The sequence below is a fragment of the Marisediminitalea oceani genome, from assembly GCF_003731635.1.
GTDB classification, from domain to species: Bacteria; Pseudomonadota; Gammaproteobacteria; order Enterobacterales; family Alteromonadaceae; genus Alteromonas; species Alteromonas oceani.
Genome location: NZ_RCUA01000033.1, coordinates 115,343 through 155,982 on the forward strand (window position 1 = coordinate 115,343; position 40,640 = coordinate 155,982).

At 50.1% G+C, this 40,640-nt stretch carries 36 protein-coding genes (1 of these 36 cut by a window edge); 16 read left to right on the forward strand and 20 right to left on the reverse strand.

The features are described from left to right. The 4 genes from D9T21_RS11320 to D9T21_RS11335 form a co-directional block, all read left to right on the forward strand. Nucleotides 1-2,775, forward strand: partial view of an ExeM/NucH family extracellular endonuclease gene (locus D9T21_RS11320; RefSeq protein ID WP_123325045.1) — the 3' portion only. Its footprint begins 1,632 nt before the window's first position; the window shows 2,775 of its 4,407 coding nt (coding positions 1,633-4,407); the start codon falls outside the window, past its left edge; its stop codon occupies nucleotides 2,773-2,775. A 21-nt stretch (nucleotides 2,776-2,796) separates the two neighbouring features. Continuing rightward, nucleotides 2,797-3,381, forward strand: a complete 585-nt coding sequence (locus D9T21_RS11325) for a hypothetical protein (protein WP_123325046.1) — start codon at nucleotides 2,797-2,799, stop codon at nucleotides 3,379-3,381. 194 nt (nucleotides 3,382-3,575) lie between these two features. Beyond that, a complete protein-coding gene (locus D9T21_RS11330; RefSeq protein ID WP_123325047.1) occupies nucleotides 3,576-4,694 on the forward strand; it encodes a porin family protein in 1,119 nt (372 codons plus the stop codon). Nucleotides 4,695-4,702: 8 nt separating this feature from the next. Next, a complete protein-coding gene (locus tag D9T21_RS11335) occupies nucleotides 4,703-5,500 on the forward strand; it encodes a substrate-binding periplasmic protein (RefSeq protein ID WP_123325077.1) in 798 nt (265 codons plus the stop codon). Nucleotides 5,501-5,517: 17 nt separating this feature from the next. Here D9T21_RS11335 and bla read toward each other — a convergent pair whose 3' ends face one another. Further along, complete coding sequence (gene bla, locus D9T21_RS11340; RefSeq protein ID WP_123325048.1) at nucleotides 5,518-6,246, reverse strand: subclass B1 metallo-beta-lactamase; 729 nt, start codon at nucleotides 6,244-6,246, stop codon at nucleotides 5,518-5,520. Nucleotides 6,247-6,332: 86 nt separating this feature from the next. On the opposite strand from bla, the gene D9T21_RS11345 reads away from it, so the two are divergent. Continuing rightward, entirely contained in the window at nucleotides 6,333-7,031 is a 699-nt protein-coding gene (locus D9T21_RS11345; RefSeq protein WP_123325049.1) for a choice-of-anchor H family protein, read from the forward strand. A gap of 60 nt (nucleotides 7,032-7,091) precedes the next feature. Here D9T21_RS11345 and D9T21_RS11350 read toward each other — a convergent pair whose 3' ends face one another. Further along, nucleotides 7,092-9,005 (reverse strand): extracellular catalytic domain type 1 short-chain-length polyhydroxyalkanoate depolymerase, encoded by a 1,914-nt coding sequence (locus tag D9T21_RS11350; protein ID WP_123325050.1) that lies wholly within the window; start codon nucleotides 9,003-9,005, stop codon nucleotides 7,092-7,094. Between the two features lie 246 nt (nucleotides 9,006-9,251). Here D9T21_RS11350 and D9T21_RS11355 point away from each other — a divergent pair, with 246 nt between their 5' ends. Continuing rightward, entirely contained in the window at nucleotides 9,252-10,520 is a 1,269-nt protein-coding gene (locus tag D9T21_RS11355; RefSeq protein WP_164464657.1) for an ATP-binding protein, read from the forward strand. Next, nucleotides 10,501-11,136, forward strand: coding sequence for a response regulator transcription factor (locus D9T21_RS11360; RefSeq protein WP_105936497.1), 636 nt, complete (start codon nucleotides 10,501-10,503; stop codon nucleotides 11,134-11,136). Before D9T21_RS11355 ends, D9T21_RS11360 begins: the two co-directional genes overlap by 20 nt. Nucleotides 11,137-11,142: 6 nt before the next feature. Here D9T21_RS11360 and D9T21_RS11365 read toward each other — a convergent pair whose 3' ends face one another. Beyond that, the gene (locus D9T21_RS11365) at nucleotides 11,143-12,027 is read right to left on the reverse strand and encodes a LysR family transcriptional regulator (RefSeq protein WP_123325052.1); all 885 of its coding nucleotides are present in this window, start codon (nucleotides 12,025-12,027) and stop codon (nucleotides 11,143-11,145) included. A 108-nt stretch (nucleotides 12,028-12,135) separates the two neighbouring features. Here D9T21_RS11365 and D9T21_RS11370 point away from each other — a divergent pair, with 108 nt between their 5' ends. The 3 genes from D9T21_RS11370 to D9T21_RS11380 all read left to right on the forward strand — a co-directional run bounded on the left by D9T21_RS11370 (nucleotide 12,136) and on the right by D9T21_RS11380 (nucleotide 15,704). Continuing rightward, nucleotides 12,136-14,106, forward strand: coding sequence for a ligand-gated channel protein (locus tag D9T21_RS11370; protein ID WP_123325053.1), 1,971 nt, complete (start codon nucleotides 12,136-12,138; stop codon nucleotides 14,104-14,106). 198 nt (nucleotides 14,107-14,304) lie between these two features. Beyond that, nucleotides 14,305-14,880, forward strand: coding sequence for a DUF2271 domain-containing protein (locus D9T21_RS11375; protein ID WP_241155693.1), 576 nt, complete (start codon nucleotides 14,305-14,307; stop codon nucleotides 14,878-14,880). Beyond that, nucleotides 14,877-15,704 (forward strand): DUF4198 domain-containing protein, encoded by an 828-nt coding sequence (locus tag D9T21_RS11380; RefSeq protein ID WP_123325054.1) that lies wholly within the window; start codon nucleotides 14,877-14,879, stop codon nucleotides 15,702-15,704. Before D9T21_RS11375 ends, D9T21_RS11380 begins: the two co-directional genes overlap by 4 nt. 77 nt (nucleotides 15,705-15,781) lie before the next feature. Here D9T21_RS11380 and D9T21_RS11385 read toward each other — a convergent pair whose 3' ends face one another. The 4 genes from D9T21_RS11385 to D9T21_RS11400 form a co-directional block, all read right to left on the reverse strand. Beyond that, on the reverse strand, nucleotides 15,782-17,824 hold the full coding sequence (locus D9T21_RS11385; RefSeq protein ID WP_123325079.1) for a TonB-dependent receptor: 2,043 nt from the start codon (nucleotides 17,822-17,824) through the stop codon (nucleotides 15,782-15,784). A gap of 223 nt (nucleotides 17,825-18,047) precedes the next feature. After that, nucleotides 18,048-18,251 (reverse strand): hypothetical protein, encoded by a 204-nt coding sequence (locus tag D9T21_RS11390; RefSeq protein ID WP_123325055.1) that lies wholly within the window; start codon nucleotides 18,249-18,251, stop codon nucleotides 18,048-18,050. Between the two features lie 23 nt (nucleotides 18,252-18,274). Further along, on the reverse strand, nucleotides 18,275-18,712 hold the full coding sequence (locus D9T21_RS11395) for a hypothetical protein (protein ID WP_123325056.1): 438 nt from the start codon (nucleotides 18,710-18,712) through the stop codon (nucleotides 18,275-18,277). Between the two features lie 14 nt (nucleotides 18,713-18,726). Continuing rightward, nucleotides 18,727-19,116, reverse strand: a complete 390-nt coding sequence (locus D9T21_RS11400; RefSeq protein WP_123325057.1) for a hypothetical protein — start codon at nucleotides 19,114-19,116, stop codon at nucleotides 18,727-18,729. Between the two features lie 106 nt (nucleotides 19,117-19,222). On the opposite strand from D9T21_RS11400, the gene D9T21_RS11405 reads away from it, so the two are divergent. Next, nucleotides 19,223-19,582: a hypothetical protein gene (locus D9T21_RS11405; RefSeq protein ID WP_123325058.1), complete on the forward strand. Its 360-nt coding sequence runs from the start codon at nucleotides 19,223-19,225 to the stop codon at nucleotides 19,580-19,582. 11 nt (nucleotides 19,583-19,593) lie between these two features. After that, complete coding sequence (locus D9T21_RS11410) at nucleotides 19,594-20,982, forward strand: class II fumarate hydratase (RefSeq protein WP_123325059.1); 1,389 nt, start codon at nucleotides 19,594-19,596, stop codon at nucleotides 20,980-20,982. Nucleotides 20,983-21,026: 44 nt separating this feature from the next. Here the strand turns inward: D9T21_RS11410 and hmuQ are convergent, their stop codons facing one another. The 10 genes from hmuQ to D9T21_RS11460 all read right to left on the reverse strand — a co-directional run bounded on the left by hmuQ (nucleotide 21,027) and on the right by D9T21_RS11460 (nucleotide 27,966). Next, nucleotides 21,027-21,329, reverse strand: coding sequence for a heme-degrading protein HmuQ (hmuQ, locus tag D9T21_RS11415; protein ID WP_123325080.1), 303 nt, complete (start codon nucleotides 21,327-21,329; stop codon nucleotides 21,027-21,029). Nucleotides 21,330-21,352: 23 nt separating this feature from the next. Further along, nucleotides 21,353-21,577, reverse strand: coding sequence for a hypothetical protein (locus tag D9T21_RS11420; RefSeq protein WP_123325060.1), 225 nt, complete (start codon nucleotides 21,575-21,577; stop codon nucleotides 21,353-21,355). Between the two features lie 38 nt (nucleotides 21,578-21,615). Next, nucleotides 21,616-22,296 (reverse strand): hypothetical protein, encoded by a 681-nt coding sequence (locus tag D9T21_RS22975; protein WP_241155694.1) that lies wholly within the window; start codon nucleotides 22,294-22,296, stop codon nucleotides 21,616-21,618. A 75-nt stretch (nucleotides 22,297-22,371) separates the two neighbouring features. Continuing rightward, a complete protein-coding gene (locus tag D9T21_RS11430) occupies nucleotides 22,372-22,767 on the reverse strand; it encodes a YbaN family protein (RefSeq protein ID WP_377908274.1) in 396 nt (131 codons plus the stop codon). Between the two features lie 358 nt (nucleotides 22,768-23,125). Next, nucleotides 23,126-23,566 (reverse strand): azurin, encoded by a 441-nt coding sequence (azu, locus tag D9T21_RS11435; protein WP_123325081.1) that lies wholly within the window; start codon nucleotides 23,564-23,566, stop codon nucleotides 23,126-23,128. Between the two features lie 130 nt (nucleotides 23,567-23,696). Continuing rightward, entirely contained in the window at nucleotides 23,697-25,172 is a 1,476-nt protein-coding gene (locus tag D9T21_RS11440; protein ID WP_123325062.1) for a flavodoxin domain-containing protein, read from the reverse strand. A gap of 22 nt (nucleotides 25,173-25,194) precedes the next feature. After that, nucleotides 25,195-25,794 (reverse strand): PepSY-associated TM helix domain-containing protein, encoded by a 600-nt coding sequence (locus D9T21_RS11445; protein WP_123325063.1) that lies wholly within the window; start codon nucleotides 25,792-25,794, stop codon nucleotides 25,195-25,197. Nucleotides 25,795-26,060: 266 nt separating this feature from the next. Further along, nucleotides 26,061-26,435, reverse strand: a complete 375-nt coding sequence (locus tag D9T21_RS11450; protein ID WP_123325064.1) for a glutathione S-transferase N-terminal domain-containing protein — start codon at nucleotides 26,433-26,435, stop codon at nucleotides 26,061-26,063. A 52-nt stretch (nucleotides 26,436-26,487) separates the two neighbouring features. Further along, a complete protein-coding gene (locus tag D9T21_RS11455) occupies nucleotides 26,488-27,204 on the reverse strand; it encodes a lipoate--protein ligase family protein (RefSeq protein WP_123325065.1) in 717 nt (238 codons plus the stop codon). A 111-nt stretch (nucleotides 27,205-27,315) separates the two neighbouring features. After that, entirely contained in the window at nucleotides 27,316-27,966 is a 651-nt protein-coding gene (locus D9T21_RS11460; protein WP_123325066.1) for a DUF1707 SHOCT-like domain-containing protein, read from the reverse strand. A 253-nt stretch (nucleotides 27,967-28,219) separates the two neighbouring features. Between D9T21_RS11460 and D9T21_RS11465 the strand changes: the two genes are divergently transcribed. Continuing rightward, nucleotides 28,220-29,122 (forward strand): DUF2608 domain-containing protein, encoded by a 903-nt coding sequence (locus D9T21_RS11465; protein WP_123325082.1) that lies wholly within the window; start codon nucleotides 28,220-28,222, stop codon nucleotides 29,120-29,122. Between the two features lie 45 nt (nucleotides 29,123-29,167). Here D9T21_RS11465 and D9T21_RS11470 read toward each other — a convergent pair whose 3' ends face one another. The 3 genes from D9T21_RS11470 to D9T21_RS11480 form a co-directional block, all read right to left on the reverse strand. Further along, complete coding sequence (locus D9T21_RS11470; RefSeq protein ID WP_123325067.1) at nucleotides 29,168-30,403, reverse strand: ABC transporter permease; 1,236 nt, start codon at nucleotides 30,401-30,403, stop codon at nucleotides 29,168-29,170. Continuing rightward, a complete protein-coding gene (locus tag D9T21_RS11475; protein WP_241155695.1) occupies nucleotides 30,397-31,098 on the reverse strand; it encodes an ABC transporter ATP-binding protein in 702 nt (233 codons plus the stop codon). The genes D9T21_RS11470 and D9T21_RS11475 overlap by 7 nt, the downstream gene beginning before the upstream one ends. Nucleotides 31,099-31,239: 141 nt before the next feature. Next, nucleotides 31,240-32,274 carry a CobW family GTP-binding protein gene (locus D9T21_RS11480; protein ID WP_123325069.1) on the reverse strand — a complete coding sequence of 345 codons (1,035 nt, stop codon included), beginning with the start codon at nucleotides 32,272-32,274 and terminating at the stop codon, nucleotides 31,240-31,242. Between the two features lie 420 nt (nucleotides 32,275-32,694). On the opposite strand from D9T21_RS11480, the gene D9T21_RS11485 reads away from it, so the two are divergent. The 3 genes from D9T21_RS11485 to D9T21_RS11495 all read left to right on the forward strand — a co-directional run bounded on the left by D9T21_RS11485 (nucleotide 32,695) and on the right by D9T21_RS11495 (nucleotide 40,544). Then, entirely contained in the window at nucleotides 32,695-35,091 is a 2,397-nt protein-coding gene (locus D9T21_RS11485) for a TonB-dependent receptor (RefSeq protein WP_123325070.1), read from the forward strand. A 466-nt stretch (nucleotides 35,092-35,557) separates the two neighbouring features. Further along, nucleotides 35,558-38,497: a TonB-dependent receptor domain-containing protein gene (locus tag D9T21_RS11490; protein WP_123325071.1), complete on the forward strand. Its 2,940-nt coding sequence runs from the start codon at nucleotides 35,558-35,560 to the stop codon at nucleotides 38,495-38,497. A gap of 61 nt (nucleotides 38,498-38,558) precedes the next feature. Next, entirely contained in the window at nucleotides 38,559-40,544 is a 1,986-nt protein-coding gene (locus tag D9T21_RS11495) for a S9 family peptidase (protein WP_123325072.1), read from the forward strand. Nucleotides 40,545-40,640: the final 96 nt, after the last annotated feature.

Sequence of the window (40,640 nt, forward strand, 5' to 3'; positions counted from 1 at the left end):
ATCATCGTAGCATCAGAAACTTCGCAATTTGGCGCCTTTTTTGATAGCACACCAGACTACAACAGCGGCAGCGTATCCATTAACGGTGATGATGCCATTGAATTATTCTGCGACGGTGAAGTCGTCGATGTGTTCGGTGATCCGGATGTAAACGGTGACTATGAGGCATGGGATTACACCGATAGCTGGGCATACCGCAAATCCAATACTGCGGCCAGCACATCCTTTAATGTAAATGACTGGATCCTGCCTGGACGCTCTGCGTTAGACGGCGAGAGCACCAATGCTACGGCAACTACGCCTTACCCTTATAAAACCTTTACTGCTGTGCAGCCTGAACTATTCATCTCTGAATATACCGAAGGTAGTGGTTTTAATAAGGCTATTGAAATCGTCAACCTTGGTTCGCAAAGCGTTGATCTGTCGGCGCACAGCTATGTGATCAGTGTGTACTCAAATGGCGGTAACAGCCCGTCATTCAGTGTTACCCTGAGCGGTAGTATCGCCCCTGGCGATGTATTTGTGGTTTCTCACCCTGACGCTGACGCACCACTTCCTGAGGTTTCAGATCAGGAAGCATATTTGAACTTTAACGGCGACGACGCGGTGGCCTTCTTTAAAGACGGCGAAGTGATTGATGCTATTGGTCAGGTAGGTGTAGATCCGGGTTCCCAGTGGGGCACGGGTGATACCAGCACAAAAGACAACACCCTGCGTCGTCTGCTTTCAGTAACTACCGGCGACACTAACGCAGACGATACCTTTGACCCGTCTCTGGAATGGCAAGGTTTTGCCAATAACACCCTTGATCACTTCGGCATTTATGGCGATGGTGACCCGGGCGATCCAGGCGAACCCGGTGAAGAGTTTGGCGCATGTTATGACTCAGCAACCTACATCAGTGCGGTTCAGGGCAATGCCGAGACCTCACCACTGAGTGGACAAACCGTGATAGTAGAAGGTGTGGTAACCGCTGTATTTCCTGATTTAGGCGGTTTCTTTATGCAGGAAGAAGACGCCGATCACGATGCCGATCCACAAACCTCTGAAGGTTTATTTGTTGAACTGGCAGACCTCCCCTCTGGCCTGCAGGCATCAGACGTTGTCCGCGTTCAGGGTAATGTGGAAGAACAATATGGTCGTACCATTTTGTCCACGATTACCGAGTCTGCTATCTGTGGTACCGGCACTGTAACAGCAACAGTCATCAGTCTGCCTCAGGACAGCACCGACGGCTTTGAAGCAGTAGAGAACATGCTGGTTGTGAACGACACCAGCTGGGATATCTCAGACACTTACAGCTTCATTCGCTATGGCGAAATTCTGGTCTCTAATGGCCGTCTCTACAACCCAACCCAACTGTTTGATGCAGGCAGTCAGGATGCTGTTGATTACGCAGAATTTAACGCCCGTAACCAGTTAATCATCGACGATAACCGTGATGGTTCTGACAATGCCGCGCCATTACTGTCTATTGGTGATGTTGGTCCGTACAATCCGCTGCGTTCTGGCGACAGTGTTACCCGGGTTGAAGGGATTATGGATTATGGCTACAGCGCTTACCGTATTCGCCCGGTCACTGACGTTACCGTGGTAAATACTAATGTGCGTAATGACGCGCCGGTCATTGCCGACGGAAACCTGCGGGTTGCCAGCTTTAACGTTCTAAACCTGTTTAATGGCAATGGTGACGGCTCTGGCTTCCCAACCAGCCGTGGCGCCGACAGCTTCTCTGAATACGAGCGTCAACTGGCTAAAATCGTTAATGCGATTGTCGCTATTGATGCTGACGTGCTCGGTTTAATGGAAATTGAAAACGATGGCTATGCCAGCACCAGTGCAATTGCACAACTGGTTGCTGCGATTAACGCACAAATGGGCGCTGGTACCTATGAGTACATCAGTGTGGGTAACGGTATTGGCACCGACGAAATTGCAGTAGGTATTATTTATAAACCTGCGGTATTGACGCCGGAGGGTGCGCCTGAACTGCTGACTTCAGCGAACAGTATCGTCGATACCGACGGACCGCTGTTTGATGATTCACGTAACCGCCCTTCACTGGCGCAGGCGTTTGTTCACAGCGAAACCCGCCAGACCATAGTTGTGGATGTTAACCATCTTAAATCCAAAGGTTCAAGGTGTGGCAGTGGTGATGATGATACGTCCACCGGCCAGGGCAATTGTAACCTGACCCGTACCCGTGCTGCACAGGCGCTGGTTGTCTGGTTGAATGACACCTTCCCGGATATGCCATTTACCGTACTGGGTGATTTGAACAGCTATGGCATGGAAGATCCGATTCAGGTACTGACCGAAGCCGGATTAACCGATACTGCACGCACTATCCTGGGTGATACCGCTTACAGCTACACCTTCGACGGTTTAGTTGGCAGCCTTGACTACCAGTTGGTTAACGCAGCTATGGGTGAGTGGTTGGTCGATGCTACCGAGTGGCATATCAATGCTGACGAGCTGAGCATTCTGGACTACAACGAAGAATATAAAACTGCCGACTTCCTCAATGAACTGGTGTTCCGTGCATCAGATCATGATCCGGTAGTGGCCACTTACCAGTTGGATATGGCGCCACTGCCAGGTGACATGGATGGTGACTTCGACGTGGATATGCTCGATATCCGTGCCTTCCAGATGGCTATTGTACGCCGTCTGCCGCTGGGCAGTGAGTATGACTTTAACAATGATGGTCGCGTAAACATGCGTGATCTGGTTGCCATGCGAGCGCTGTGTACTCGCCGTGGTTGCCGTCCTTAATTGAAAATGGAGTAACAGATAATGAAGAAGTTTTTATTAACCCTGGCCAGTCTGGTTGCGTTTAGCAGCCAGGCAGCGGTCATCTCGGTAGAGCTTGCCGATAGTGAAATTGCCGTGGGTGACACCACCACCGTAAACATTACCGGTGAGTTCGACAGCCAGACTGAAGCCTTTGATGTTGCGCTGCTCAGGGTCTTTTTTGACACCAGCGCATTACTAGTCAATAGCCTGACCTTTGCCTCTGATCTGCCGTCAGACGATGTATTCTTTGACCCATTAGTGATTATCGAAGAACTTCCCGGCGAAGTGAGTATGGGCTGGTTTAGCTCATTTGCTGGCACTTACACTAACCCTGCGCCATTTTCACTGTTCAGTTTTGACGTAACGGCTACGACTGTAGGTGTGTTTGATTTCACTTTCGATTCAACAAATTTAGATAACCTGGATTTCTATAATTCCGAACTGCAAGAGTCTATTGCAACTGAATTAAACGCAGCCAGCTTAACCGTCACTGACGGTGTAGCAGCTGACGTTGCCGCACCGCAAACAGCACTACTGTTAGCCCTGGCGTTAGGCGGTCTTGTGGTCGCTCGTCGCCGCAGCTAATCAGGCTTACCTCAACGTTTGAAAACCCCGCCCTGGCGGGGTTTTTTATTATCTGCGCTTACCATTGATTGATCACGTAATCCTCACATTCCGTACAATTAAGTTAATCCAAACAATCAGCACGCATGTTTCAATCACTCCCGGGGTTTGCTACCCTGCCTGCATGCTGCCTCAGACCATTTCAGGATCGAATAATGAGCAAGGCCAGGCTTCTCCGGTTAGCACCGGTACTTTTGTTAGTGTCCGGTACGGCACAGTCAGCCGATGACTTCCCGGTCAATATCGGCGGCCACGTGCGCCTCAATTACAGTTATCAGGACTGGCAGGAAGTTGAATTACGTGACGGTTTTGGTTTTGAGTCACTCAAATTAACCGTCTCCGGTGAAACCGACCAGTTCAGCTATAAAGCAGATTACCGCTGGTATGAAAATACCGACTTTAACACTGTGCGCTATGCCGACCTGACTTATCACTACGACGACCGCACCAGTGTGTCAGCCGGGATCACCAAAGTGCCCTTCGGTTTATTGCCCTTCGCCTCGAACAGCTTTTGGTTTTCCATCAATTACTATATTGGCTTTGAGGATGACTACGACCCTGGCGTGGTAGTGCAATACGAGAAATCTAACTGGGATATTCGCGCCGGCTACTTCTTTAACGATGAGTACAATGATGCCGGTCGGTTTGGTCGCTACTCTTTCGATATTGCCGATAACGGTGAGTTTCGTAATCAGGAAGACGGCCAGTATAACCTGCGGGTAAGCTATACTGCCGGGTTAATCCGCGGCGCTACTACCGAGTTTGGCGGGTCCTGGCAAGCCGCTAACGTACTCAACCTGGATACTCTGAACGAGGGTGATATGAACGCTTATGCCCTGCACCTTCGCCATACCCAGGGCCCGCTGGGCGTTGCCCTGCAATATACCGATTACGATTATGATCTGGCCGCACCACAAGATCAGGCAACTGACCGTCTCGCTTTGTCAGCTTTTGATTTTCCTTTCCTTACTGCCTCTAAAGCGCACAGTTATACCGCGGCAGTGAGTTATGAATTACCGTTCAGAGTAACCGGCCTGTCGCCGATTAAATGCTATTCAGAATACGGGGCGGTTGAGCCCGATGTGGCAGCGGGCTTGCGCTCAACGCAATGGGTTAATGGTTGCAGTTTTGGCTGGCGCGCGTTGTATTTCTATGTGGATAGCATTCAGGGTAAAAACATGTGGTTTTCCGGCGGTTCCGGCATTGGTCTGGACCTTGGCGGTAATCAGGACTCCACCCATCGTTTAAATATCAGTTTAGGCCTTTATTTTTAGTGACCGTTATGAAAAATCTTATTTTAATGCTGTCCCTGCTTTTTGCAGTTGTAAATAATGCCTCAGCTCACGCGTGGCGTACACTCACCATTGCCACCACCGAATATCCGCCCTATACCTCCACGGACATGGAGCACAATGGCTATATAAACCATATTATCAGTGAGGCGTTCTTACGGGTTGGCGTAGACGTAGTGTACGAAACCATGTCCTGGGAAGATGCCATTGCAAGTGCCAAAGACGGCCGCTATGACGCTGTGTCATATGCTAACTTCACGCGGGTTTACAGTGTTGATTTCTGGCAGAGCGAGCCTATCACCTCAGAAAGTCTGGTGTTTACGGCGAATGAAAAACTATCTCTGGATCAGTGGGAAAACCTGCAACAGCTGGAGCAATACAAAATAGGCGTCACCAAAGGGTACGCTTATACCGATGAACTTTTTGCGTTTTTTAAGAAGGCGCCCAACACTGTAACCGTTGATACCGACAAAGACGGCCTCAATGCGGTTATTGCCAACGATATTCAATTGTTTCCAATCGATGAGCTGACCGCCTGGTATTTACTGGAACGGGATTTCACCACCTTCGACCGTGCCGAAATAAAAATGCTCAAGCCATTTATCTCTACCGTGACAACCCACTTACTTATCCCGCGTAAAAGTCAGGATGGCGAGTTAATTTTAGCCTTGTTCAACAAAGGTCTGCACGCGCTGGCGATGGAAGGCAAGCTCGACCGTTATAAAACCCTATTGCGTGAGGGCTACTATCAGCATCCCGACAAACCGGTGAATTTTGATCGACGCTAAATCTTAAATGCTGCCTGCTAGGGCAGCATTTTTAAAGCCAGTTCGCGGGTATGGGAAAGAAGCGCTGCATCACCGACTTTGCCATGACCGGGAACCACCCTCTGCACCTCAGGAAAGTAATCAGTTACCCGGCTGACTGACTCTGGCCACGCGCGCACGTCGCCTTCTGCGGTATACCCCAGCGAAAACGTCGCCTGTTCACGGATAAAACAACCACCAAACAAAAGGTTATGTTTTTTCACCCACACTACGCTGTTGTCCAGCGTATGGCCCGGCCCCGGATAGAAAACTTCAATCATCTCAGGCACTACCCACGCGCTGTCGCTAAAAGTATGTAGAGCCGGTGTTTCGCCCTTCTGAGCTAAGTACTCATTAGTTAACTCAAAGGTCCATGAGGGGATATTTTTGCTGTGAAAACGTGCCAGATGCCCGCCGGCATCTTCGTGCGAATGAGTGACGACCACGGCCTCAAGACTCAGCCCCGCCGACTCAAGCCAGCTAAAGAGCGTATCCACATCAATGTTGTCCCAGGGTGTGTCGATTAAAACCGCTTTATGCGGGGCTGTCTGCACAATTAAACCGTTACCGCTCACCAGTCCAAAGCCTTCTACAGCACGCTCGGAGCGCATCAGGTAAACCCCGTCATTCAGCGGCGTTACGGTCAAATTCGCGGCCAGCACCGGTGACGAAAGGATGGGCATCAGTAAGAGTATGGCAATACGCTGCCACAAAACACGGTTTGGCATGGTTAAGTTTCGCTTCAGTTAATGTTCAGCCTGATTTTCGCACACTGTTTATACAGTCATTGCAGAGACAACAGGGTGAATGGACTATGAAAAATCAAAGAGTAACACAGACTATACTGGCTGCGACGCTTATGTCACTGAGCTTTATCGCGTTTTCATCTCCCGCCTCGGGCAAAGAGGTGTCGGTCAGCGAAACCATTAATACCCCCGAACTCAACGCCGCCGATAATGTGCCGACCCGGGTGAAAAAGAAAGATCTCAGTAGCATTGCAGGTAAATCAGGCGAACAGCTTCGCACTGCCACTCACAGTGTTGACTACTGGTTTTATGATGCCTGGATGACACTGTATACCGACCGTGATTACGATGGATACTACGCCAGTTTCGACCTTGAATTTGACGCCGACACTAACTATTACCAGGCACCGGTTTACGCCATTATCTATCTGGGCACCAACGACTATTACGAAGCGTTTCATGTCACTTCGGTATTTAACCTGTATAGCGACAGCAGTGATGACTCAGTGCTGCTGGAAAGTGAGTTAGTTAGCGGATATCCCAGTAACGACTACGATATTTTAATTGAGTTAATTGATGCGCAAACCGATCAGGTACTGGCCACTATTGATGCCTATGAAGATGCTGATTTGTCTTATCAGAGTATGGAGAGTTTCGACTATGACCGGCCGGTAACATCAGAAGTAGTAGTAGAAACCCACGCTGGTAGCTGGAGTGTGTGGATGAGCCTTGGTCTGCTCGGCCTGATTTTATGGCGTCGCAGGTAAGTTAGCTAAGTCAACAGAGTAAAACGGGGCCATGGGGCCCCGTTATGCTTTAGTTATTTATTAAGGACAGTTGCCTGCAAACCATACACTGCCATCAGTTGAGTACAGGGTTGAGGTTCCCCAGGTGGAACCCGCTAATGGATCATCCGAGCCGCTGGCAAAATAATCCGGCGCATAGTAGTAGCCAGTGCTGTAAGCGCGGCCAGCTACTTTGTGATAGTAGTTCGCAGTGGTGTACTCGGCACAGGTAGATGTATCACCGCCGGTATCGCCACCAGTATCACCGCCAGTGTCACCACCTGGACCAGAACAAGCCTGAACCGGACCGCTACACGAGCCATCATTATCCTGCCATACACACATACCACCACTCTGGGGTTGCTCGGTCAGTTTAAAGGCATCGGTTGAGTATTCCAGATAACAGGTAGAGTAGCCGGTATAATCGAGACGACCAGCGCTGATATGTTGATCAAGCGTAGCAATCACGCCGGCATCAATGTCTACCGACAGCTGTGTATTGCTGCTCAGGCCACTGGCGTCGATAGCCGAAACTGTAATAGTTTGCGAACCGCCCGGCAGGTCGCAGGCTTCAGCGCTAAAGGATAGCCCATCCACACTGGCATTTTGAGTACCGGTCGCAAATGTGACTTCTACTGCGGTAAGGTCCTGGTTTTCGTCGTAAACCGAGCCGGTAACCGTTGCACACTGGCCATTGGCATCTACAAGCACATCAGATAACACGGGGGCTGCAGGTGGCGGTGGCGGGCCAACGCGCACGCTCACGGTGCTCGCTTCGGACACGGCGCCAACATCGTCACTGGCCGTCACCGTCACAAAGTACAAATCGTCTGGCAGGGTGGCCGAGGTTACCAAGAAACTATTATCACTTTGGGTCGACGCCGAATACTGATAGGTATCACCATTATTATTAGTGATCAACACATCAACATTATCCACGTAGCCTTCAGCGTCGGTGGCGTTACCGGTTACGATCAACTGACCGCTGCTTTCTGAAGCGCTCACCGAAGATAATTGCGGAGGCTGGTTTCGATCGACCCGCTTATTATTCTCACTGAAGTATTCACCCAGGTACATCGCATAGTTAATGCCAGTGCCACTTACATAGGAACCACTGGCGCCAGCGCCGCCCGACCAGGAGTGATCCACGCCATTCAGCCAGATCATAGACACCCGGCCTTCCTGCCAGAGATATTCTTCGGCGGTTCTTGAACCGCTGCCAAGCACGTTGCTGCCCGGTAATTCATTTACGCCGTAGGCGCCCGCCATACCTTCAGCGTTCTGCCGGTTATAACAGGTATCCACGGTGGTATCGGCATCACCATGAGCAATTGAGGCAATCTGATCGGTGAGCGACCCACTGTAACTGCCGGCATATTGCTGGCATCGGGTGGCTACATCGGCATATTCACAGCTCCCAATGGCGCCACTGGAACTGGTACCAATGCTGGGCCCGGCGCTTACTCCCACGCCGGCAAATACGTCTGGTGCAATACAAGCAGTGGTATTGGCAAAGGCTGCGCCGGAGGATAGTCCCGCCACGTAAACCTGGTCTTCATCAATGACGTAGTCACTGTTGGCTTTCATCGACGACACCAGCGACAGGATATTAGCGTAGTCGCCGGCGGTGCGGGATTTTGCTCCCTGCCAGTAAGACCAGCAGCCAAAACCCGCCTTATTCATTGCATCAGGAACCGCTACCACCATTCCGTAACTTTCCGCAGCCTGTTCAAGGTTAGCGGAAAGATAAGCATCAATGGATTGTGTACAGCCGTGAAGTACGACTAACAGTGAGCGTCCCTGCCCTATTGGTGATAGTGAATCCGGGGTATAAACGTGTACTTTATTGAAATTACCTACTGCCACATTCTGTTGCCAGCTACCCGCCTGAGCCGGTAAGGCCAGCGTGGCAGACAGCAGTGTCCCTGCTACCAGTAGTTTGTTTTTAAATGTCATGTTACCACCTTTTTCTTATGTGTGTTTACCAATGGTTAAATCATTGTTGATCATTTGTTAATCAAATCCTGTAGCACTTTCGTACTGTGCGCAGAAAAAGGGGCGAGACCCGGCTTCTGTGCTCAAAAGCAGGACCAAAGTAGTAGATGACACTAACCAAAGTAGCAGAAGTCGGATAACCCTGAATTGCTTATCTTCAGTATAATGTTACTGGTTTGTAAATTATGTGCGGTACGGCTGAGCAATATGAATGCGTCCAACAAGATCACACTAACGATTGTTCTGATTTTCACTGCGGTGTTCAGCTTGCTGGCGGTCGCGATGTTCTATCAGGCCAGAGCAGATATCAGCGACGAAGGTGAAGCCGCGCTGCAGCTGGCCGAAACCCTGGCGAAAGCCAACCTGGACAGCGAAACGCTGACCGGCATTTTACAAAACAGCCGTCACCTCACCGTTATTGAACACCCTGAACTTTCTGCTCAGCAGCCACTCACCGGCTCACTGGAAAAGTGGCTGGCACCACCACCAGCAAGCACCACCATCCATGCAGCCTCAGGAGAACCCATTACCGTAGTCGCTAATAGCGCGGCTGAATTTGATGAAATTAGCGCTACCCTCGCCAATGTGTTTTTCATTTTCGTAATGGCACTGTTACTGACGCTTTTTACTCTGCGTTATGCGGTAAATACCCGCCTCAAGCCACTGGCCGATCTCTGCCAGGGGCTGGATTCCATTCAGTCGGGCCAGTTCAGGTTGTCGGCGGCGTCAACCGATATTGCCGAAATCCACAGATTGATTGAGCATTACAATAAGTTAATCAGCTCGCTGGCCAGCAAGGAAACCCAGGTTGCCGGGTTACGTCAACGCTTGTCGGCGCTGCAGGAAAATGAACGAAGACTGCTGGCCAGAGAACTTCACGATAATCTTGGCCAGCTGATCACAGGCATTACGGTACAAACCTATATGCTCGAACAGCAAAAACAAAATCCCGACTTCATTGTTAAAGCCTGTGCCACTATTCAGCAACAGTGTGATGCTGTACATCAGGGAATGAAGGATTTAACTAACCAGCTTTATCCGGTCTTTTTAAACAAACTGGGGTTAACTACCTCTATCGCACAGATGATCCAGACCTGGCAGGACATTCATCAGATTGAGGTTAACTGGTTACCCGATGCTGCCACCCTTGCCAGTAACCTCAACCGTGACACCCAGATTTATCGCATCACACAGGAAATATTTAATAACATTGCCAAGCATTCCCATGCCACTGAAGTGACCATTGGCTTAACCACCACTCACGACCAGCTGACACTGTTTGTACGCGATAATGGCCGGGGCTTTAATCCGCAACAATCAAAAGCCGCCGGGCTGGGGCTGGAATCCATGCATGAACGGGCCTCTTTGCTGGGCGGTACAATTAAACTTGATACCCATGCTAAAGGGACGACAGTTACTCTGGTCGCACCTTTGCAACTACAGGATGATCTCCACTATGAATATTCTGATCGTTGACGACCACGCTGTAGTCCGCCAGGGCTACAGTGCGCTGCTTACCATGATGCTGCCTGATGCCGTTGTCAGCGAAGCCGAAAATGCCCAGCAAACGCTGAAAGCGTTGGCCGCTACAGACATTGACCTGGTCATTCTCGACATTAACCTGGAAAACGCCAGTGGCCTGAATCTGGCCGGACGGCTACTAAAACGCTGGCCACGGCTTAAGATCATCTTCTTCAGTATGTTTGACGAGCCCTCGGTAGTGAACCGTGCAATTCAAACCGGCGCCAAAGGGTATCTGAGCAAGCGCAGCAAGCCAGAGGTGATGGTTGAGGCGATTAAAGCCGTACTCAATGGTAAGCGCTATATCGAACACAACATTGCTATTCAACTGGCCACCCACCAGCTCAACGATGCAGACGACAGTTGCAAGCAGCTCACCCAACGCGAGTTTGATGTGTTTTTAGGGATCGCTAAAGGCCTCGACCGGGCTCAGTTAGCCGATGAACTCAACGTCTCCAGTAAAACCGTTTCGAATACGCTTACCCAGTTAAAAGCCAAGTTACAAATCAGCACGCACGCAGAACTGGTACACCTGGCCATCGAGCAAGGCTACCTGAAAGTGGCAGTGTAACTTGCCTCACAGGATAGTAAAATAGGACTCCAGCAGCTCAATGGCCTGGCGGGTTTTAACCGACATTGTCGGATAATTAGCAACAACCGCAAACACCTGATAATCCGGTAACTGCCAGTCCGGCAGCAGTTCAACCAGCTCACCGTTGGCCAGATAGTGCTGTACTTCCTTTTGCGGTAACACGGCAAAGCCCAGACCATCCACGGTAAACTGAATAAGCGCCTGCATCGAGTTGACGCTGAGCTTGGGATGCGCTAGCAAATAACGCTCATCATCCGGTCCGCTCAGCTCGTGTGCAGGCAGGTGATCGTAAACAATAAACGGATGTTCCTTTAATTGCTCCGGATGTGATAAAGACTCTGTGCTTAACGGATGAGACGGAGCAACGCATAACACCTGTGACCAGGTGGCAAGCTGATAGGATTTAAACCCTTCTTTATCAACCGGCGTAAACCCCAACGCCAGATCGGCGCCGCTGGCAACAATATCGTCATAGCCCTCGCCCAGGGTTACCGCGACGGAAATACGCTCTGAGCTCTGCAGTAACTGCCGCAGCGGCTTACTCAACAATCCCCCGCCAAAGCCTTCGGGCGCGAGGATTCGCAGTTCACCGGAGGGTGAATGAAGCAAGGCGTCGATTTCCTGCTGCCCCTGTTGCGCGGTGGCAAGTAACTCCTTACTGGTGCGGTAATAAATCCGCCCGGCTTCAGTAAGGCTCAGATGACGGGAATTACGATTAACCAATTGCTGGCCGATATCTTCTTCCAGCTTACGCAACTGTTGGCTGATGGCCGACACGGTCATGTGTAACTGCCTGGCAGCCACACTCATATTGCCGCAGTCAGCAACGGTTAAAAACACTTTCAGGGCGCGGGTAAACTTAACGTTCATAGAAATTCATTTTTGCTAAAGACACCGTTTAATATTAGTCGATTGCAGATAACTGACTCCGATCTTATCCTAAATAACAATCATTCTCACTAAGATTTTCACTGTTATATGCGATTAGATAAGATGTCCCTGGCACTTTGCTGTGCTTTCATTTCTTCAGCTGTACTGGCTGTTTCTCCCGATAATGAAGAACTGGAAAAAATTGTGGTGACCGCTTCAGGCACCGCGCAAATGCTTAAAGAAGCGCCTGCCTCTATCAGTGTGCTCGATAAAGAGGACCCCAGTGAAAGGTTTTATCGGGACCTCACCGATGCCATGACTGATATTCCGGGCGTGATTGTCACCGGTGGCGGTGACAGAGAAGATATCAGCCTGCGAGGCATGGGTAGTCAGTACACCCTTATCCTGGTCGACGGTCAGCGACAGAGCTCACGTGAAACCCGGCCTAACAGCGATGGCCCTGGTGTTGAAGGCGCCTGGATCCCGCCGCTATCGGCTATTGAGCGCATCGAGGTCATCCGCGGGCCTATGTCTTCTTTGTATGGCTCAGATGCCATTGGTGGTGTAATCAATATTATCACCAGCAAAACCCCGGATGCCTGGCGCGGTGAGGTACGCTTAGATGCTACCATTCAGGAAGACAGCGATTCAGGTAATCAATACCAAACCACGTTCTTTACGGCTGGTTCACTTATCCCGGGTAAATTGGGCTTACAACTTTACGGCCGCTACACCCAGCGGGAAGAAGACAATATCGTCGACGGCTTTCGCGACCGCGACCATAAAAACATCAGTGCCAAACTGGCCTTTACCCCCAATGACAGTCACGAATTTGTGTTTGAAGCCACCCATACCCAGCAGAAAATTAACGCAACACTGGGTAAAACCGTTGCACCGCTGGCCGAGGGCGAAGAATGTGGCCGTCGCGGCTGTCCGGCATCGAGCATGACTGAGTATGACCGCACTAACCTGTCGCTCAGTCACACCGGATACTGGGGTTGGGCAACCTCGCAAACTTATATCAAACAAGATGAGTTTGATAATGAATCCCGGCAAATGTACGTTAAAAACCTCGATGCCCAGACGATGTGGGCCGTTCCGATCAACGATATCCTGAGCTTGAGTGCAGGCGGCGCTTATTTTGAGGAAGAGCTTAATGACCTGACCAGCAACCAGATTAGCGAGCTTTCACTGGTCGACGGTCACCAGTGGTCGGTATTCGCCGAAGGCGAATGGAAAATCATTAAGGATTTCGCGATTACTACCGGTTTACGTTACGACGACGACCAGAACTATGGCGGTCAGTTAAGCCCTCGTTTATATGGGGTATGGCAAATCAGTTCAACAACCATTTTAAAGGGTGGCATATCCACTGGCTTCAGGGCGCCGAACCTGCGCCAGACCAATCCTTCCTGGGGACAAATCAGCCGCGGTGGCAATATTTATGGTAACCCGGATCTGGAAGCGGAGTCATCGGTCAGCTATGAGCTCGGCTTATATCAGGACTTTAGTAAGGACACCACGGTATCCGCAACGGTGTTTTATAACGAATTTGAAGACCGTATCACCCGAATTCAGTGCCCAACAGACCTGTGTACCGACGGGCCTAACGATTTCGGATCTGCCCCCACCACCTATATCAACATCGATGAGGCCATCACTCAGGGTTTTGAAATGAGTGTGCAGGCTAAACTTACCAACGCCATTGAATTTAATGCCAACTACACCTATACCGACTCGGAGCAAAAAACCGGTCAGTACGCTGGCAGCCCGCTCAATCAACTGCCTAAACATCTGGTTCAAACCTCTCTGCGCTGGGCCATCAACGATATGACCAGCAGTTGGCTGCGCGTTCACTACCGTGGTGAAGAGAGTCAGCCCACCACCGGTCCGTCGCAGGACAGCTTGATAGCCCCCTCGTATACGCTGGCAGACGTTGGCTTAAACTACGGTTTAACCAACGATATAAAACTCGGCGCCGGTATTTATAACCTGCTGGATAAAGACATTGGTATGGAAGAATACGGCTACGTGGAAGATGGCCGACGTTACTGGCTGTCACTGGCCTGGTCTTTTTAGGGGCTTTAGCAAAACTGCCTGCGCCGATTTATGCTGAGCGCAGGCAGTGCCGGGCTCTGTTATGTCATCAGATTTATGTCGTCAGCCGAATTAATGTGTCAATCAACTCAATTGCAATTGATTCTCAATACCATTTAGATTAAGGTTTTGATTTTCGCCTTGCAGAGCAACCAGGATATTATTTCAGGAGATTTTACGTTGTTAAAAGATACCCCCTGCTTTTTGCCGCTTTACGGCAAAAAAAGCCGTTCCAACACATTGCTGAGTAAGCTTTACCGGCTAGCCCTGCCGCTTGGGATGCTTAGCACGGCTATGACAGCACAGGCCGATGAGCTTGAAATTACATTACCCACCTTGAATGTAGCCGAATACCACGCCCCTTACGTTGCCGCGTGGCTGGCCGACGAGCGTGGTAAACGCGTAGTGGATATTGCCGTATGGTACGACACCGACATGGCCAATAACGAAGGCGAAAAATGGCTGAAGGACTTACGTATGTGGTGGCGGCGCAGCGGTCGCAGTGCCAGCATGCCAATTGATGGTGTGAGTGGCGCTACCCGCCGGCCGGGCACCTCGACCATCGCGCTCGACGGGCGGTTCGACGACGTTGCTGCCGGCGATTATTTTATCTGGGTTGAAGCCGCACGCGAACTCGGTGGCCGTGAAACCCTTAAAGTCCCGGTATCACTTCCGGTAAAACAAACAGTTAATGCCAGTGCTGAAGGTCAGCACGAACTTTCTTCGATAACCTTACACATGGAGCCTGCACAATGAAGAAATCACTATTAATCGGTGCCACAGCCCTGGCCCTGACTCTGGCCAGCCCGTTCAGTCAGGCCCACCGGGTGTGGATCAAGCCTTCTACCACTTCTGTTTCCGGTGACAGCGAATGGATCACCTTCGATGTGGCCGTGGCTAACGGTATCTTTCATCCGGATCATTTTGCTTATCCGGCGGAACGCTTATCTGTCGTCTCACCCAGTGGAAATCCGGTAGACATTCAAAACCAGCAAAAGCTGCGCTACCGCAGTGTATTTGATGTGGAGCTGACTGAGAGCGGCACCTACAAAGTGTTTAATGCCTCACAATCCTTAGTGGCGTTCTGGAAAGACGAAGACGGCGAGCGCCATTTCTGGCCGGGCCGTGGTAAGACCGGCACTGTGGAAGAGTTTTACCAAGCGGTACCTCAGGATGCCGATGACCTGAACGTAATGGAAACCGCTAATCGCCTGGAAACCTATGTGACACTTGGCGCTCCAACGGCCGACAACAATAAGCTAACGGGAAAAGGTCTTGAGCTTAAAGCATTAACCCACCCCAACGATGCTTACACCGGTGAGCCAATCGATTTTCAGTTCTTTATGAGCGGCGATAAAGCTCAGGGGACCAAAGTTATTGTGGTCAAAGACGGCGAAAAATACCGTGATACTGCCGGTGGTGTAGAAGTGACGGCCGACAAAGAAGGCAAAATCAGCCTGCAATTTGATGAGCCTGGCATGTACTGGCTGGAGGCCGAGTACGAAGACGACAAAGCCAAAGCGCCGGCTAAGAAACGCCGCGCCAGCTACGTACTGGTTTTTGAAGTCCTGCCACTTTAAGACTTATTCCTGAACTTAAAGAAAAAGCGCGTAACTCCAGGTTACGCGCTTTTTTTGTATCTCTGACCAGCGCTTAACTACCAGCTATAAGTGGCGCTCAGCATATAATTACGTGGTCTGCCCGGAAAATAACGATCGCCACCAAACGAGGTGAAATCGGCGCGCTCGGCGTAGGCAGTATCCAACAGGTTATTCACTCTTGCATACAGGGTAAGCTCGGGCGTTAACTGCCAGGATGAACGTAAATTCACTAACTCATGGCCTTCGTACTCGTGCAGATTCTCCGGGTCGGTGTAGTACCCGCCAACGTGGTTTAATTCCAGTTCGGCGCGCACTTGCGGCGTGAAGTTATAGCCTATTCGCACATCGGCAATGGTGTTGGGCGCAGTGTCAATGTCGTTACCATTTATATTCACGCCACCGAGTTCCTGATTATAGCGGTAAGTGTGGCTTGCCATAGTTGCCGCCAATGCAATATCCAGGCGCTGACTGGCTTGCCAGCGCAACTCCAGCTCCACTCCTGTATGTCGTGACTGTCCGTCATTAACATTAAAGAAGTTACTGTCGCGGAAAATGAAGTTGTCTTTATCCATATAATAGGCAGCAATGGTATAGCTTAAGCCGGGGTAATTGCCTTTTACGCCGAACTCGACGTTACGCGCTTCTTCCGAATTAAGATCGGCGACCTGCTGAGCACGCTGTAAACGATACAGTTCGGTGGCCTGGGGCGCGCGATAGCCTAGCGAATAGTTAGCATAAAACTGCGTAGTGTCAGAATAGAGATAGGTGGCACCCAATTTTGGTGAGGCATTAGTGAAGCTGTTTTTACTGCTTGGTGGCCGCGAGTACCGGCAGCCGCCCATACCGCAGGCCGTGCCGTCTTCGCGTAAGCGCCCCGAATTCATATTATTGGTATAGTCATAATGGATATATTCGTAGCGCAGACCCGCACTCAGCAACCAGCTGTCATTGCGCCACACAAGTTCACTGAAGGCAGCAATTAACGACGCATCCACATCGTAATCATAATGTTTACCCGCCGGAATGGTAGCAACCAGAAACGCCGAGCCGGTGGTGGGCTGTTCCTGATATTGCAACAGGCTTCCCTCGGTGTGCTCGGCATCAATACCGGCATTCAGGGTAACACTGGCAGAAACATTATGGGTCCATAAACTTTGCACTCCCACACCTTGCTGGCTGTTTTCCTCGGTAGGTTGCCCCGGCAGAAAGTGCATTAAAAATTCCATGTCCTGGTCGCGAATATAGGGCGTTACCGATAGCGTATCGCCACCGTCTAACTGCCATAACGCTTTCGACCACAGGCGCAATGAGCTGGCGTTACGAAAGGCCTCAGGATTTTCGTTACCCTGAGCAAGCTGTGCATCTTTGTAGGCATTAGTACCGGTGATATAGCCAGCGGTTTCCTGCTCCAGATTGGTATAGGTCAGGCCGGTTGTCAGGGTTAATGACGAAAACGCATGTTCATGACGCAGATTAAACTTTTCCTGATCCAGCCCCTCGGCCACCCGATAACCGTTATCCCGGGTTACGCTGGCATTAATCCCCACACCACCATCGCCATAATTGTGGCCATTTCGAAGTTTAACCCGGTTGTATCCGTAGGAGCCGTAGTCGTAACCAAGCAAACCACCGCCTTGTGTGGTGTCCGGCGTAACAACATTAATTACGCCGTGTACCGCATTAGAGCCATATAAAGCCGAACCCGGCCCCTTAAGCACCTCTATCCGCTCGGCCATTTCAGAATGCGCTTCGAACAATTCGTTAATGTTACAAAAACCGGCAGCGCGCAGGGGAATGCCATCTTCTGCAGTTAACAAGCCACCGCAGGCACCGGCTCCTGTGAATACCTGAGAACGCAGGGCTGGCAGATATTCCTGCCCGTTACCTCGCTGTACCTGTGCACCGGCAATAAATTTAAGCACTTCCTCAATGTGCGTAGGCGAAACAAGGTTAATATCCTGCTGGCCAACGGCGCTGATAATGAGTGGGGCATTGCTGTCGTCAGCGCCGTGGCGGGAACCCGTGGTGGTGATCCGCTCGATATCTGCAGGCAACTGCACTTGTGCAGTTTGCGCACTAGCGTTAAACGTACCACTCATGGCAAAGAACAGGGTGGTTAATGCGGGCAACCAGCCGTTTTGAGGTAACTTGGTCATGGCTTATCTTTTATTTTGATGAATGAAATGCGGCACGAGTTGAGCCAGCGGTCATGATAGACCTTCATAATCATTAATAAAACCAGTTAAACCGGTACTTTGCGGTCTCTTTAACTAGTACTTTGTACCTGTTACGCTCGCTGCTGGATGCTGCACTCAGCCGGATTTATTTGCCCGCCGGCAACCAACGGCTGATCGCACGGTAAATAGCAAACACAATGGCTAGCCCTGAGGCGGCCAGAGACAATAGCAGTAAGGCATGAATAAACAAGCTGCTCCAGTGACTGTGATCATGCCCATCATGAGCCTGAACAGTGTGGCTAATGGCTAACAGCCAGATAATAAACCAGCGCCAATCAACCCGTTGCATGATGATCTCCTTACTTTGTGTTGTTAGTAACCTGATGTAACCCCATCGTATTGATAGGGATTCAGCAGTCTTTGTCTTGGCCTGAGCTGGTCGAAGCTACCATGCTGCTGTTCAAACCGACTTAAGCGCTGATGAGCACTTCGACAACCCCAAACCGTGCAGGCTGATTCTCCCCGCTTGCAGAAAACCGCCATCATCTGCTGCTTTGCTGTGACCAATACCTGCCAGGCCAGTCGCAGACTGTTTTCCCGCTCATATAGCTCGGCCAGATTGTGATAACTTACCAGTAACGCTTCAACTGTGCGGCGTGATACGGGCCACTTTTTTACCAGCGTTCTGGCCAACTCAATGGCTCTGGAGTAATAAACCAGTGTTATCAGGGTGTGATGCAGTTCAAAGTTATCATTACCTGCCGCAATCACTTCCCGCCACTTAGCGTAAGCGGCATCAGACTGACTCATGATGACCTCCTGAGTTAATGCCGGCTGATACTGAAATCACTGAAGGCTGTCATGGCCTGCTGAGCAGCCGCTTCCTGATAACTTACCGCGGTAATCAGATCGGCAACACGGCGTTGCATGGCCGCCTGGTAATCCACCAGCCCCATAGCTCCATAGGCGTCGCAAATCAGGGTCGACAGAACGAAGACTTTTTCCAGCAGTTGCCGGTTCTGACCTTCTTCCACCTCCAGCAAAATCGCGGTGATATCGAACGCGCAACCTAAGTAGGGAATACATTCACGATACTCACCGTCGTAAAACAGGGTCGTGCCCTGAAACTCATCCCGGGCTAAAAAATTAATCGCCTCCAGTGGATGGCTATAAACCCAGTCGGCGTGTTTGGTACATAAAAAAGAAATTTCCATTGGCATGTCCTCCTGACTTAAACATACGCCATTTCAGACTTATTGCAAATGATAATTGTTTGCATTAGCATAAAATTACGTTCAGTGGACTAGAATGGTAGTTGCTATGACACAACACATTGCCAAAGCGCTCGTGACATCGGCCAATTTAAAGCAACAAATCAGAACGGCATGTCACCCGGATGATCCACAGTTGCTTAAGCGCTATATAAACTTAGCCCTCGACAGTGCGAACACTGCCGGGGCATCGTCCGAAAAAATTCGTATTCTGCTGGACTGTGCGGCGCTTTTGCTCGAGACAGCCTGCGATAAAAAGGTAGTGCTGAGCTGGCGCTATCAGTGTCTCGACCAGATTTACCGGCCGCTGCTGGCGGCCGAGAAGCAAAGTATAACAGCCGGCGATCACCATCGCGTGAGGCAGTTTAGTCATCTGTTTACTCACCTCACGCCGACATTTTTTAACTAAGGACCTCAAATATGACCACCTCTACCGAAACACGAATCGAGCAAGACAGCATGGGCGAACTGGAAGTCCCTGCAAAAGCTTTATATGGCGCGCAGACCCAGCGGGCAGTCAATAATTTTCCGGTCAGTGGCCAGTCTATGCCAGAGGCTTTTATCAGAGCATTGATCACGGTAAAAAAAGCCGCAGCTCAGGCCAACGTCGCATTAGATACGCTGGACAGCGATACAGGTGAAGCGATTTGTCAGGCCTGCGACCAATTGCTCAACGAGCCACAACTCATGGCACACTTCCCGGTCGACATCTTTCAGACCGGTTCAGGCACCAGTACCAACATGAACGCCAATGAAGTGATTGCCAGGTTAGCCAGCCAGCAATCCGGCCTGTCTGTTCACCCCAATGATCACGTTAATTACGGCCAGAGCAGTAACGATATAATCCCCACCACTATTCATGTGAGTGCCGCACTTGCCTTGAAGCAGGAACTCTTGCCCTCACTCAGTCACCTGTATCGCGTGATTGGTAACAAGGCCAGTGAGCTAAAAGGTGTCTGTAAAACCGGCCGTACCCACCTGATGGATGCTATGCCTGTGCGTATGGATCAGAGTTTATCGGGCTGGCAGGCGCAAATAGGTCAGCAGATTAAAGCATTGAATGCCCACCAGCCGGCTATACAAACACTGGCACTGGGTGGTACGGCAGTTGGCACCGGCATTAATGCTCACCCTGACTTTTCAGCGAGATTTAATGAAAAGCTGACTACGCTTAGCGGCGTCCCTTTTCAGCCGGCAGATAACTATTTCGCGCTTATTGCCTCGCAGGATACCGCGGTTACTTTATCTGGCTTGCTGAAATCAACCGCGGTGAGTTTAATGAAAATCAGTAACGACTTACGCTGGATGAACTCAGGGCCACTGGCAGGTCTCGGCGAAATCGCCCTGCCTGCTCTGCAACCCGGCTCCTCCATTATGCCGGGTAAGGTAAATCCGGTTATCCCGGAAGCCGTGGCGATGGCTTCGGCACAGGTTATAGGTAACGATGCCGCCATTACGGTTGGCGGCCAGTCAGGTAACTTTGAGTTAAATGTCATGCTGCCAATGATTGCCAGTAATCTGTTAAGTAGCTTTACGCTAATGGCCAACAGCGCTTCGTTACTGGCAGATAGCGCCATCAGTGGTTTTGAGGTATTAAACGAAAATCTGGAAGCCGCATTGGACAAAAACCCGATTCTGGTCACGGCGCTTAACCCCATTATCGGCTACAACAAAGCCGCCGAAATTGCTAAGCGTGCTTACAAAGAGAAGCGGCCGATTGTTGACGTGGCCGACGAAATGACCGACCTGTCACGGCAAGAATTAACCGAACTGCTCGACCCGAGAAAGCTGACCGATAACAGCCAGTAACATTGAGGGTGAGAACCGGTAAAATATGTTCGTTCTTACAATCCTTACAGAACGGCATCAAACAGTTCAAGCCGGGGCGGGCCCGCATAGAAATCGCGGCTCTGACCTGCGCCGGCATGGGCTTTTTTAAACGCGTCAGATTTCACCCAGTTGTCAAAACTGGCTCTGCTTTGCCAGCACACATGGGTCGAAAACAAAGTGTACTCGTCAAAAGCTTCGCCTTGTAGTAAATGGAACGACTCAAATCCCGGCACCTCATCAAGAAAACTTTCCCGCTGTCGCCACATTTCGATAAAGGCTGTTTCACTGCCCGGTTTCACCTTAAAACGATTCATTGCAATAAACATCTGACTGTCCTTTTCAATAAAAGTCATTCACTATCGTGATCTCTGGTCCTAAGTGGCGCAACCACCATTTTCAAAAACAAGGTTGCCAGCGCCGTTATTAAACTGGTAAACAGAGCCCAGTGTAGCGCTTTGTCAGCCTCCACTTCGAGGCTAAGCAAAATAAAGAACACGGCAAAATAAGCAAGCCCGGCTGAAATGATGACCGCCGAATAGTGTAATACATTATTGATAAGCGTATCTTTATTCACTTGATTCTCCGCTAGCTGCCATGGCCCTCAGGCACAGGTTAATCGTGTTTTGCGTTCAGCACATCATTTTTGGGCTGCGAACCAGCGTCCAGAAATCCATCGATAACCGTTTGTTCATGCTCAGTAAATGCGCTGTTGAAATTGTCCGGATGAACAGGAATAGCGCGCCGTAGCGGCGGAGCGACACGTTCATTGGCGCGCGCCAGTTGCCGGGTAAATTGAGCCGGTGAGATACGGTTATAAGTGAAGACGCCAGGTTTACCGCTATCGGTTGTAGGCGTTAACAAATCATCATGCTCTAACAAAAATGCATGTTTAAACACCGCCTGGGATTTGCTGAAGTCAGCGTTGGTGCTGCGCAGCAGGGCGGCCTCTGGCAGCGCTTTGATTCGAACTGTATCGTTGTTTTTCTGCCAGGTAACACCACAAACACTAATAACCAATGCGGTACTTCGCGTTGCGGTGACTGCTCGGGCGAAGGGTGAGTCCGACGGCAGCTTTTCCAGCGTTTCGACCACACTAGCCAGGGAGTCCCGCGATAACTTTTCCAGTGTCACAACCCCACTGTTGGCGGTATAAGTCAGTTTGAGGGTATTTTCCAGATAATACACCTCACCGGTATCCTGCCAGATGGAACCGCCAGGTTGCTCTGGTTGGCTAACATCGGTTTTCTTAGCGGTGCTGTTGAAACGTTTTAATAGCCCGGGTAACACTATCACCTTCCCAAAAAGTAAACCTGAAGCTGATACGGCAAGAGCTGAAAACTGGTTTATTCCAAACGCCTTATCAGATGCCTAGTGATGCGGTCGGCTCCAGATAAAAGCCATAACGGCGCATAGCGTTATCCCTTGGATAATAAGAAGCGCCGGGCGTAGCTCCATTACTATTGAAATGGTGTAAACCACTAACACCGATGCCGTAGCTGCATATTTCGCCGCCGGGCTAATTGCACCGCTACGTTGCCAGTCGGCTATTGCCGGGCCAAAGATCCGATGATTAATTAACCAGTCATGGGCGCGATTAGAGGAGCGGGCAAAACAGTAAGCCGCCAGTAGCATAAAAGGCACCGTAGGTAATAAAGGCAATACCGCGCCAATCCCGCCTAACACCACACAAGACAAGCCCAGTAATAACCAGACAGGACGCATCACTGACGAGCGGGAAGGACTACAACATCTTGGCTCACTCACATTTACACCTTACATTTTTCGAAGCTTACCAGGTTGTTTGCTTTGCAGCTTACAAACCGAGGGGGCTCGTCTCAGTACTTACCTGAAGCTTAGCAGCCACCCCATATTCTGCCAGTGCTATAACAAGCTGATATTGTGAATATTATTAATACAAAACCAGGCGATACCAGATGAATAAACCAGCTATTAGTAAGCATAAGTTACCGGTGCGGGGGATACAAATTTTAGCTTAGGAGGATATGCTTAGCGACCAACCAGTATCAGGTTTCGTCACCAGCTGTAGAGCACGTGGAACGCTGAAGATATTCGAAGGTAATGAGCTAACCGCCCTTTGCTGAGGGCGATTAGCCTGGATGGGTTAGTTAACGATAAACGCGCCCTTCATGATGGCAAAGTGGCCAGGGAATGAGCAAAAGAACGTGTAGTCTTCACCGGCAGTTAAACCAGCAACATCTACCGTAATGGTCTCCTGCTCTCCACCGCCAATAATTTTGGTGGCCGCAATAATACGCTCATCGCCCGGTGGCAGGTAATTGTTATCCGGACCTGCTTTCAGAGCGCCGTTAACAATTTCCTGGGCATCGGCAGTGGTTGATAAAACCCAGTTATGGCCCATGTATTTCTTGTCCAGCTGTCCGGTATGCTTCAGCGTTACCTCAAAGGTATCGCACGAGGCAGGCACAGACATTTCTTTCATGTTGAACTGCATCATATCGTTACTTTCGATAGTCACAGCGCACTCATCAGCCAGGGTAAAACTGCTAAAGGCTACTAACAAAAACGCTAAACACTTTTTCATAGACATACTCTCATCTGTTAAATGAGTATATATGTAACACCCGGCATAATGGATTAACATTATCCCTTAAGCCGCATCTGTACTACTTATGAACTACTGCCTGATTAGTATTTGCTGCCAGTGCTGCGGACTAGTAAGTATCGCGATGATAACGCTGTTCATCAATAAGCTGCATTAATGCGTCTTCACCAAGTATGTCAGTGAGCGTCTGGTGCACCGCCTGCCCCATCCCCTGATGGCTGCCACACACATAAATATGCGCTCCCCTGGCAATTATGTTTTGCAGTTCATCGGCTGCCGCTACCATGACATCCTGTACATACTGGCCGGGCTCGCCTCGCGAATAGGCCTGCTGAATTTTAAGCCCGGCAAACCCTGTTTGCCACGTTTCAAATGCGGCAGGGATAACATTGTCCAGTTGCGGCGACTGCTCACCATAAATTAACCAGATGTCGGCATCACTGTTAGCATAATATCGCTTTGCCAGTTGTGCCCGAATGCCAGCCAGGCCACTGCCCGCGCCAATGAGCACAAGCGGTACATCAAGTTGCGCAATATGGCATAGCGGATTGTCCTTCACGTAGGCACAAAATGGCTCTTCACTGCCCGCATAGGTGGTCAGCCAGCCGGAGCCGATACCTGGCGTACCATCAGGGTGATACTGTTTTCTGACAATCAGTTTTAGCTGCCCTTCTTCAGGTACCGATGCAATGCTGTAACTGCGCAGAGGTAGCAAGGGCATCTTTAAAATCTGTTGCTCTTTGTTCCCAGCCCCGGCTAAATCCGTCAGTTGGCGGGTTTGCAATACAAGCTTAAGCGGGGTTGGCGTGCCCTCAACAGCAATAGCAGTATCCGGGTTGAGTTCATACTTGTTAAGCCATTCAGCAATGGCCGTGCTAGCGTTATGGGGCTGAATATCGAGAATGTCACCGGCCTGCCAGGCGGGCAATGCCTGATCGGCATCCAGTGTCACCATAAAGAGTTCCCGGCCATCTGCACTGTTGAGTTGCTGTTGCTCAGTGACCCGCCAGGTCCTGGCTTTAAAAGGGCTTTCGGCACTCTGAGAAACGTCACCCGGCAGGGGCTGCGACTGTGCCCGGTCGATTGTTTCCAGCTCAGCGATGGCCGTGGCACCGGATTGTTGAAGGGCATCATCGAGTAGTTCGCCAAAGGCACAAAACGCCGGGTACTGACTATCACCCAGAGCGATTACCCGGTAAGAAAGGGATTGCAGTAATGCAGTATTGTGCTGTTTATTATGCTGGTGAAGCGCCCGGTAAAAACGTCGGCCGTTATCGGGTGGCTCGCCGTCACCATAGGTACTAACCACAAATAATGCATCGTTTGCTTTTCGCAATGTATCAATGGCCAGATCGTTAAGCGCGATAACTTTCACCGGGCGATCTGAACCCAGCAACTCAGCCTGGTATTCGGCCAACTGTTTTGCCGTGCCGGTTTGGCTGGCGTAAGCCACAATAAACGCACCGGTAGTGACATGCCGCCGCTCTCGTTGCCGGGCATAATGGCTAACAATGATAAAGCCTACCCATGCGCAATAAGCCAGGCAAAGGGCAATAGCCAGCCACAGTCGTTGATTATCCGTCATTCAAACTGCTCCCCGCCCGGCATCAATGGATAAAGACCAGTGCGATGACCACCGGGATCAATAACCCCAGCGCGGTAACGGGCCAGGTTGACTGCTTGTGAGAGGCCTGTTTTACCAGTAACCATAATCCGGTCAGGGTAAACACAATCATGGCAATGGCTATTACATCGATAAACACAAACCACACCGGCCCGGTATTACGGCCTTTGTGTAAATCATTAAAATAAGCAATCCAGCCGCGCTCTGTGCCTTCATATAGCAGCGCTGCGTCATCCACGTTGATGGCCAGCCAGCGATCGGCGCCCGGCCCCGGCCAGGCCAGGTAAAACTCCATACCATCAAATTCGCCGGCCACATCAGCCGGAACACTAATACTGTGTTCACTGGCCAGCCACTGGCGAACCGGTTGTGGCGCAGGCATTTCTGCCATGGGTAAGTCCTGTAAGTGCGTTAACACATCAGCGGGCACTTCACTTTCTATAGTAGTAACTGAGATCGATGCAGGGATCACTGCGGCGTGATTAAGCGTAATGCCGGTAACGGCAAATAACAGCATGCCAACCAGCGAAACGGCAGCACTGATCCAGTGCCATTGACGGGCCGTGCCCAGTGAAAATCGCATAACGAAATACCCTTATCGTTGCTATGCAGTGCGTGCTGTGAACCCATTGGAAACAGGAATATCCTGGCTGTCAGGGCACCTTTGTGGAAAAGTAAATGATAACCATTTTTATTTAGCCGTCAACACGCATGTACTACACTGGTCTCGGGAATCAGGGGTTTAAACTTTATGAGGGCTGTAAAACTGAGAGTGGGGAGTAAAACAAACCAGGGTTATGCTACCGCGGATGCTGGCTGATCAGGCATCCGCGGCATCAATTGAAGTATTCAGGCAGGGCCAAACTGGTCGTTGAGGTAAACAATAATTTGCTTGGATTCGTAAAGCCACTCTTCCCGGCCATCGCTGTGCTGAATACGTAAACAAGGCACCTGCACTTTACCGCCGCCCTGGATCAGTTCTTCGCGGTGCGGTGAGCCCTGCACGGCGCTGCGCTTTTCAATGGGTACGCGCAGTTTATGAATGGCCCGGCGGGTTTTGACACAAAACGGACAGGCAAAAAAGTGGTAAAGGGTCATCCCCTGGGCAGCCTGAGCAACCTTTTGCTGTGCTTCCGGGGTACGCTTCACCCGACTCCAGCGGGTTAATACATCAACGGATACAATAACCAGACCCAGTGCGTTGCGAACAAGTTTTACAATCATTAACTGAATGTCCTTGGGTTGAAAAAAGAACGCAGTATAGTCTTTTTAACCGTTAAGAAAAAACCGTGTGACGAGAAAAAGCGCGGATTAATCCCGAGAACAATTCATCGGTAGTGAGTGAATCGGCAAGATGGCGATTTAGACAGGTGTGGGCGTTCAGCTTCACTCTGTCGGGGATATTATTGAATTCGTTACACGCATTCACCGGCGGAATAATGCTTTCCAGCACATCATCAATCAGCAGGCAGGCATGCGCCAGCACTATTCTGCGCCCGCCCGGGGCGGTCAGCACGCGCTGCGCCGTGCCTACAATCTTCTGGCCGTTAATGTTCAGGTTATAATCGCCATCACAATAAGCATACGCGGTAGCATGAATGTCGGCGCTGATATCCAGGGCGGCAAAGAACGCCAGCAAATTATCACAAAGCTGCTGATAAGCGCCTTTAACCGAATAAGACTGCGTTGCAGTTAAGGTGTACATATGAGCAATATTCAGCATGGCAGGGCTTTGTGGCACCGGCGAACCGCCTGAACGACGCTGCAAAATGTCCCAGCCCCGTTGAGCCAGCCACTCACTTAACGGCTCGGTTTTCTGCCACTTTCTGCCTGCCGGTAAAACGATGGCCGGCGCCGTGCAGCGCCACAATAATAAAGCCTGATTAAAGTTGCCCTGCTTTACCTGCTCCAGCAGCAGTTGTTCTTTTTCCATTGCCTTATCACAGGTAGTGGCCGGCAACCGAACTACCCGGTGCTTTTGTTTATCGGTCATCAACGTTGCAATTAACTGTAAATACCCTGGCCGAATCACACCACAATCCACAGGCGCTGGCCAGCAGATTTATGTAACCCATGTTAACCTTCTTACAAAAGCCGCCGAAGCCTAGCGCTGAGAACTGCCAAACAACGCTTTCATTTGATTGGCCAGTTCAACAAATTTCTCTTTAATGGTGCGTTTAAGGCCAATATCCACACCGCCCATTAGTACAAAGCCTTCCACGGTGATGGTCGGTGCCTGCCTATCAGCAATTGAAGGAGCTTTGTTATCGAGGCCGCCCATCAAACAAAACGCTTTGGTCACAACGTTAACGTTTTCCGGTACCTTTATGTCGATCCCACCCATAATACACAGGGTTTTGATGGTGACATTGGGGGTGGTAAATTCGGCATCGGTGAAGTCGATATCGGAGCCGCCCATGATATTCAATACGCGAATTTCGGCCGGCACTTTCCAACGCCCTGAACGATCCGAACCGCCCATAATGTTGATCACCGTTTCATTGTCCGGCACATCACCAGCGCTGTAATTAATATTGAGCTTTTTCTCTTTTTCGCGGGTGTAATCACCATCAACCTGCATGGTGAGATCGGCCGCAAGACCGGCTATTTCCTGATGGTCCTTGCTGGCCATCGCTTTATCCAGCCGGCGTTCAAACGCATCGGCCGAAATCACTCCATGACTGTAGTGATAAATCAGCTTGTCGATGACTTCTTCCCTGACCTGTTCGATAGGACGATCTTCAAGTTTAACCATGACGGTGGCTCCCTGTATTATTCTTTGCCATTTAAACTGCGTACTTTAAAGCAATTGCCGCGCCAGTTAATAAACCATTAATTTTCATTTACTTATCGAAATAAGCATTCCGCCGAATCGACCTTTAACACTAAGTGTTGGTCAATTACACCGCTTAGTGGTCTGTCTGGCAAACCATAAGGCATGTTGATTAACCGTTAAATCTGCTACATTACGGTGTTTTACGCAGAACTCTTAATCAATGATAATGCTTATGCCTTCACTTTCTTTCCCTGAAAACGCACTTCGCGCCGTGTTTTTTGCCCTGGTACTGGCTGCCACCGGCTGCAGCAGCACGCCATCGAACGTCGACGGCGAAGTTACCATCGCCGAAGCTGATACCTTCGATGAAATTGCCCCCGTTGTGGCAAACCTCAATAGCCAGTACGGTGCCGAAAATGTCCTTATCGTTGCCGATATCGATAATACCCTGCTGACCAGTGCCACCGATCTGGGCGGCGATATCTGGTACCAGTGGCAACGCGGTAAACTGGCGGTTAAGCCGACGCCGGAACAACAAGTGAGCTGTCTGTTTGAAGACACTATCAGCCTGCTCTACGAACTGGCGCCAATGAACCTTACCGAACCTCAGGTCCCGGCGTTACTCAATAATTGGCAGGAAGCCGGCAATACGCTGTTGTTACTCACTTCCCGCGCGCCGAAAAATCGTGCGGCAACTGAGCGCGAACTGTTGCGCCACGGCATTGATGTTAGCCAGGCAGCGCTAACACCAGTTGATAACACTAACCCGGTTTACCGCGAAAAGCTTGAGCGTGAAATGAGCTATAGCCGCGGCCTGATGATGACCACAGGTATGAACAAGGGCACCATGCTGGAGTGGATCTTAAACGCCACCGAGCGCCAGTTCGACGCCATCGTTTTTGTTGACGATTCGCATACCAATATCGAAAACATGGATAACGCCTGGCAGCAGCACAACACCGATATGCGGATTTTTCATTACACCCACGTAGAAGCCGAGCGCAAAAAGCTGCAGGGGCAGGTACTCACAGAGGTGCAGGCGGAGCGGATGGCCAACGATTACGCAAAGTTAATCGCCACGCTCAATAGCATTTTCCCGGCCCGTCAGAATGATGGGCAATGCCTCGGCCAGTAAGGCTGTTGTTAAAGACCCGGCGGTCTGCCGGGCCTTACCTGGTTATCAGAGCCTTTGGTTGATAGCGCCCCGGTAAGCATCAATAGCGGGTAACAGGCTGCAAATCAGAGTTGCCAGCATTATCGCGCCAACCACCAGTGCGGTATGCAGAGTTAGCAGGTTTGCCGAAATAAACATCCCGTAGTGGCTGGCTAACCATTCTTTGGCCACGGCAAATACGCCGGATACCAGCGCTACTGCGGTAACACTTGCCGCCCCGGCCAACAGCATGGCTTCAACCAGTATTAAGCGAAATATGGTACCGGCCCCGGCACCGATGATACGCAATACGGCGATTTCTTTTTCACGTTGCTGCATCGACGCCAGCAACATGGTGGATAGTCCGAACAGGGATGACAACATAATGAGCAGGCTAATAAATCGCAGTAGGTTCTCCACGCTGGACATCATCTGCCACATTTCAGTAAGCGCTACGCCCGGTAAAATCGCCATCAGGCGATCATCTTCATAATTATTCAGCTCCCGCTGCAGGGTAAAGGTGGCAAACTTACTGGTGAGGCCCACCATCACTGCAGTAACGCTGTCGGGTTGCACTGCCGGGTTAGTCACGTTATCCGCCTGTTCTAACACGCTATCAAGCTGAGCGTGCGGCAAATGCATGGCCTCAATCCCCTGCAATGAAACGTGCACGGTTTTATCCACCGGCGTACCGGTGGGAGCCAGGATACCGGTAACGGTAAAAGGTGAGTCGTCATGATTCTGGAAACTAACTGCGCCAAGGCCGTGAGCAATCACAATATCATCACCCAGCTGATAATTAAGCGCACTGGCCACATCAGCGCCGAGCACCGCGCCAAAGACACCTTTAAAGGGTTCCCCCTGACTAAACACTAACGGCTGCTTATTACCAAATTTATAGTGGTCAAAATACTGCTGATTGGTGCCGAGCACGCGATAACCATGATGGGCATCGCCTAATGAGATGGGAATGGCCCAGTTTACCTGCGGGTGTTGTTGCAACATCTCATAGCTGGCATAGCTGATGTTATTGGTTGGACTGCCCATGCGGAATACCGTGTAGAGCATCAGGTTTAACTGGCCGCTTGGCGCACCGACGATAAGGTCGACATCCGATACTGTGCGGTTAAAGCTCTCCTGAGCCTGTAATCTCACGTGTTCCACGCTCAGCAAAACACTTACGCTAATCAACAACGATAAAAAAGTAAGTGCCAGCGATTTACCGCGACTACGCAAACTGCTTAAGGCAAAAGACATCAGCATGATGAAGCCTCCGCAGCAGTGGTAATTGCGCTTAAGGCTACACTTTTATCCAGATACTGACTCAGACTCTGATCGTGACTAACAAAAATCAAAGTGGTGTCATGCTGCTCGCACAATTCGGTTAGCAGTCTCATAAACGCATCCCGCGCGTCGGCATCCAGCGCCGAGGTAGGCTCGTCCACCAGCAGGATCTCCGGCTGATTAATTAACGCTCGGGCGATTGCCACTCGCTGTTGCTGCCCCACACTTAACTGACTGGCCTGCTTGTTTAACACCTCTGCCGGCAACTGCAATGCGTGGATAAGCGCGGCAAGTTGCTCGCGGCCCGGCTGACTGTCGCCGGCAAAATGCGCCGCCAGGGCGATGTTCTGCGCCACGGTTAAATGGCTCACCAGATTAAACTGCTGAAAGACTACGCCAATGTGGCGAGCTCTGAATTTGTCACGCTTGCCTTCGCTCAGGCTTGAAAACGGCTTACCCAACAACTCTACGCTGCCCGTATCCGGGGTCAGGATCCCGGCCAGCAGGTTTAGCAAAGTTGTTTTCCCCGAGCCTGAGGGCCCATATAAAAACAGGCGCTCGCCCTGCGCGACCTGCCATTGAGGAAAGCCCAGTCGTGAAGCACTTTTAGGATACTGATAGGTCACGTTGTTAAGGCTAATCGCCTGTTGGGAATTTGTATCTGGTGCTGTCAATTTAGTTAACCTTTTTATTCCGGCTCATTATTGTTGCTTACCCAAGCAACTGAGCTCTACCCTGCTCAAACACACGTCAGTCCGCCTCGCCTGTAAATTAAAAGCACTACTAAAGACCTTAGCAAATCAACCTTCCGGTTACTATATGGCGATACCACTGACACACGCCTGCAAGTTGGCCTGCAAATCAGATGGGAGCTTAGTAGCAATGATTTCAACGCGGCTCTCAGCACATTCATCAAGGGCTATTTCGGTTAATCCATCCGCCGTGAGGTTGTAGCCAAATATGCCGGCATCGGTAATAAATACGCCTTTTAGCCTTTCCGCTTCCACGCTCGCTAACAGTAAACGCAGTTGGTGGTAATCAAACACGCAATCAGGTGCAAATCGCCAACCCACACTGTTAAACCCTTCGCCGCTGTTTTCAGCCGATAACATGCCTCCAATTGGCAACGCTTGCTCTGCAGCCATTGGCTTATCGCTAACAGTGTGATGATGGCCGTGATCATGGTGATGATGCGCTTGATGATGTTGCGGCTGTTGATAATTTGCAGCGGCTCCGTCAAGGCTAGCCAGCGACACTTGCCCATGCCTGGTAAGAATCAACTCCGTACCCGCCTGGCAATGTTCACTCACATATTGCGCTAAACGCTCACCATCGTCAGTGCTATACAAATCCTGTTTATTGCCAACAACAACATCGGCGATAGCCAGTTGCTGATTGAAGGTATCGTGGCTGGTATATCTTGAGTCACTCAGTTTGCGGGCATCCACCAGGGTGATGGTTTTATGTATGGATAGTACCGGTTGATAATGCTCGGCAGTGAGAACCTGCATAACTTCCTTGGGGTGGCCAAGACCGGTAGGTTCAATAATCAGCCGATGAGGGCGAGACTCTGCCAGTAACTGGTTAAGGGCTATCTGCATGGGCAGACTTGCCGCACAGCACATACAACCGCCCGGTACTTCTCGAATAAACACATAGTTTTGGTTATTCAACTGACCATCAAACAAGCTTTTATCAATGCCTATTTCGCCAAACTCATTAACCAGAATGGCCCAGCGTTCATCCGCCGGTTTTTGCGTTAATAAATGTAAGATGGCTGATGTTTTACCCACGCCAAGAAAGCCGGTAATGATATTGGTAGGGACAGCCAGTATTTTGGCTTTTGTCATGATTGCAGCACCCGTTGGTTAAGAAAAAGGCTTCGCATCATATATGAAAGCTAGCAGCAGATTCTACCGGGAAACGCTCCGGATTAAGCAATACAGTGAAGCTCTAAAAGCACCGCTTAAAGATTGATACGTGACTGAATTTATCTTTTATTTTGTTTCCGGATAGTCTTCGTTGCGCGGCTGCAGCCAACGCATTACTACTTTAGCACTAAATCGCTAATTACTTGGTCTGTAGCGAAAGTCGCAGGGGCTAAAACCGGGAACTTTTCCCGGTTATATAAGGGAATAGCTCCCTTGGATAACCGCACATCTCTTCCCATACTTACGTCGTCTTAACCACTTTATTACACAAAAAATACAAGCCCTGGTGATAGCAACCAGCAGCGTATGTATCGATGAAAACGGACTGGAAGTAACTCAATGAAAAAAACCTCTTATCTCTACCTTGCAGCCTGTATCGCAGGCAGTTTTCAGGTGCAGGCCCAGGACAATCAGGCTGATGTCGAAAAAGTCACCGTGTATGGACAGTCACCCCTGAGTTTTGTTTCCGGCTTAACTGAATACTCTCCGGCCAGCCAGACGATTGATGCGGATGCACTGGATGTGGACAACGGTAACTCGCTGGCGCGGATCCTGGATAACCAGTTGGTCAGCGTGTCGATTAACGATGTGCAAAACAACCCGTTCCAGGCTGATTTACAATACCGTGGCTTTACCGCTTCGCCACTGCTGGGCTTACCTCAGGGCCTGGCGGTGTATTTTAATGGTACCCGTTTCAACGAGCCTTTCGGTGATACGGTAAACTGGGACCTGATCCCGCCTTCGGCGCTGGAATCTGTCACGCTGGTCTCCGGCGCTAACCCGGTTTTCGGTCAGAATACGCTGGGTGGCGCACTGATTTTAAACAGTAAAGACGGCTTTAGCTTCCCGCATCACAAAGTCACCGTGATGGGCGGCGACTTTGGTCAGCAGGGTATTAACCTGGAATCCGGCGGCAACAACGGTGAATGGGGTTACTACATTAATGTAAATAAATACGAAGAAGACGGCTGGCGTGACTATTCACCCAGCGATATTCAACAAGGCCTGGCTAACATCACCCATAAAGGGAAAGACTCAGCTACCCGAATTACCCTGGCCGCTAATGATAACGACCTGATTGGTAACGGCGCTATCCCGGTTGATCTGATCCCCTATGAAGGCCGCGATGCGATTTATACTCGCCCGGACCAAACTTTTACCAGTCTGCGCTTTATTAACCTCAATCACGAATGGCAACTCGACAACGATTTAGTGGTGCGTGTTAATGCTTACTTCCGCGAAAATGAAATCGAAACCTATAATGGTGACGACAGTGACTACGAGGAATGCGACGTAGGCTATGGTGAAACATTGTGTGAAGAAGATGAAGAAGCCGAATTACTCGAAGATGACGACGATGATGACATGGATATGGACGATGACGACGATGATGACGAAGAGTTTGATGAAGACGACGCTGTTCAGTTCGTAGGTTTCGACCCTCTTGTACCACTTGAGTCAATTTCTGCCCTCGATCCTGATACTCTGGACGGTACTGCCAATACCAGCTTAACCGAGCAGGAAAGCTATGGTTTTAGTGCTGAGCTTGCCGGCGTAACACAATCTGGCTCGTTAACTCACAACTGGGTAGTTGGTCTGGGTATTGATACCGCTGATATCTCGTTTCGCAGTGATACCGAATTTGCCGTGCTCAACAACGATACTCCGCAAGACAGCCGCGGCGTAACCGGCATTGGCGTATTCGACGAAGGCTCACGGGTGCGCCTGGATACCGATGTAAAACACACTTACCTGTTTGTCAGTGACGTGATTGAGTTAAACCCGCACTGGCAACTGGCCCTTGCTGGCCGTTACAACAAGTCTACTATTGATATGGTCGATGGCGTAGAAGTGGGCGAAGGCTCACTGAACGGTAACCATGAGTTCAGCCGTTTCAACCCCTCAGCCACGGTGCATTACCGCAAGGATGGCTACCATGCTTATGCATCTTACAGCCAGTCCTCACGCACACCGAGCCCGGCAGAGCTTAGCTGCGCCGACGAAGACGATCCGTGTAAACTACCTAACGGATTTGTGGCCGATCCGCCGCTTGATCAGGTACGTACCGACACCCTTGAGGTGGGCGTAAACTACTCGCTGGAGAACGGCTTATTGCACGCCGCGCTATTCCGCAGCGAAAGTAAAGACGACATTATATTCCAGCAAGCAGGCGACCGTGCCTCAGTGGGCTATTTTGTGAACGTGGATAAAACCCGCCGTCAAGGCGCCGAATTCAGTCTGCTGCAGCAATATGAAGATCTGGAGATTTCAGCCAATGTGAGCTACTTGCAGGCTACGTTTGAAACCCCGTATGTGTCTTTCAGCCCGCAAAACCCCATGGGACCAGGCCGTCAGGTAATGGCGGGGGATAACATTCCGGGCCAGCCTGAGTGGCAGGCCGGGTTTGAGGTAACCTACCCGGTGATTGAAAATCTGTATATCAGCGCCGATGTGGATTACGCCTCTGGTCAGTATTTCCGTGGCGATGAAGCCAACGAAAACCGCGAACTGGACGGCTATACTCTGGTTAACCTGAGTGCCACTTATGCCCACAGTAGCGGCATTACCGTGGGACTGCGTTTAGAAAACGTGTTTGATACCGAGTTTGAAACCTTTGGTACCTACGGCGAGGCTGATGAAGTTCTGGAAGATATCTATGACGACATCGATTCCACAGAGTTTGTTGGTCCTGGCCAGCCCAGAACCCTTCGTTTATTTGCCTCTTACCAGTTTTAACCTGCTCCAGTGTGTGCAGCTCATCACTGCACATTCTTAGAGGCGTGTGATCTGCACGCCTTTATTCTACTCCGCTCCCCTGATCCGAACGACTTTTTCTGGACATAAAACAGTCAAAACAAATTATTCCATCGTAATAATGACGTTAATATAAAAAAAGCTACCTCACTGTAATTTAAAGTTGCCAGGCAGCTCTATGTAAACCATTGATAAATAATATAATTAAGTCGAAGGCAAGGAGAAATCGAAAAAGTTCCATTTATTTGACAGCAGAATGTTTTTTATTTAACTTTCAGTGTGTCAATTTCTCTAAATCGGTTGACAGGCAAAGCCATCGCAGTAACAACGTCAAAATCGCGTTTGTTGGTGGGGTTGTTTAAACATAAATAATTATAGTTGCATACAGATGTGTTATCGATCATTGCACGTTTGACAGCACATTGATGCGGCAGAAACAGGGATTCACATGAATAACGATAATAAACTCCATAAGTTATCTATTGGAGTCATCACAGCTATGGGGTTGTTAGCAACTCCACAGGTCTTCGCTCAGGAAGAAGCTGAAAATGGCGCTGAACCAGTAGAAAAAATCTCCATTGTTGGTTCACGTATTCGTACCGACGAGTTTGCTAACGATACACCTATCGACATTATCAGTGTTGAAGACGCCGAGCAGGAAGGTCTGAAAACACTGGGCGAATTATTAAGAACCAGTACTGCAGCAGCAGGTTCTAACCAGATTACTGCCGCCTTAACTGTTGGTTTCGTAACCGACGGTGGTACCGGTGCTGAGACAGTTGGTCTGCGTGGTCTTGGTGCAAACCGTACCCTGATCCTGTTAAACGGCCGTCGTGCCGGCCCTGCAGGTACTCGTGGTGCAGTATCAGCCTTCGACCTGAACAGTATTCCTTTGTCTGCTATCGAGCGTGTTGAAATCCTGAAAGACGGTGCTTCTGCACTGTACGGTTCAGACGCGGTTGCCGGTGTAATCAACATCATCACCAAGAAAGGCGACGACAAGACAATTACTGTTGATATCAGCCAGCCATTTGAGTCAGGCGGTGAAGACAAGCGTATCAACATCTCTTACGGTGAAGAGTTTGCAGAAGGTTCATTCCGTGTAACTGCTGACTACCGTAATACTGCGATGCTGAGCCGTGGCGACCGTGACTACTTCAACTGTACCGAGCGTTTACAGTTCCTGGAAGACGGCTCACGTTCTGATCCTATCGATCCACGTACTGGCAAGCCTCACTGTAGCGAAACGGGTTACGGCCTGTGGTTATACGGCGGCGTTTCAAGCGCGTACGGTGGTAGCTTACAAGCTGCTTACGATTACGATGGCTTCTTCGCAGCGAATGGTTTCGAAAGTATTAACGAAGCAGGTGTTGGTTTTACCACGCCTGATGGCTGGTACCCGGTATCTTACGGCAACGACTACGCCAGTGAAGGCTGGTGGGATCTGAACCACCCCTTCCTGGCTAAGCAAACAGTAATACCAGAAACCACTACTACTTCACTGTACGCAACAGGTGACTACAACCTGTCTGATTCTATCACCATGTATGGTGAGTTAATCTTCAGCCGTCGTACTACTGAAACCAATGACTATCGTCAGTTCTGGACAGCAGACGTAGGCGTACTGCCAGCTTCTGTACTAGACGGCTTCGACGGTAACGGTTTTGTATTCCCGGTAGCATTAACTGACCACTTCAGCTCAGACATCGAAGTTAACTACACCCGTGGTGTGGCTGGCTTAACTGGCGATATCGGCTTCTGGACCTGGGATCTGTCTTACCAGCACAGTATCAGTGATGGTGACTACAACCAGGATATTATTTTCCGTGACTCCATGCTGATGGCCCAGTACAACGCTGCAGATGGCGTTAGCTGTAGCGGCGAAGTAACTGAGTTCAGTAACAAAACCTGTGTAAACATCCCATGGACTGATCCACAGTTCCTGTACGGTAACCGTACACCAGAGCAACTGGACTTCCTGTTTGGCCGTGACAAAGGTAACACTGAGTACACGCAGCAAACCCTGGAAGGCTTCATCACTGGTGATCTGTTTACCATGCCTGCCGGTGAAGTGGGCGCGGCATTTGGTTTCCAGGTACAGCGTGACGAAATCGACGACCGCCCTGGTTACCACACGCTTAACGGTAACTCCTGGGGTCTGTCAGGCGCAGGTATTACAGCGGGTAGCCAAACCACTAAAGCAGTATTTGCAGAAGTTAAAATGCCTCTGCTTGAAGGTGTAGCTGGCGCAGAAAGACTGGATCTGACTGCATCTGGCCGTTGGACTGACTACGATACTTTCGGTACCGACACCACATTTAAACTGGGTCTTAACTGGGAAATCGTAGAAGGCTTAAGCGTACGTGCCAGCCGCGGTACGTCTTTCCGTGCACCAGCCCTGTTCGAACTGTTCCTGGCTGAGCAAACCGGCTTTGGTGGTCAGTTAGCCATCGACCCATGTTTAGATTACGAAGCGGGTTACGCCTCTGGCGCAATTTCTGACACCGTGTATCAAAACTGTATCGCTGATGGTGTTCCGGCAGATTACGTGCAACCTGGTGGCTCTGTTACCCTGGTAACCAGTGGTGGTGCAGGCCGCCTCGAAGCAGAAACCTCTGTAGCAGAAGGTATCGGTGTAGTTTGGACCAGCCCGGAAGATACTTTCGCAGTATCGGTTGATTACTTTGCAATCGAAATCAATGACGAAATCGACGAGTTAGGCGGTGCCAGCATCGTTAATCGTTGTTATAACTCTATCGATTTCGCTAACGAGCCGCTGTGTGACCTGTTCACTCGTCGAGATGGCTCAAGTGCCAATGACTACGGTATCGACCAGGTTAACGGTGGTTACGTAAACATTGCTTATCAGGAAGTTCGTGGTGTGGATTATAACTTCACTTACCAGGATGATTTCGATTGGGGTTCACTGCGTTTCCGCGTAGAGCACACCATGCAAATCGAGCGTTACAGCAAGCAGTTTGCTGACTCGCCTTACAATAACTTTATTGGTGAGAATGGCTATCCTAAGCACGTTGGTGTTGCTCGTTTAAGCTACTCTAACGACGATTTCATCCTGATCTGGACTGCGAACTACTTTGACTCTACTAACGACTACGAATACTACGCCAGTGAAACCAACACCACTACGGTTAACGGTAACACGGTAACCTTCATCGATGAGACGCCTTGGACTACCTACCACACTGTGTCTGGCTCTTTCGACTATGAAGGTCTGGAAGTGTTACTTGGTTTAGCGAACGTATTCGACAAAGAACCGCCTAGAATTTCTAGCAGCGGTTTCGACTTGGGTAACTCGGCTATGTATTCACAATACCAAACGGCTTTCATCGGTCGTCGGGTATTTGCGAACCTGACCTATAACTTCTAAGTTGTAATAGTTAAATAAAGCCCTCGCTTGTCGGGGGCTTTTTTTTCTAGAGGGAAAAATTATGAAAGTTCGTTTGATGTTACTTGTCATCACGACACTCCTTGGAAGTCTGACATTCACATCAGCAGCGCAAGCTAAAATCAATACGCCACTATTAGAAGCGTATGCTAAACATTCACAGTACCTGGACATAAAAATTTCACCCGACGGCACCTACCTGGCTTCGACCTCCCGCGGCGAAGACGGCGTGGTGTTTTTAACCGTGTTGAATATTAAGGATCAGGAAGTCGTTTCCATTACTCGCGGAAAAGGCAAAGAAACCGTAAGCAGTTTTAACTGGCTTAATGATGAACGTTTGATTCTGGGCATGGCAAGGGAAGTAGGCTCCTTTGAACAACCGCTGCCCACTGGTGAATTATTTGCCATGGATGCAGACGGTGAAAACAGCGTTATCTTAAGCGGCTGGCGCGCTGAGAGCGGCGACCGCAGATTCTCACAAATTATTGATATTCTGCCGGATGAGCCGGATGCCGTGTTAGTTTACAGCACCGACTTAACTGCCAAAGAGCCCTTCCTCGATATTTACAGAATGAAGGTCAGCAATGGCCGTAAAGCCTCCGAAGGTCGCGCGCCGCTGCGAGCTTATGCAGGCTCAAATGTGAACGTTTATACCGATACCAAAGGCAACGTGCTGGCGATGATTGGCGCCAATCCTAACGAAGACAATAAGCAAACCATGATGGTGCGCAAAGACACCGACTCTGAATGGGAAGTGGCATTTGAAAGTGACCCCTATACACCATCTTTCACGCCGCTGGTGTTTTTGTCCGACGATAAAACCATTGTAGGTCTCAGTACATTAGAAACTGACACCTGGTCTTTGGCGACCTATAACATCGACACCAAAAAGCACGAGGTGCTGGCGTCACATCCTAAAGTAGATTTATCGCCAATCCTGCACAGTGAAAACGGTAAGATAAAAGAAATATTTGGCGCCAGCTACGAGTATAAAGGCATTGAAAACATGTTCTTTGGCGGTGTAAAAAGCGAAGCCGAACAACGTGTACTGGCCAGCCTGGCAAATACCTTTAAAGGCCAGACCGTGGCAGCAACGTCAGCCACCCGTGATAACAGTAAAATGATTATTCGGGTAGGCAATGCCAATAACCCAAATGTGTTTTACATGTTTGACGCCGAGGCTCGCAAGCTGGTGAAGCTGGCAGAGAGTAAACCCTGGCTGGACGACGTGGAAATTCCGGAGTCCAAACTGATCACTTATACCGCCCGTGATGGCCTGGAGATTTCTGCCGTACTTACCCTGCCTAAAGGCGAAGCTAAGGATTTACCTTTTGTGCTGCTGCCTCACGGTGGTCCTCACGGTCCTTACGACTCCATTGCTAACATCGACTCCAGTGTACGCGATGCCAAAGTACTGGCAGCGCATGGCTACGCAGTATTACAGCCAAACTTCCGTGGTTCTGGTGGCTATGGTTTATCCTTCGAGAAAGCCGGTTTCCGTAACTGGGGGACCACCATGATCGACGATATGACCGACGGTACAATGTATCTGGTGGACAAAGGCATTGTGGATAAAGACAGAATGTGTGTTTACGGCGCCTCTTACGGCGGCTACGCGGCATTACAGAATGTTATTCGCGAGCCAGACTTGTACCAGTGCACTATTGGTTTTGTTGGCGTTTACGATCTGGACATGATGTTTGAAAAAGGTGATATTCCGCAAAATGATGCCGGTATCAATTACCTTAATCAGGTGTTACCTAAAGGCGAAAACCGCGACTTCCAGTCCCCCATTAAAAACACCGACAAGATCAAAGTGCCGGTATTTATTGTGCAGGGTGAAGAAGACGTACGGGTACCCAAGGAACATGCCTTTGCTTTACGTGAGAAGCTGGAAGCCAGAAACCATCCTTACCAGTGGATGATGAAGTCCGGCGAAGGACACGGCTTTTACAAGCCGGAAAACAACGTTGAGCTATGGCAGGAAATGATTAAGTTCCTGGATAAGCATACCAATACCACTCGTTAATCCAACTGCTAGGTAATACCAATCCGCATAGGAGTTTACCCACTCAGCAAGACTGGCAGGTTTTGTGGCTAGGCTTGGTTGCACAGGTTTGGTGGT

Coding starts and splice junctions, on each gene's coding strand:
- D9T21_RS11480 (WP_123325069.1), bottom strand. CDS start 32,274: ATGACAAAAGCCAAAATACTGGCTGTCCCTACCAATATCATTACCGGC.
- D9T21_RS11445 (WP_123325063.1), bottom strand. CDS start 25,794: ATGCGATTTTCACTGGGCACGGCCCGTCAATGGCACTGGATCAGTGCT.
- D9T21_RS11465 (WP_123325082.1), top strand. CDS start 28,220: ATGCCTTCACTTTCTTTCCCTGAAAACGCACTTCGCGCCGTGTTTTTT.
- D9T21_RS11485 (WP_123325070.1), top strand. CDS start 32,695: ATGAAAAAAACCTCTTATCTCTACCTTGCAGCCTGTATCGCAGGCAGT.
- D9T21_RS11470 (WP_123325067.1), bottom strand. CDS start 30,403: ATGCTGATGTCTTTTGCCTTAAGCAGTTTGCGTAGTCGCGGTAAATCG.
- D9T21_RS11405 (WP_123325058.1), top strand. CDS start 19,223: ATGACACAACACATTGCCAAAGCGCTCGTGACATCGGCCAATTTAAAG.
- hmuQ (WP_123325080.1), bottom strand. CDS start 21,329: ATGTTTATTGCAATGAATCGTTTTAAGGTGAAACCGGGCAGTGAAACA.
- D9T21_RS11440 (WP_123325062.1), bottom strand. CDS start 25,172: ATGACGGATAATCAACGACTGTGGCTGGCTATTGCCCTTTGCCTGGCT.
- D9T21_RS11370 (WP_123325053.1), top strand. CDS start 12,136: ATGCGATTAGATAAGATGTCCCTGGCACTTTGCTGTGCTTTCATTTCT.
- D9T21_RS11355 (WP_164464657.1), top strand. CDS start 9,252: ATGAATGCGTCCAACAAGATCACACTAACGATTGTTCTGATTTTCACT.
- D9T21_RS11395 (WP_123325056.1), bottom strand. CDS start 18,712: ATGAGTCAGTCTGATGCCGCTTACGCTAAGTGGCGGGAAGTGATTGCG.
- D9T21_RS11455 (WP_123325065.1), bottom strand. CDS start 27,204: ATGACCGATAAACAAAAGCACCGGGTAGTTCGGTTGCCGGCCACTACC.
- D9T21_RS11335 (WP_123325077.1), top strand. CDS start 4,703: ATGAAAAATCTTATTTTAATGCTGTCCCTGCTTTTTGCAGTTGTAAAT.
- D9T21_RS11490 (WP_123325071.1), top strand. CDS start 35,558: ATGAATAACGATAATAAACTCCATAAGTTATCTATTGGAGTCATCACA.
- azu (WP_123325081.1), bottom strand. CDS start 23,566: ATGAAAAAGTGTTTAGCGTTTTTGTTAGTAGCCTTTAGCAGTTTTACC.
- D9T21_RS11410 (WP_123325059.1), top strand. CDS start 19,594: ATGACCACCTCTACCGAAACACGAATCGAGCAAGACAGCATGGGCGAA.
- D9T21_RS11450 (WP_123325064.1), bottom strand. CDS start 26,435: ATGATTGTAAAACTTGTTCGCAACGCACTGGGTCTGGTTATTGTATCC.
- D9T21_RS11495 (WP_123325072.1), top strand. CDS start 38,559: ATGAAAGTTCGTTTGATGTTACTTGTCATCACGACACTCCTTGGAAGT.
- D9T21_RS11330 (WP_123325047.1), top strand. CDS start 3,576: ATGAGCAAGGCCAGGCTTCTCCGGTTAGCACCGGTACTTTTGTTAGTG.
- D9T21_RS11380 (WP_123325054.1), top strand. CDS start 14,877: ATGAAGAAATCACTATTAATCGGTGCCACAGCCCTGGCCCTGACTCTG.
- D9T21_RS11390 (WP_123325055.1), bottom strand. CDS start 18,251: ATGCAACGGGTTGATTGGCGCTGGTTTATTATCTGGCTGTTAGCCATT.
- D9T21_RS11325 (WP_123325046.1), top strand. CDS start 2,797: ATGAAGAAGTTTTTATTAACCCTGGCCAGTCTGGTTGCGTTTAGCAGC.
- D9T21_RS11350 (WP_123325050.1), bottom strand. CDS start 9,005: ATGACATTTAAAAACAAACTACTGGTAGCAGGGACACTGCTGTCTGCC.
- D9T21_RS11460 (WP_123325066.1), bottom strand. CDS start 27,966: ATGGTTAAACTTGAAGATCGTCCTATCGAACAGGTCAGGGAAGAAGTC.
- D9T21_RS11345 (WP_123325049.1), top strand. CDS start 6,333: ATGAAAAATCAAAGAGTAACACAGACTATACTGGCTGCGACGCTTATG.
- D9T21_RS11385 (WP_123325079.1), bottom strand. CDS start 17,824: ATGAGTGGTACGTTTAACGCTAGTGCGCAAACTGCACAAGTGCAGTTG.
- D9T21_RS11400 (WP_123325057.1), bottom strand. CDS start 19,116: ATGGAAATTTCTTTTTTATGTACCAAACACGCCGACTGGGTTTATAGC.
- bla (WP_123325048.1), bottom strand. CDS start 6,246: ATGCCAAACCGTGTTTTGTGGCAGCGTATTGCCATACTCTTACTGATG.
- D9T21_RS11365 (WP_123325052.1), bottom strand. CDS start 12,027: ATGAACGTTAAGTTTACCCGCGCCCTGAAAGTGTTTTTAACCGTTGCT.
- D9T21_RS11360 (WP_105936497.1), top strand. CDS start 10,501: ATGAATATTCTGATCGTTGACGACCACGCTGTAGTCCGCCAGGGCTAC.